Annotated in this window: 55 protein-coding genes and 2 pseudogenes (2 of these 57 running past the window's edge); 42 read left to right on the top strand and 15 right to left on the bottom strand. The window is 53.9% G+C overall.

Annotation, left to right across the window (positions count from 1 at the left end; genetic code table 11):
- The 16 genes and pseudogenes from J7J49_RS00560 to J7J49_RS00485 all read left to right on the top strand — a co-directional run.
- Positions 1-408: the 3' portion of a hypothetical protein gene (locus J7J49_RS00560; RefSeq protein ID WP_215089344.1), read on the top strand. 15 nt of this gene lie to the left of the window's left edge; only the last 408 of its 423 coding nucleotides appear in the window; the start codon falls outside the window, past its left edge; it ends in the stop codon at positions 406-408.
- 181 nt (positions 409-589) lie between these two features.
- Positions 590-973: a hypothetical protein gene (locus J7J49_RS00555; RefSeq protein ID WP_215089343.1), complete on the top strand. Its 384-nt coding sequence runs from the start codon at positions 590-592 to the stop codon at positions 971-973.
- A 228-nt stretch (positions 974-1,201) separates the two neighbouring features.
- Positions 1,202-1,489, top strand: coding sequence for a hypothetical protein (locus J7J49_RS00550; RefSeq protein WP_064234557.1), 288 nt, complete (start codon positions 1,202-1,204; stop codon positions 1,487-1,489).
- A gap of 152 nt (positions 1,490-1,641) precedes the next feature.
- Positions 1,642-2,637, top strand: a complete 996-nt coding sequence (locus J7J49_RS00545; RefSeq protein WP_215089340.1) for a 3-oxoacyl-[acyl-carrier-protein] synthase III C-terminal domain-containing protein — start codon at positions 1,642-1,644, stop codon at positions 2,635-2,637.
- Complete coding sequence (locus tag J7J49_RS00540; RefSeq protein WP_215089338.1) at positions 2,634-3,644, top strand: NAD-dependent epimerase/dehydratase family protein; 1,011 nt, start codon at positions 2,634-2,636, stop codon at positions 3,642-3,644. The genes J7J49_RS00545 and J7J49_RS00540 overlap by 4 nt, the downstream gene beginning before the upstream one ends.
- Positions 3,641-4,489 (top strand): MBL fold metallo-hydrolase, encoded by an 849-nt coding sequence (locus J7J49_RS00535; RefSeq protein ID WP_215089336.1) that lies wholly within the window; start codon positions 3,641-3,643, stop codon positions 4,487-4,489. The genes J7J49_RS00540 and J7J49_RS00535 overlap by 4 nt, the downstream gene beginning before the upstream one ends.
- On the top strand, positions 4,416-5,714 hold the full coding sequence (locus J7J49_RS00530) for a hypothetical protein (RefSeq protein ID WP_215089334.1): 1,299 nt from the start codon (positions 4,416-4,418) through the stop codon (positions 5,712-5,714). Before J7J49_RS00535 ends, J7J49_RS00530 begins: the two co-directional genes overlap by 74 nt.
- Positions 5,707-6,867 carry an ATP-grasp domain-containing protein gene (locus J7J49_RS00525; protein ID WP_215089332.1) on the top strand — a complete coding sequence of 387 codons (1,161 nt, stop codon included), beginning with the start codon at positions 5,707-5,709 and terminating at the stop codon, positions 6,865-6,867. The genes J7J49_RS00530 and J7J49_RS00525 overlap by 8 nt, the downstream gene beginning before the upstream one ends.
- Positions 6,867-7,880: a Rieske 2Fe-2S domain-containing protein gene (locus J7J49_RS00520; RefSeq protein ID WP_215089329.1), complete on the top strand. Its 1,014-nt coding sequence runs from the start codon at positions 6,867-6,869 to the stop codon at positions 7,878-7,880. Before J7J49_RS00525 ends, J7J49_RS00520 begins: the two co-directional genes overlap by 1 nt.
- A gap of 386 nt (positions 7,881-8,266) precedes the next feature.
- Positions 8,267-8,767, top strand: a complete 501-nt coding sequence (locus tag J7J49_RS00515; RefSeq protein WP_215089327.1) for a hypothetical protein — start codon at positions 8,267-8,269, stop codon at positions 8,765-8,767.
- An 87-nt stretch (positions 8,768-8,854) separates the two neighbouring features.
- Entirely contained in the window at positions 8,855-9,193 is a 339-nt protein-coding gene (locus J7J49_RS00510; protein WP_215089326.1) for a low molecular weight protein tyrosine phosphatase family protein, read from the top strand.
- A 161-nt stretch (positions 9,194-9,354) separates the two neighbouring features.
- Complete coding sequence (locus J7J49_RS00505) at positions 9,355-9,948, top strand: hypothetical protein (RefSeq protein ID WP_064234568.1); 594 nt, start codon at positions 9,355-9,357, stop codon at positions 9,946-9,948.
- Between the two features lie 272 nt (positions 9,949-10,220).
- Positions 10,221-10,607 (top strand): DUF6559 family protein, encoded by a 387-nt coding sequence (locus tag J7J49_RS00500; RefSeq protein WP_215089324.1) that lies wholly within the window; start codon positions 10,221-10,223, stop codon positions 10,605-10,607.
- A gap of 332 nt (positions 10,608-10,939) precedes the next feature.
- Positions 10,940-11,341: a DUF6968 family protein gene (locus J7J49_RS00495; protein ID WP_064234570.1), complete on the top strand. Its 402-nt coding sequence runs from the start codon at positions 10,940-10,942 to the stop codon at positions 11,339-11,341.
- Between the two features lie 203 nt (positions 11,342-11,544).
- Positions 11,545-12,101: pseudogene (locus J7J49_RS00490) on the top strand (DUF899 family protein).
- 294 nt (positions 12,102-12,395) lie between these two features.
- On the top strand, positions 12,396-13,160 hold the full coding sequence (locus tag J7J49_RS00485) for an SDR family oxidoreductase (protein WP_215089322.1): 765 nt from the start codon (positions 12,396-12,398) through the stop codon (positions 13,158-13,160).
- Positions 13,161-13,408: 248 nt separating this feature from the next.
- Here the strand turns inward: J7J49_RS00485 and J7J49_RS00480 are convergent, their stop codons facing one another.
- Positions 13,409-14,077, bottom strand: a complete 669-nt coding sequence (locus tag J7J49_RS00480) for an FMN-dependent NADH-azoreductase (protein ID WP_215089320.1) — start codon at positions 14,075-14,077, stop codon at positions 13,409-13,411.
- 139 nt (positions 14,078-14,216) lie between these two features.
- Between J7J49_RS00480 and J7J49_RS00475 the strand changes: the two genes are divergently transcribed.
- The 3 genes from J7J49_RS00475 to J7J49_RS00465 are packed head-to-tail and all read left to right on the top strand — an operon-like array spanning position 14,217 to position 16,305.
- The gene (locus J7J49_RS00475; RefSeq protein ID WP_353048313.1) at positions 14,217-15,068 is read left to right on the top strand and encodes a LysR family transcriptional regulator; all 852 of its coding nucleotides are present in this window, start codon (positions 14,217-14,219) and stop codon (positions 15,066-15,068) included.
- Positions 15,069-15,108: 40 nt separating this feature from the next.
- Complete coding sequence (locus tag J7J49_RS00470; RefSeq protein WP_215089317.1) at positions 15,109-15,708, top strand: SIS domain-containing protein; 600 nt, start codon at positions 15,109-15,111, stop codon at positions 15,706-15,708.
- Between the two features lie 33 nt (positions 15,709-15,741).
- On the top strand, positions 15,742-16,305 hold the full coding sequence (locus tag J7J49_RS00465; RefSeq protein WP_215089314.1) for a GNAT family N-acetyltransferase: 564 nt from the start codon (positions 15,742-15,744) through the stop codon (positions 16,303-16,305).
- 77 nt (positions 16,306-16,382) lie between these two features.
- On the opposite strand, the gene J7J49_RS00460 is transcribed toward J7J49_RS00465, so the two are convergent.
- A complete protein-coding gene (locus J7J49_RS00460; protein ID WP_215089312.1) occupies positions 16,383-17,198 on the bottom strand; it encodes an aminotransferase class IV family protein in 816 nt (271 codons plus the stop codon).
- 79 nt (positions 17,199-17,277) lie between these two features.
- On the opposite strand from J7J49_RS00460, the gene J7J49_RS00455 reads away from it, so the two are divergent.
- Positions 17,278-17,631: a MerR family transcriptional regulator gene (locus J7J49_RS00455; RefSeq protein WP_064234576.1), complete on the top strand. Its 354-nt coding sequence runs from the start codon at positions 17,278-17,280 to the stop codon at positions 17,629-17,631.
- A 33-nt stretch (positions 17,632-17,664) separates the two neighbouring features.
- Here the strand turns inward: J7J49_RS00455 and J7J49_RS00450 are convergent, their stop codons facing one another.
- The gene (locus tag J7J49_RS00450) at positions 17,665-18,453 is read right to left on the bottom strand and encodes a helix-turn-helix transcriptional regulator (protein WP_215089310.1); all 789 of its coding nucleotides are present in this window, start codon (positions 18,451-18,453) and stop codon (positions 17,665-17,667) included.
- A 93-nt stretch (positions 18,454-18,546) separates the two neighbouring features.
- On the opposite strand from J7J49_RS00450, the gene J7J49_RS00445 reads away from it, so the two are divergent.
- On the top strand, positions 18,547-20,127 hold the full coding sequence (locus J7J49_RS00445; RefSeq protein ID WP_215089307.1) for an MFS transporter: 1,581 nt from the start codon (positions 18,547-18,549) through the stop codon (positions 20,125-20,127).
- A 222-nt stretch (positions 20,128-20,349) separates the two neighbouring features.
- On the opposite strand, the gene J7J49_RS00440 is transcribed toward J7J49_RS00445, so the two are convergent.
- Positions 20,350-20,916 carry a manganese efflux pump MntP gene (locus J7J49_RS00440; RefSeq protein ID WP_215089305.1) on the bottom strand — a complete coding sequence of 189 codons (567 nt, stop codon included), beginning with the start codon at positions 20,914-20,916 and terminating at the stop codon, positions 20,350-20,352.
- Between the two features lie 475 nt (positions 20,917-21,391).
- Between J7J49_RS00440 and J7J49_RS00435 the strand changes: the two genes are divergently transcribed.
- Positions 21,392-22,726 carry a sensor domain-containing diguanylate cyclase gene (locus tag J7J49_RS00435; RefSeq protein WP_215089303.1) on the top strand — a complete coding sequence of 445 codons (1,335 nt, stop codon included), beginning with the start codon at positions 21,392-21,394 and terminating at the stop codon, positions 22,724-22,726.
- Between the two features lie 68 nt (positions 22,727-22,794).
- Here J7J49_RS00435 and J7J49_RS00430 read toward each other — a convergent pair whose 3' ends face one another.
- Positions 22,795-23,751, bottom strand: coding sequence for an AraC family transcriptional regulator (locus J7J49_RS00430; RefSeq protein WP_215089301.1), 957 nt, complete (start codon positions 23,749-23,751; stop codon positions 22,795-22,797).
- A gap of 449 nt (positions 23,752-24,200) precedes the next feature.
- Between J7J49_RS00430 and J7J49_RS00425 the strand changes: the two genes are divergently transcribed.
- From J7J49_RS00425 to J7J49_RS00380, 10 genes are all read left to right on the top strand, one after another.
- A complete protein-coding gene (locus J7J49_RS00425) occupies positions 24,201-25,382 on the top strand; it encodes an efflux RND transporter periplasmic adaptor subunit (RefSeq protein WP_215089300.1) in 1,182 nt (393 codons plus the stop codon).
- 6 nt (positions 25,383-25,388) lie between these two features.
- A complete protein-coding gene (locus J7J49_RS00420) occupies positions 25,389-28,592 on the top strand; it encodes an efflux RND transporter permease subunit (RefSeq protein ID WP_215089298.1) in 3,204 nt (1,067 codons plus the stop codon).
- A 346-nt stretch (positions 28,593-28,938) separates the two neighbouring features.
- Positions 28,939-29,406, top strand: a complete 468-nt coding sequence (locus tag J7J49_RS00415) for an Lrp/AsnC family transcriptional regulator (protein WP_215089296.1) — start codon at positions 28,939-28,941, stop codon at positions 29,404-29,406.
- 4 nt (positions 29,407-29,410) lie between these two features.
- A complete protein-coding gene (locus J7J49_RS00410) occupies positions 29,411-31,066 on the top strand; it encodes an aminotransferase class V-fold PLP-dependent enzyme (RefSeq protein WP_251048069.1) in 1,656 nt (551 codons plus the stop codon).
- Positions 31,063-32,517 (top strand): NAD(P)-binding domain-containing protein, encoded by a 1,455-nt coding sequence (locus tag J7J49_RS00405; protein ID WP_215089294.1) that lies wholly within the window; start codon positions 31,063-31,065, stop codon positions 32,515-32,517. Before J7J49_RS00410 ends, J7J49_RS00405 begins: the two co-directional genes overlap by 4 nt.
- 47 nt (positions 32,518-32,564) lie before the next feature.
- On the top strand, positions 32,565-33,059 hold the full coding sequence (locus tag J7J49_RS00400) for a CMD domain-containing protein (protein WP_215089292.1): 495 nt from the start codon (positions 32,565-32,567) through the stop codon (positions 33,057-33,059).
- Complete coding sequence (locus J7J49_RS00395) at positions 33,056-33,634, top strand: peroxidase-related enzyme (RefSeq protein WP_215089290.1); 579 nt, start codon at positions 33,056-33,058, stop codon at positions 33,632-33,634. The genes J7J49_RS00400 and J7J49_RS00395 overlap by 4 nt, the downstream gene beginning before the upstream one ends.
- A gap of 58 nt (positions 33,635-33,692) precedes the next feature.
- A complete protein-coding gene (locus J7J49_RS00390) occupies positions 33,693-34,679 on the top strand; it encodes a TRAP transporter substrate-binding protein (protein WP_215089288.1) in 987 nt (328 codons plus the stop codon).
- Between the two features lie 114 nt (positions 34,680-34,793).
- Positions 34,794-35,300: a TRAP transporter small permease gene (locus J7J49_RS00385; protein WP_215089286.1), complete on the top strand. Its 507-nt coding sequence runs from the start codon at positions 34,794-34,796 to the stop codon at positions 35,298-35,300.
- The gene (locus tag J7J49_RS00380) at positions 35,297-36,592 is read left to right on the top strand and encodes a TRAP transporter large permease (RefSeq protein WP_215089284.1); all 1,296 of its coding nucleotides are present in this window, start codon (positions 35,297-35,299) and stop codon (positions 36,590-36,592) included. The genes J7J49_RS00385 and J7J49_RS00380 overlap by 4 nt, the downstream gene beginning before the upstream one ends.
- 29 nt (positions 36,593-36,621) lie before the next feature.
- Here the strand turns inward: J7J49_RS00380 and J7J49_RS00375 are convergent, their stop codons facing one another.
- The gene (locus tag J7J49_RS00375; RefSeq protein WP_215089281.1) at positions 36,622-37,563 is read right to left on the bottom strand and encodes a sodium-dependent bicarbonate transport family permease; all 942 of its coding nucleotides are present in this window, start codon (positions 37,561-37,563) and stop codon (positions 36,622-36,624) included.
- A gap of 124 nt (positions 37,564-37,687) precedes the next feature.
- On the opposite strand from J7J49_RS00375, the gene J7J49_RS00370 reads away from it, so the two are divergent.
- Together J7J49_RS00370 and J7J49_RS00365 are read left to right on the top strand one after the other, a co-directional pair.
- Positions 37,688-38,647, top strand: coding sequence for a LysR family transcriptional regulator (locus tag J7J49_RS00370; RefSeq protein WP_215089279.1), 960 nt, complete (start codon positions 37,688-37,690; stop codon positions 38,645-38,647).
- A 163-nt stretch (positions 38,648-38,810) separates the two neighbouring features.
- Entirely contained in the window at positions 38,811-39,281 is a 471-nt protein-coding gene (locus tag J7J49_RS00365; RefSeq protein ID WP_215089276.1) for a GFA family protein, read from the top strand.
- A 5-nt stretch (positions 39,282-39,286) separates the two neighbouring features.
- On the opposite strand, the gene J7J49_RS00360 is transcribed toward J7J49_RS00365, so the two are convergent.
- Positions 39,287-40,015, bottom strand: coding sequence for a CDP-alcohol phosphatidyltransferase family protein (locus tag J7J49_RS00360; RefSeq protein WP_215089274.1), 729 nt, complete (start codon positions 40,013-40,015; stop codon positions 39,287-39,289).
- A 369-nt stretch (positions 40,016-40,384) separates the two neighbouring features.
- Here J7J49_RS00360 and J7J49_RS00355 point away from each other — a divergent pair, with 369 nt between their 5' ends.
- From J7J49_RS00355 to J7J49_RS22360, 4 genes and pseudogenes are all read left to right on the top strand, one after another.
- The gene (locus tag J7J49_RS00355) at positions 40,385-41,404 is read left to right on the top strand and encodes a zinc-dependent alcohol dehydrogenase (protein ID WP_215089271.1); all 1,020 of its coding nucleotides are present in this window, start codon (positions 40,385-40,387) and stop codon (positions 41,402-41,404) included.
- Positions 41,405-41,430: 26 nt separating this feature from the next.
- Positions 41,431-41,829, top strand: coding sequence for a 6-pyruvoyl trahydropterin synthase family protein (locus J7J49_RS00350; protein WP_064234589.1), 399 nt, complete (start codon positions 41,431-41,433; stop codon positions 41,827-41,829).
- Positions 41,826-43,763, top strand: a complete 1,938-nt coding sequence (locus J7J49_RS00345) for a glycosyltransferase (RefSeq protein ID WP_215089269.1) — start codon at positions 41,826-41,828, stop codon at positions 43,761-43,763. The genes J7J49_RS00350 and J7J49_RS00345 overlap by 4 nt, the downstream gene beginning before the upstream one ends.
- A 4-nt stretch (positions 43,764-43,767) precedes the next feature.
- Positions 43,768-44,676 (top strand): annotated as a pseudogene (locus J7J49_RS22360) (lysylphosphatidylglycerol synthase transmembrane domain-containing protein); the annotation flags it as partial.
- Between the two features lie 60 nt (positions 44,677-44,736).
- Here the strand turns inward: J7J49_RS22360 and J7J49_RS22355 are convergent.
- Positions 44,737-45,354, bottom strand: a complete 618-nt coding sequence (locus J7J49_RS22355; protein ID WP_251048074.1) for a RibD family protein — start codon at positions 45,352-45,354, stop codon at positions 44,737-44,739.
- A gap of 331 nt (positions 45,355-45,685) precedes the next feature.
- On the opposite strand from J7J49_RS22355, the gene ribA reads away from it, so the two are divergent.
- A complete protein-coding gene (ribA, locus tag J7J49_RS00335) occupies positions 45,686-46,789 on the top strand; it encodes a GTP cyclohydrolase II RibA (RefSeq protein WP_215089265.1) in 1,104 nt (367 codons plus the stop codon).
- A 46-nt stretch (positions 46,790-46,835) separates the two neighbouring features.
- Here the strand turns inward: ribA and J7J49_RS00330 are convergent, their stop codons facing one another.
- The 3 genes from J7J49_RS00330 to J7J49_RS00320 form a co-directional block, all read right to left on the bottom strand.
- Positions 46,836-47,609: a creatininase family protein gene (locus J7J49_RS00330; RefSeq protein WP_215089263.1), complete on the bottom strand. Its 774-nt coding sequence runs from the start codon at positions 47,607-47,609 to the stop codon at positions 46,836-46,838.
- A gap of 27 nt (positions 47,610-47,636) precedes the next feature.
- Positions 47,637-48,419, bottom strand: a complete 783-nt coding sequence (locus tag J7J49_RS00325; protein ID WP_215089261.1) for an FkbM family methyltransferase — start codon at positions 48,417-48,419, stop codon at positions 47,637-47,639.
- A gap of 72 nt (positions 48,420-48,491) precedes the next feature.
- A complete protein-coding gene (locus J7J49_RS00320; protein WP_215089390.1) occupies positions 48,492-50,096 on the bottom strand; it encodes a glucan biosynthesis protein G in 1,605 nt (534 codons plus the stop codon).
- Between the two features lie 244 nt (positions 50,097-50,340).
- Here J7J49_RS00320 and J7J49_RS00315 point away from each other — a divergent pair, with 244 nt between their 5' ends.
- On the top strand, positions 50,341-51,957 hold the full coding sequence (locus tag J7J49_RS00315; RefSeq protein WP_215089259.1) for an alkaline phosphatase family protein: 1,617 nt from the start codon (positions 50,341-50,343) through the stop codon (positions 51,955-51,957).
- Complete coding sequence (locus J7J49_RS00310) at positions 51,954-53,363, top strand: mannose-1-phosphate guanylyltransferase/mannose-6-phosphate isomerase (protein ID WP_064234596.1); 1,410 nt, start codon at positions 51,954-51,956, stop codon at positions 53,361-53,363. The genes J7J49_RS00315 and J7J49_RS00310 overlap by 4 nt, the downstream gene beginning before the upstream one ends.
- Before the next feature lie 19 nt (positions 53,364-53,382).
- Here the strand turns inward: J7J49_RS00310 and J7J49_RS00305 are convergent, their stop codons facing one another.
- The 4 genes from J7J49_RS00305 to J7J49_RS00290 all read right to left on the bottom strand — a co-directional run bounded on the left by J7J49_RS00305 (position 53,383) and on the right by J7J49_RS00290 (position 55,573).
- Positions 53,383-53,733, bottom strand: coding sequence for a DUF4870 family protein (locus tag J7J49_RS00305; RefSeq protein WP_215089388.1), 351 nt, complete (start codon positions 53,731-53,733; stop codon positions 53,383-53,385).
- A 13-nt stretch (positions 53,734-53,746) separates the two neighbouring features.
- Positions 53,747-54,682, bottom strand: coding sequence for a lysophospholipid acyltransferase family protein (locus J7J49_RS00300; protein WP_215089257.1), 936 nt, complete (start codon positions 54,680-54,682; stop codon positions 53,747-53,749).
- A gap of 2 nt (positions 54,683-54,684) precedes the next feature.
- Positions 54,685-55,074, bottom strand: a complete 390-nt coding sequence (locus J7J49_RS00295) for a DUF4870 family protein (protein ID WP_215089256.1) — start codon at positions 55,072-55,074, stop codon at positions 54,685-54,687.
- Positions 55,075-55,189: 115 nt separating this feature from the next.
- A complete protein-coding gene (locus J7J49_RS00290; protein WP_064234599.1) occupies positions 55,190-55,573 on the bottom strand; it encodes a glyoxalase/bleomycin resistance/extradiol dioxygenase family protein in 384 nt (127 codons plus the stop codon).
- Between the two features lie 40 nt (positions 55,574-55,613).
- Between J7J49_RS00290 and J7J49_RS00285 the strand changes: the two genes are divergently transcribed.
- On the top strand, positions 55,614-55,886 hold the 5' end (the start) of the coding sequence (locus tag J7J49_RS00285) for a class I SAM-dependent methyltransferase (RefSeq protein ID WP_215089253.1). The gene runs 372 nt beyond the window's last position; the window shows 273 of its 645 coding nt (coding positions 1-273); its start codon is at positions 55,614-55,616; the stop codon falls past the right edge of the window.

Raw genomic sequence — 55,886 nt, 5'->3', positions numbered from 1 at the left:
TATATTATAGCTGTCTTAGTCATTTTTCCTTTTCTGGATTTAGCTTATGGCGATGAGGTTAGAGCTTCATCGGGCAGCATCAATACCTCGGTGAGTGCTACCGATCAGGAGAGTTTTATATGCGCTTCAGGTAGTGCTAGGCACTATTTTCTTTCGGCTATGCCACAGCTATTTGCTTCGAAATTAGCAGAGCTTGGCTTATTGCGGTCTGAAAACAGTGGGGTGTATCGCATTGCCTTGGTAATTGATGAAAATTCACAACTCATTGGTTACGATGTAGGCGATAATACAAATGAAAATTCCCGTGTTGTTCAGGAGATCATTAGTATAGATCAGTTCCCAAAGCTGGATGATAGCGCTAAGTGTGTAGTTGGAAAAGTGTTTCTGTATGAGATTACGTTAGATTAGTAGAGGGCTAATTCTGCTTAGTTCTAGCTGCTTAACCCCACCTTTTTCATGAGAGCGTTAATCGAGTGCCTTGACGACCCTAGCCGTTCCTCAGAAGCAAGTAAGAGTTTTGAAATGAACGGAAGGTAATCAATGCTTGAGTTCTTCGTGACTTTCTAAAGTTATTGCAGAGTTTTTTTCAATGGTTGATATTGTTGCTTTTCTTGTTTTTTTGATTTTTACACCGAAAATAATTCGTACGATCCGTTCTGAATCAGCGATTTATGATGAGTTTGGGCAGCGAAAAATTCTTCCTGTTTTTTTGCTGTTACTACCAGCTAGCCCAGTTTTGCTTATGGTGGTGAGTTTTACAATCCACTGGGTAGCAGGAGCGATAGTAGCTGCGTTGTGTTTCCTGCCCGTGCTTATTATTGCCCGCCAGGATACTAAGGCATTTGAGATATCGGGAACCAGTCGTACCGATAGAGCAAAAGGTGCAGCAAATATGGCTTTCTCTGCTGCTCTTGTTGGTTTTTTATATATTGGTATACATGTCATCTTTCAGCTAACGATAGGTGCTATATGAGCCGCTTGAAAGCATCTGCTTACATTGAGCGTGCTGACGTAAATCCCTGTGATGGTTGGTAATTTACTGTTCGCGATGCCGTCTTTGTTGATGAACATCGCGATTATGCTACCGGCATAGCGCTGATAAGTCGCCTTCTAGCTTAATCGTTTGGCTAACAGATAGTGATTTATTCCGTAGTAGAGTTAAGATCTACATTCATAAATGTTAACTATCTAGTGGAGGCCTGTGTTTAAGCTCGAAGTCACGGCATTAATCGTTGGTTTAGCAAGTGTTGTAGTAGCTTTGCTCATCCCTTTTATCTGGAGTGTGTTCCCAGAAATAATGCGCACCTATTTCCTCGGTGGCGAGCCAGGGGCAATGGTCGTTGGATTAGGCGTTTTAGTTGGGGTAGTGGGGAGTATGCTGTTCGTTATAAACCTGTTTCGCAAGCAGTTCACTCTTTGGTGGGCTAGGTTGTTAACGGTGTTGGCTCTCTACTTGGGTTTAGCCATCGCTGGTGCAACAGGAATTTAGCGATCCGCACATCACGAAGCACTTTAAGCGCGTAATTAGCCTTCCTTTACGCACCTTGCCAGGTTAACCATAAAATGAATATCGTCTAATTTTTAATTGATTGATATTAAGCTTTATTAGAGTATGTGAGCGAATCGATTAGAATTGGACATATGATTAGCAACTTCATGATTGCCGGGTGGGGCAGCTATCGCCCTCGCACCCTGCTAACTTCGCGCTCACTGGATGAGCGTCAAGGTCATCCTTCTGGCTGGACTGAGCGCCAGTTCGGCATCGCTGCGCGCCATGTTGCGGGTGAGGAGGAGACCACCTCAATGATGGCGACTGAGGCCGCTCGTGAGGCGCTGAACCGTTCAGGTTGGGGTAATACACCGCCCGACGTTATCATCGGCGGTTGTGGCGTTATGGAACAACCGATTCCGTCCACTGCCGCTTTAGTCCAGAACCGTCTCGGCTTTGGCCAGTCCGGCGTGCCTAGCTTTGACGTCAACCAGACCTGTTTATCCTTTATGGTGGCATTGGATATCGCCGCCATGGGAATTGCCTGCGGGCGCTGGCGGCGAGCGCTTGTATTTGCGAGCGATATCGCGTCGGCAGGGCTTAACCCTGAGGAGCCGAAAACGCGCTCCATCTTTGGCGATGGTGCAGCGGCACTGGCGATTGAGGCGACATCAGACACAACCTGCGGAATGCGATCAAGCGTGTCGGTTACCTATGGAGCTCACCACGAATTAGCGCAGCTTCGCGCGGGCGGCACAAAGTTGCGCATTGCCGAAGGCTATCAGGCGCTGGTCGCCGGCGCCTATTTCGAGATGGATGCTTTTGGCATTTTCAAAGCTGCTGCCAAGGTGTTGCCTGGAATCATCCAGCGTGCGCTCGAACAGGCAGAAATAGGCAAGGATGATCTCGCCTGTGTGATTTGCCACCAAGCCAGTGCACCTGGGGTAGAGCATATCAAACGGCTTTTCGCGCCCAACAGTGACCGCGTGGTTAATATCTTCCCGACGAACGGTAACCAGATAGCCGCCTCAATCCCGACCGTGCTCGCCCACGCACTCACGATGGGTATTGCCAAGCGGGGTGACTATATCTTGCTGCTAGGCACCGCCGCGGGGATCAGTGCCAGTGCCATGGTGCTCAAGCTATGAGCCAGCGGCGCATCCTGATAACCGGGGCGACCGGCGGGCTGGGCATGGCGCTGGTGCGCGAGGCGCTAAAACGCGGGCATGCTGTGCGTGCTACGGGGCGTTCGCAGGCGGCAGGCGAAGCGCTAACGTTACTCGGCGCGCAGTTCGTTAGGGTGGATCTTACCCACTCAAAGATCGATTTTCGCGAGCTCTTGAAAGACGTCGATAGCGTTATTCATGCCGCCGCATTATCGGCCAGCTGGGGGCCACAGCGTGCATTTGAACTCCACAATATTCATATGACAGAACAACTGCTTGAAGCGGCCAGCCGCTCGGGCGTAGAGCGTTTCGTGTTTGTGTCTTCGCCATCAATTTTTGCCGCGTATCGTGACCGGTTAGCCATCGGCGAATATGACGCCCCCGCGCTTCAGCCACTCAACCACTACGCACGTACCAAGCTCGCGGCGGAACGCAGCGTGCTTGCACAGCGGGAAGACGCCATGGCCTGCTGCGCCATTCGCCCGCGTGCGCTGGTGGGGCCGGGGGATCGGGTGATCCTACCCAAGCTGGCCGAACTGGCGGGGCGCAAGCGCATGCCGCTTCCGCGTGGCGGTCGGGCGCTGATTGAGTTGACCGATCTGCGCGATGCCGCATGGGCTATCTGTGCCGCTGAGGAGCGGGCGGTTGAGCTTACCGGAAAGGCGATCAATATATCGGGAGGTAGCCCTATTACGGTACGCGAAGTGGCTTATAAGCTCGCTGATGCGTTAGGCAAAACACCGCAGCTTGTCTCACTGCCGGTTGGCTTCGCGCGAGCTATCGCTGTGCTCAGTGAAAACGTTGCGCTGCTGATGCGTGCCTCACGGGAGCCGATGCTGACCCGCTATAAACTGGCGACGCTGGCCTATTCTCAAACCTTTGATCTCGAGCCCGCCCAGCGGCTGCTGGGCTACCGGCCACAGCATGATGCATTGGCAACTCTGCTGGCCGAAGCGCGGCAGCTCGCAACGCAGGAAAAACAGCCATGATCCGCGTCGGATTCCGTTGGCTTGAGCGCGGTTCATGCCGACATCCCGAGGTCGCCACCCTTTCGGGCGGCAGCCTATGCGCGGTTGATTTTCCCGCCATGGTGGGGGTGATAGAGCACCCGACGCGGGGTATTTTGTTGTTTGATACCGGCTATGATCCTGCTTTTATCAATGCCACAGAGACGTTTCCCGAGCGATTCTATCGCTGGACAACGCCGGTCAAAATCGATGCAGAGCAGGCGTGGAGCGCTTGGCTTGCAACCCATGGGATTGAAGACAGCGCGATTGTCGGCACAATCATCTCGCATTTTCATGGCGATCACGTTGCAGGAATGAGCCACCTTGCTCAGCGGCCGGTCTATTGCGCCCGGGCAGGCTTGTCCGAATTGCGCCGGCCGGGTCGCTTTGGCCGAGTGCGCCAGGGCTTGCTGCCTGCGCTGGTTCCTCAGGCGGCTGATGCTAACGCTCGCTTTTTCGAAGATGCCCCAGCAGTGGCGCTACCCAGCGGATTCGCGCCCTTCAGCGAAGGTAGGGATATCCTGGGAGATGGTAGCCTGATCGCGGTGGAGCTGCCCGGCCATTGCGTCGGTCATTGGGGGCTGGCACTGCGCACCAGCGACGATCGCCAGGTCTTACTGGCTGCCGATGCGGTGTGGCTTGGCAAGTCAATCACGCAGCGTCGGCCTCCGCCGCGGCTTACCACTGCACTTCTCGGCAATACCCAGCGTTACCGCGCAACTCTCAACCTGTTGAGCGAGGCGGCGTGCTGCAATGGCGACTTGGTCATCCTACCTTCGCATTGCGCTGCCAGCGCCAAGCGTTTTGGCGGCCATGATGCGCACTGACCGAGTCTTAGCCGCGTGGATACGAACGCGGCGTGCGCTGAGCATGTCGCCGGGGCAACTGGCTACGCGGCGAGCCAGCATGTGGCGCAAGCTGCAGCCTGTCATCGCCCGAACGCCCGCACTAGCACGCTATGCCGGTCGCGATCTGGCTGAGTTTCCGGTCACTGACATCGCGAATCTTCGTGCTGATTACGGCGCCTGGAACAGCCTAGGTATGAGCGATGAGGAGCTGCGCGAGTTGGCCGCCGCCGCGGAGCAAGGCACAGCCGTTGGCGAATTGTCGGCAGGCTGGTCAACTGGAACGGGGTGCGGTGCGCGAGGGTTGTTCCTTGCCAGCCCCGCAGAGCGTGCCGACTATATCGGCCAGAGCCTGGCTCGGCTGCTCCCAGCGCGTGCCTTGTTCAAGCGCCAGCGGCTCGCCCTGCATTTGCGCGCCAGCAATGCGCTCTACAGCGATGTTGGGCGAGGGCGGTTTACGTTTGCCCATTTTCCCCTTGAAGCATCGATTGAACAGAGCATTGCGGAATTGGCGCAGTTCGAGCCTACGATCCTGATCGCACCGCCGCATCGGCTGGCCGCTTTCGCAGCAGCAGGGGCGCATTTCCCCTCGCTGCAGCATCTATTTTGTGGCAGCGAGCCGACTAGCGAAGCTGAGTGCGATTTCCTCACTGAGCGGCTGGGGATAAGGCCCCGCCAAATTTACCAAGCGACCGAAGGGTTTCTGGCCGCTGAGTGTGCGAACGGCCGGCTGCATCTTAATGATCATGCGATGGCTATCGAACTTGAGCCGGTTCCTGGCACGCCCGGCTATCGACCGATCATTACCGACCTTCGCCGCACCAGCCAACCGATTGTTCGTGTTCGCGGCGACGATTATCTTGAGCTCGACGCTTGTTCCTGCCCTTGCGGTTTTGCGGGTCGCGTCATCCATGCGCCGCAAGGCCGGGTGAACGATATCTGGCGCTTTGCCGATGGCACAGTCACCCCGCCCGAGGTAGTTGCATCGCTTGAGTCGGTGCTGGGGGGCGACAAAATATGGCAGGCCGAAGCAGGGCCAGAGTGGGTCGTGCTGCATTTGTCGCCGCTTTGTTCAACAACCGCTTCGACGATGGCTGCACGGGCGCTGAGCCAGGTATGCGATTTGCCGGTGCCGGTTGAAGTCGCCCATGATCTAAGCGCGTGGAGTGGCCCCAAACGCCGTAAAGTGGTGTGGCGCGATGGCTAGACGCGTGCTTATTACCGGCGCTCGGGCGGTTGCCGCGTTGGATCTTGCCCGTGATTTCGCCGCGGCCGGATGGGAACCGCATCTGGCGGACAGCGTACCGGTGCGCATGGCGCGCTGGTCGAAAGCCCCTGCCCAGGTGCATCGCTATCCTGCGCCCCGGCAGCAGGGAACAGCCTTTCGCGCACGTATTGTCGAGCTAGTCGATACCTTCGGTTTTGAACGAGTGGTGCCGACCTGCGAGGAGGTTTTTCATCTTGCTGCGCCCGCCCTTCAGAGCCGATTAGGTGAGCGTCTGTTTGTGCCTAACCTTGCTACGTTGCGCCAACTGCATGACAAGTTCGCCTTTGCGCATCACTGCGGCAAATGGGGCCTGCCTGTGCCGGAAAGCCATCCGATAGATTGCATAGAAGAGCTGGAACGCTTCGCTAGCAGAAGTTGCGAGTGGGTATTCAAACCGCGCTTCAGCCGATTTGGTGATAGCGCACTGGTCGCCCCTGACCGGTGTGCGTTAGCCGCTATTACACCGAGCCCCGACGCACCCTGGATGGCACAAGCGCGTATCCACGGCGAAGAAGTCTGTTTTCATGGCGTGGCGCATCGGGGAGCGTTGGTCGCCTTTGCTGCCTACCGTTCCAGCTGGCGCTTGGCCGGGGGAGCTGGCTATGCTTTCGACCCTGTCGCTGACCACCGTCGCGAAACGCTGCGTAAAATGGCCGCCCGCCTGGCGCAGTGTGCCAATATTCACGGGCAGTTCGCCTGCGATGCAATGTTCGATGAAGCGGGTGCTGCCTACTTGCTTGAATGCAATCCACGAGCGACCAGCGGTGTGCATCTGATCACTGGTGCAGGTCATCTTGCCCATGCCATAGGTGACGGGGTAGCCGCACCTGAAGCCGCGCCAGGCACTCTTTATCTTGGCCCAGCGATGGTCGTATTTGGCCTGCCGCAGGCGGTGCGTGGTGCGCGTATGCGCGATTGGTGGCGCTGCGTTGCTACTGGCCGTGACGTGGTGTCTCGGCCTGGCGATCGCTGGCCTTTGTTTGGTGCGCTTTGCGACGCCGCCTCCTTCTCCCTTACGGGTTTCAAACACAATATTTCGACAAATGCCGCCGCCACTTACGATCTCGAGTGGAATGGTGAGGAGCTGCCTTAATGACATTTCCCCAGTCAGTCCGCGATGCCTGGCACTTGGTTGCCTTATCGAAAGACCTGAAACGTGGCAAGGCGCAAAAAGTCATGTGTTGCGGTACACCGATTGCGCTCTTCCGCAGTGAAGAGGGGATTGGTGCCTTGGTCGATCGCTGCCCGCACCGCAATTACCCGCTTTCCGAAGGGCGTGTGCACAAAGGGGCTCTCGAGTGCCCATACCACGGCTGGCGTTTCGCAAGCGATGGAACCTGCACCGAGGTGCCCGGCTGTCTGGTCGATACGACCCATGATCAACGGCTCAAGGCCGATGCACTGCGCGTGGTCGAGCGGCACGGGGGAATCTTTGTGGCGCTTTCTGACGCGGCACCCGCCGAGCCAGCGTTACCTCCTGACTTCGGTAACCCTGAACTCGATCATTTCTGGTGGCAACAAGGCACCTGGGTGGGACGCGCCTACGATGCGGTCGAAAACGTGATGGATCCGTTCCACACCAATCATCTGCATCATGGTTTTATTCGTCGCCGGGATCGACGCTTGCCAGTGGAGCTGATTGTTACCAGCTACGGTGACGGAATCGATATGGCAATTGAGCAAACCCAGCCCGATTATGGCCTGATGTCGCGCTTTTTGGAGCGTGATCGCTCGCGCAGTGTCTCGCGCTATTATCCGCCCACTATGGTTCAAGCGCGGTGGGAAGGTGAAACCAAGTTGACGTTATGTGTCACCGCCATTTTCACGCCAGCAACGGAAAGCAGTTTCACGCCTTTCGCGCGCTTTTCGACACCTAGGGGTATGGCGCCAAGCTGGCTTAAACAGGCGTCCATTCGGTTGTTCCTGGCCCCAGTGGTCTCGCAAGATCGTCGCGCACTAGAGCGCCAGCACGAAGTGATGACTCACTTCGGTCAGCCTAAATTCATCTCTGGGCCTGGCGATATTCTCAAAACCCGATTACATCGCCTTTGGGTGGGCGAGCAGTTAGAGCCTGGCATCGATCCAATCGTTGAAGTAAGGCTTTAGCTTGATCGCAATGGAAGTCCGTTGTTGGATTTTTATCATAAGCTGTTGTCTGCAAGTTCGCATGTAACGGTGCTTCAGACTCAATGTTCTCGATATAAGAAGTTAAGAAGGGAATAATGTTGCTAATTTTTCTTTGATTGAATGCTTTTTTTGTATAAAATATAACTAATGTATTAGAGGTGCTTCGTCAAGAAGATATGAATTTTTCTCGGTTAGTGAAATAACACCAGAGCAAGAACAAGCAATGCATCGGGTGATAGCGGATACAGGCAGAACATTTGCACCAATAACCGGAGCAGTATTTTCTATATTTTATTTTTTAGGAGTGTGGTTGCTGCTTGTTATTATTAAATTATTGGTCAAAATGAAAAATTAAGGTCGTATTTATGAGAAGTGTTTTTTTATCTTTTTTCTTTGAGTTGCAAGAGGTTATCTATAAGGCCAGGGAGAAATTTGTAGGATTTGGTTTTAAGTTATCTAGTCAATTTTATATCTTTTTTAAGAGTGAGCCAGTGTGGAATGTTCATGCAAGGCAATTGGTCTTATATCCCAAAAATAGTTTAGGTTTTCATTTGGGGAGTTTTTTATTGAAAAACAAATTTGAGCCACAGCCACGTTGTGAGGATCATGACGTTTTTCATGTTTTGACTGGTTTTTCTACAGATGTGGCTCAAGAAATTGCGATGCAATATTGGCTCTGGGGTAACGGTAAGCGCAGCATTTATTCGGCTCTTGCGATGTTTGTAGGGATCGTTTTTTATCCTGATCAATATGGAGTGTTTTTAAATTCCTATCGTCAGGGAGGGAGGTATATGGCTATACATGATATTGATTATCAAAAGAGGTTGCTATCTCCTGTTGCGAACTTTATGCCTAAGTTAAAATAAAGCGGCGAGCAGAAGTGGTTGATAAAAAATAAATGGATATGGTTTAGTTGGCTTAAAAGCTGAGGCACTGAAAACCAAGGAAAATCTATGAATCTTCTGTTTATTTGCAGCGAAAATAGGCTACGGAGCCCGACGGCTGAACGTGTCTTTTCAGCTTACCCCAGTATTCAAGCAATCGGAGCTGGAACAAGTTCGAGTGCTAAAACGCCCGTTTCTTGGCGCTTAATTGAGTGGGCTGATATCGTCCTGGTGATGGAAAAGAGCCACCGGGATGAAGTCGCCAAGACGTACGGGGAGTTACTCAAGGGGAAGAGACTAGTCTGCCTGGATATTCCCGATCACTACGAGTTGATGCAGCCTGAACTGATCACCTTGCTCAAAGAAAGGGTTCCGGAGTATGTGCGGTTGTCGGCAGTCGAGACATAGCCAGGAGCCGGTGCGCCTTAGGATTGGTAGTAGCGCCGACAAGTCGCACACCGTTCACTTCAGGTTTATATGAAATTATACTTATCAAAATCCTGGTTTTTTAAAGCTATGGTAAGGTAAAGTTTACTTGATTAACCATGAGCCATAACCGGGAGAGAAGCATGTATCGAATATTGATTGTTCTATGTATTTTTTTAGCAGGCTGCACCACAAAGCTGTGGGAGCCCAAGCCTGAGAGAGTGATGGCCGTTAATGGCTTCTACGTTAATAAAGAAACGAACGATTTAGTGGTCACCACGCGGCGTGAAGCTTTTTTATTTCCCTCTCAGCAGCAACTTGGTCAGGCGCTGATGCTTAGCCGAGAAGTTGAGTTTCTTCCCGAATTTAGCGGCTTCTCGCTATCTAGCTCCAATGTGGTGACCGGCAGCATTAAGCTCACATTGCATGAACAGAACCCTTCAGCCGAGCTTGTCAGTCAATTAACCGCATTGGGCTTTACGAAAAATCCTGTTACGAATAACTTCCTGTTGATACGCGAGATTAGGGGTGAGCGATATACCATTGAAGGAAGTTTGCCGCTTGAAAAGCTAGAAAACGAGTACCAAGTCAGTATGAGCATGCCCAGGGGCCCCATCGATACAGCCGGGCGTGTTATCGCAACGCCTGTTGCCATTACGTTTGATGCGGCCGCGACGGTCGTGGCGATTCCTCTCTTCGCACTCTTTATAGTCTCTTATGGTTTGACCGGACCATGAGCAAGCAGAGGATCTTAACGAGCGCACAGGGAAAGTTTAAAAACAGTTGTCTGTAGAGACAGACTAATATGCCTAGGCTTTTTCTGAAAAGTCGGTGTGCGCAGGCAAGCCAAGGCAAAATCGGCGAAAAGAATCGGCTTTGCGTGCGTATTTACGGGTTGTAAATGAGTACTTTGATTAGATTCGTGCGCGAGCCGATTTTCAACGCTGTATGGCTAAGCGTAATAGCTAACCAGAGATTTCCTGGTGTTTATTAAAAAATGGAGTTAAGTATGGGGCTATTCGATAACCTCAAGAAAAAACGTGCCATCAAAGGTTATATAGAGCAGCTGCCTAGTGTCTTGGTCAACGATTATGGCCGCCAGGAATATTACACGCAGCTGCAGGTAAGGCGGAGTATTGAGCGCGCGGGGCTAAATAGCCAGCATCAACATTACGCGCTGGCGATGTATACCAATCATCCAGAGTTTATCGCTTATCAGAGCGAAATACATGAAAATTTCAGCTATGAAGAGCTGCGTGAAGAGGTCGGCGGTGCCTACTTTTCTGGTAGCACAGATTTCAACTGTTCAAGCGTAATCGCGGCGTCAGCGAGTTTTGGAGGTGACACGTCTAGCATCGATTGCTCGGGAGGCGGAGGAGATGGTGGCAGTAATTGAGTCAGCAACAGCCCATGGCAAGACCATGGAATTCCCTCAATATATAAAGACGGCCAATGGATTGCGCCAGCAAGTCGATAACCATTTAACTAGCTAAAATCGAATGAAAAAACGTGTGTACTCGACGTCACCGCCAGCACCGAGCGCTATTTTCTCGATGAGCTTGGCCTTTTTGTTCGATTCTAGGTAGAAGGTTGGCCGTTTTTGGACTTAGGCAGTTTTTACAGTGTGTTTTTTTCAAGCTGAATTGATTTATGCTTGGTTATCAAAGTGGGTACTTAACATTATTGTCTAACTAAGCGCATGGTTTCAGTACTGAGTAAAGGAAGCGTATGGATCCTATTTCAACGTCATACACCGAAACAATTGCTTCGCGTGTATTTGATGCCGTCTTTGATGGCTCACGGCAACAAATACGCCTCGAAATTGGCCAGCCTATTCAGGATGTTGAGACAGTCGGCGGTACAGACTGGCGATGCCCTGTTCGCTTACTAATTAACGAGAGCCAAGTGTATATTCAAAATGCATGTGGAGTAGATTCTTACCAGGCGCTGGCTCTGGCAATCAACCAGCTGTCTGGTTTTGCTCTTCACCGGGCAGCATCTGGGTGTCAAATATTGGAGTTTCTTGGGCAGTCCATAAAGATTGAATCATTGCTACAAATTACCCACCAAGGTACTGCACCGGACGTCCTGACGGGCGTTGGTGTACTCAATGACTATAAAAATAGTTGAGGTGAGTATGCAATTCATCGTAAAACATAGATGAGAGGAAATTGGGTAAGCAATTTCCTTTTGCCTACGCTGCTGGCGGAGACAGCCGCTACCAAGTATCGTATCTTCAGAAGAGTGTATATTAGCGCTGGAGCAGCTTCTTATAAAAGAGAAAGCGCTGAGCGTAGAAAGCTACCCATGGTGACAGTAGATAAAAACTACGAATCAATAGCGACGAAGGCCCCATATCCTTCCTTGAATTATTCGCTGGGCGTCGTCAACTTATTGTTTATCACCTTATGTATGCGTTTGATTGGAAAGCGGGTTGTGACGGGTGTTCGTGGGTGGCCGATGCAATGACTCACTCAGCCCATCTACAGGCTCGCGATACCTCACGGGTAATGGTGTCACGCGCTCCTCTTGAGAAAATCAATCAGTACAAAACGCGTATGGGTTGGGCGATTCACTGGTACTCCTCTTTTGAGAGCGACTTTAACTATGATTTTGGGGTGACGACAGCGGAGGGGAAAGGCATGGTGCCTCCGTGTTTCTCCGCGATGGGTACGATATATATCGCACTTATTTTACCGGGGCGCGTGGAGTCGAATATTTAGGTAGCTTCTGGACGTACTTGGATTTAACACCTTATGGTCGCCTGGAAACGTGGGAAGACTCTCCAGAAGGCTGGCCTCAGACGAAGCCTTATGTATGGAACCGACGCCATGACGAGTATGACATTTCAGCATCCAGAAGCTCGCCGGGATGGCTACAGCTGCAGTAATCTTTTCCGCGCTCGGATTTCTTCCAGTTTGCACTGTTACGACTCGCCTTAACCGCTACTTCAAACAAACTCCCGCTTCTCGTGCTTAGCAACATGAATAGCTTTTACGGTGGCTATTGCCGATGACCACAAACTCAATGGCCCAGAGCTCACCAACAACGACCAATGTGCTGAGCACTAGCGTCTCAACGAAATCTAGCAAGTTTCGGGTCGGCGTTGGGTAAATGACTTCTTATGATCTTCGCTGTTGATGGGGAGTTCTCCCTATCTCTAACAGTGATGGAGGTCACAAAGATGGGTGCACTCGAAAATAAGGTCGCCATTGTTACTGGAGCCAGCGCAGGTATTGGCAGAGCGACCGCCCGGCTTTTCGCTAAGGAAGGGGCTACTGTAGTGGTAGCGGCCAGAAGAGAGTCAGAGCTGGGAGCATTGGTCGACGCTATACAAGAAGAGGGTGGCCAAGCGTTAGCGGTTGCAGGCGATGTAGGTGATGAGCATTTCGCCAAGAAGCTCGTTGGCGAGACACTAGCGCGGTTTGGTCAGTTGGACGTGGCGTTTAACAACGCAGGCATTTTAGGCGCGATGGGGCCAGTGCCCGAAATGTCATTGGCCGATTGGGATCAGGTAATCACAACCAATTTAACGAGCGCTTTTCTGGCAGCTAAGTATCAGCTGCCTGCCATGCAGTCGGCTGGCGGTGGCTCATTAATTTTTACTTCGACATTTGTCGGCTATAGTGCAGGAATGCCAGGTATGGCGGCTTATGCAGCCAGCAAAGCAGGGTTAATCGGGCTGACGCAAGTGCTCGCCTGTGAATATGGCCCTCATAACATTCGGGTAAATGCATTATTGCCGGGGGGAACGGATACCGCTGCAGCCAGGGAGTTTGCCAACACTCCCGAAGCATTAGCATTCGTAGCCAACCTGCATGCAATGAAACGAACGGCAAAACCTGAAGAAATTGCTCAATCTGCTCTCTACCTGGCTTCTGATGCCTCCAGCTTTACAACCGGGTCTACGCTGTTGGTAGATGGTGGGGTGTCAATAAATCGTACCTGAAGATAGTGCCTCAATCTGGCTATCATCAGATTGAGAGGCCATAAACTATCATCCATCATGACGACAGGCAGCCCGCTAGGGAGGAGTGGGCTGCCCCTTTTAATAGGAGGGCTGTTAATTGTCAGGTTAAAAATTATGACACAACGGGCTACGACATCTCAGCTTAAAGCAACGCTTCTTCGCCCGGCCAAGCAGGAGAGCGATGATACGCTGGCTTTTGTCGTGCTGCCCAGCTACTGCACAAGTATTTATCCGTTGATAGCTAAATCAGCTGCTAGCAATCCGGCATTTTTAAGCGCACTTGCAACTGATTGCTGATGTCTTTCATCTCCAAATTCTTGATATTCCGCAGAAATTTCGTGAAATGACTCGACACCCAAGTATCTGCCCAGTGTCTTAATGTGCGGCCCGAGATGATTCATATGCTCTCGTTCCTCTCCTGGCCCAAACCCAAATTCGCCGCATGAGGTTACTAAGACCAGCGTTTTTCCTGATAAAAGCGGCTCTATAGGATGGTCTCCGCGCGCCAAGTCAAAACTAAATGTTTTGTTGATACGCATGACCTGATCGAACCACGCTTTAAGAGGGGCTGGCATGCCGTAGTTGTACATCGGTGAAGAGATCAAAATAACATCCGCTTGAGCCAGCTCGCTAAATAGCTGATCGGATAAGGCCAGTTTTTCACATTGCTCAGGGCTTTTACGCTCATCAGGGGTGAAAACAGCGCCGATCCACTCTTGGTCAATAAAAGCGGGTGGGGTTAATCCAATATCACGATAGATATACTTATCTATATTTCGAAGTGACTGCCATGTGCTGACAAACTGCATAGCAATTCGCTTTGATATTGAGTTGTGGTCAGGGTTTGGGTTTTTCGCCATACGTACGCTAGCGTCTATATGAAGTAATGTGCGCATAATACTCTCAGCGGGTAGCTATGTGGAGTGGCTATGCTGCCTTTTTGCCAATGCTGCGACAAATGAATAAACTGGATCAATAGGTGAGTAAAACTTATCTATCAAGATTTCTAGCTGAAACCTATATTGGGGGTTACTGGTGGTGAAAGCTTCATTACAGGCGATTAGAGTGTTTGAAGTAGCTGCTCGTCTGGAGAGTTTTAAAGAGGCCGCTGAGGAGTTGTCGATAACGCCAGCGGGAGTATCCCACCACATCAGCAATCTTGAGCAGAGGCTAGGGGTGCCGCTATTTACTCGGAAAAACCGTAAAGTGACCTTAACTGTCGGGGGGCGGCAGCTTTCTGAGGCAACGACAGATGGACTTCAGAGAATCCAAACAGCGTTAGATGATATAAAGCTAGATGCGTCGCGCATTAATGTTGAGACAACGTCATCTTTTGCCGCACTGGTGTTGATCCCCTTGTTACGCGATTTTAATCAGGTCTATCAAAATATTGATGTTGAGGTGTCAACGGGTGAAGCGGTATCTGCCAAGATGAATGCCCTGCCCATTCGTCTTGGCGATGTAAACATGGTTGGTAAGTCGAGCGTGTTAAAAGTAGAGCGGTTTAACGTGTATGGTGCTCCCTCTTATCTTCGTACCATGAGTGCAAATAAGACATCGTTTATTTACTTGACTAAATGGAAAAATAGTAAGCTGCCAGATTCTCCTTGGACTGACTGGTTAACGGAAAATGAGGGGGCTATTCCAAACGTTGGGATAAGATATTTCGATCAAGAGCTGTATGGTGTGTATGAAGCTATGGCAGGGAAGGGGTTAGTGTTTTGCTCGGAAACCCTGGTTTCTGAATTTGTAAAAGCAAACACATTGCAGCCGATTTCGAAACAGAGCATCGAATCGCAACTGTGCTACTACATCCCCACACAAAGTGGGCAATATAGTGCAAAAAAGCAGATTTTTATCAAGTGGCTTAATGCGAATATAATTTAAAATATACTATTAAATTCATCACTATGAGCGTTATTAAACGATGCTAATTCAGCATATAAAGGCTAGCCTTGGTGAAGCACATACAGCACTTGAGAAGCTTCTCGCAAATCAACAGGCGCTTACCAGCATTGAACGTGCCGCGGGCTTATTGATTGAATGCTTTGAACGCAAAGGCCGTGTGTACTCATGCGGCAATGGAGGCTCGATGTGCGATGCGATGCATTTCGCCGAAGAGCTTACGGGACGTTATCGTCACGACCGTGCCGCACTAGACGCTGTGGCAATTAGTGATCCTGGGCATATAAGCTGCGTTGGTAACGACCTAGGCTATGAGTATGTATTTTCGCGATACATTGAGGCGCATGGTCGTGCGGGTGACTGCTTATTGGCGCTTAGCACCAGTGGCACAAGTAAAAATATTCTAGCTGCCGCTCGTGCAGCTAAGTCACAGGGTTTAAGCGTCATAATCTTGTCGGGTAGGCAAAGTTCAGCGCTTGAAGCTTTGAGTGACGTTTATATCTGTACGCCAGCGGGCAGCTTTGCTGATCGTGTTCAAGAGCTGCATATCAAAGTGCTACATATCCTCATTGAATTAGTTGAACGACATTTTTTTCCGGCTAACTATCAACCGAGTGCTTAACATCTAGCGTTGATGTTTTAAAGGTGCCTGCCAATGTCTGAACAGTTGTTTTATCCGATTATTGAAACCGAACGATTAAAATTACGTCCGTTGCTGCGTAGTGATTCGGAAAGCCTGTTAGAAATATTCTCCAATCCGGAGGTGATGAAGTACTGGAACACCGCACCTTGGACGGGAATGCAAGATGCCCTGGATTTCGTTAATAGCAACAATGACTCCATGCGACGTCAGGAATCACTGGTGCTGGGGGTATGCCTGAAATCGACAGGTGAGTTGGCTGGGAAGTTCATGCTGTTCAGCTATAGCAAGAACTCCAGGCGCGCTGAGATTGGTTTTGGCTTAGGCCGCTCGTTTTGGGGGAAGGGCTATATCAATGAGGCTGGAGAAGCACTGATTCAATATGGCTTTAATAAGTTAGGGCTTCGCCGTATAGAGGCTGAGATTGACCCAGATAACCACCCTTCTGCGAAAGCACTGAAAAAGCTTGGCTTTTCACAAGAGGGCTTGCTGAGGCAGCGTTGGGAAATCGATGGTGTTGTCTCAGATTCTGCACTATATGGAAGACTTGCAAGCGATGAGCCGCCGGAATCGGCATAATCAATGCCCTCTCTTAGGGCATTGTAGCGGCTCCAAGCTTTCATTCAGATAATCTAAAAAACAGTCAGCGTAGGCACCTACAATACACTGATGGGTTCAGCCTGGTAGGCTTTATGAAGCAAGCTGATCAATGGTGTTGCTTCTGCAAAAGCAGTGGTAGCAATGGCAGTGACTGCGATGCCGGGTGTCCATGAATTCATCACCGCGGCGCCGGACAGTTCCGAAAGACGCTCAATGGTGATCTCCTCATGGCGCTGGGCAATACCGAGGCGGTTCAGTTGGCGTTGAACGATACCCATCATAGTGCCCTGCAACATCAATGCCTTTGGCCAGATAACCGTCTCACCTTCCCAGAAGGCAAGGTTCCAGATGGTTGCCTCGCTTAATCGCCCGTGGCGATCGACAAACGCAGCGTCATCGAAGCCCTGGCGTAGAGCTTGATGAAGATAGTAGGTTTTACCCGCCTCACCAACGTGCTTGATAAAAGCCAGAGGCCGCTCGTGGTCTACCCTACTCAGCCTCAACGGCCCTTTGGGGCCATTAACCGGTGCGCTGCTACGAATGAGCACGTCTGGTTCTGCATCCATGCTGGCTGCAATGAATTCACCATGGCGAGAGAAGAGGGTGACCATCAATGAATGGTCTTTCGGACCTTCAGTTATGGCTGTTTTGATGTAGGAAACGAGTTGTTCCTCAGGGAGCATCCTTCCAAAAAACTCTTTTGACGCTTTCTGCAGGCGGGCAAGATGAAGATCTAGTCCTTTGACCTTACTATCTCGTACCTGCATGGCCGTGAAATGGGCAAACCCTGCAAAAGCCAGGGGGATCAGCTCTGAAAGAGTGGCTGGCAGCCCATTAATATGGGCCTGAAAATTGCAGGCGTTATTGGACATAACAGTGACTCCTGGTTGAACTTGCAGTAAGGAGTCACTACCCTAAACCCTTACAGTACTGTAAGGGTCAATAGAGCGAATGAAAATAGGTGAACTGGCTAAACGCACCGGAGTGAGCATCCGCATGCTGCGCTACTATGAAACGGAAGGTTTGCTTAAGCCAAAGCGCACCACCAATGGGTATCGTCATTACGCGCAGAGCGAGGTTCGAACTGTCGAACGGATCAAGCTGCTCGGTTCAGCAGGCATGACTCTGGCAACTATCAAGCAATTCCTACCATGTGTGAGGGGGGAGGGCCCCGTCTTCGAACCCTGTGACGAACTACGCAATGTGTTGTGTGATCAAATTAAGTTTGCCGACCAGAAAGCAGCGAAACTGGCTCAAAGTCGTGCCATTTTGGAAAGTTTCCTGTTCGATATAGAACGGCAGTGAAGTAGTGCTTTGGAAAGGGGGCATGGGATTGCTTTAGCTGTCGAAGTAGACAATCATTTTTAGATGGCGGTGCTCATCGACGATTAGCGTCTCATGGGTGTAGGTATGATGCGCGCCATCTGTATCAAAGAGGTTGCTAATTCCTCTATTGTATCCCTCCATATTTGAAGCTTCCCACCAGCGACGGAAATCAGGTGATAATTGACTAAGCTCGTCGATCAGCGTTTGCATGATCGGGTCTTCAGGGGCGACCGCTAAGTCACAACGAAACTGCGCCAACATATGCGAGGCATCCTGTTGCCAGTCAGGGAGTCGCTGTCGCAGGTCAGGAGCGGTAAACACCATCCTTAATAGATTACGTTCAGGCGCTTCTCGGCTGCTGAACTGGAGTAGTTCATCAGCCTGCGTATTCCAGCCAATAACATCCCAGCGCAGGTTCATGACGTAGCTAGGGCGAGAGAGGTCATCCATCAGCGACTGTATCCGGGGAGATGTGCTCTGCTCTTGATGCGCTTCTGCTGGTGGCGCTCGGCGGTGTGCCAACAGGAAAAGATGACAGCACTCGGCGTCATCCAGTTTTAGGGCACGAGAGATATTGAGCAGAAAGCGTTCGGAGACCTTAATGTCACGGCCCTGCTCAAACCACGTGTACCAAGTCAGTCCTACCCCGGCAAGCGCCGCAACCTCTTCTCGTCTTAACCCTGGTGTACGCCTTCGCCCACTGGTGGGAAGCCCGACGTCAGCGGGTGTTAGTTTGCGACGATGCCGCAGCATGAACTCGGTAAGATCACTCTGTGTTCGCTCAAGCCTTTGATTCGCCATACTATTACCTTTGGTAATAGGATAATTAGCTATATTGTAACCCTATATAGAGTGTCTGAGAATGCCTACTTCTATGATGAAGTCGGAGGCAGCATGTCATTCAAATGTGATGTTCACACCCCTTTTTATACGGATACAGGCGGGCGGCCCTATAACAAAGCAGGCATTAAAGAGTGGGCGGGGCTTGCGGTACTGGCACTGCCCACTATGTTGCTTGGTTTCGACGTCACTATTCTCTACCTTGCGCTTCCTGCCCTGGCGATAGAGCTACAGCCGAGCAGTACTCAGGTACTGTGGATTATGGACGTCTATGGCTTCATGATTTCTGGTTTCCTGATCACTATGGGCACACTCGGGGATAGGGTTGGCCGACGTCGGCTACTGATGATTGGCGCCTTTGCGTTTGCGGTCGCGTCAGTGTTTGCAGCTTATGCACCCAATGCCGAGTGGCTCATTGTGGCGCGGGCAGCACTGGGTATTGCTGGAGCAACCCTGATGCCTTCTACGCTGGCCCTGATTAGCAATATGTTTTTTGATCTGCGCCAGCGCGCACTGGCGATCGGTATATGGGCAACCATGTTCGCACTGGGTATGGCGTTGGGCCCGATGGTCGGTGGGTTGCTGTTAGCTCCCTTTTGGTGGGGAGCTGCTTTCCTAATTGCCGTACCCATCGTCATTATACTTTTGTTAACTGCCCCCTTACTGCTGCCTGAGTACCGTAACCCACAGGCTGGTCGTCTAGATCTTTTGAGTGTCCTATTGCTGCTAATAGCAATTTTGCCAAGTATCTATGGCATTAAAGAATTTTCCAAAGCCGGTGTAACGCCAGTGGTGTTGGTCACTCTTGCGCTAGGAGTCGTAGGAACACTGCTCTTTGTACGTCGCCAAAAGCAGCTTCCCGATCCTCTGCTTGATCTCCAACTGTTTGCCAGTAAAACCTTTACTGCTGCCCTCTTTATACTCCTGATAGGGCTGATGGGCGTGGCGGGAATGATGCTCTTAGTTACCCAATATCTTCAGCTAGTCGCAGGTTACACGCCGTTGTTTGCCGGGCTGTTGATGGGGCCTCCGGCACTAATGATGGTGTTTGCCGGGATACTTGCTCCTCTCTTTGCACGTCGAATTCGGCCAGCGTTTGTTATTGCTGCGGCGCTTATTATTTCAAGCATCGGTTGCGGTTTACTGGCTCAAGTAGACCCGCACGCCGTTCAAGTACTCCAGGTCGTCGTGGGGTTTTCACTGGTTTACCTCGGGCTGGGCACCATCGCCGCGCTTGGCACAGACTTGGTGGTAGGGGCTGCTCCTACGGAAAAAGCAGGGTCTGCATCGTCGATGTCCGAGATGGTTCAAGAGTTGGGAGTGGCACTAGGCGTAGCACTTATCGGCAGCATGGCAACCCTGTTGTATCGCGTGCAGATTGCCAGTGTGATTCCTGTTGGGGTGCCAGACGATATCTCACGTGCCCTCGGAGAAAGTTTGTGGGCAACAACGTCAGTTTCTGAGCGGCTTCCCTACGGGATGCTTGAGCAAGCACAGGCTGCATTTACGCAAGGTATGAATATGGCAGCCACAGTAAGTGGCATCACTATCTTGGCGCTCGCGTTGATATCAGCCGTCACTCTACGACATGTGAAAGCCGTTGGAGAAGAGAGTGATTGCGATGCCCGTGGGTAAGTGAGAGCTAGGCGCTGCTCTATCTAAACCGCATTAAACTAATAATTAAACAGGGGGGGAACGGGGCATGAGCCTGTCTAACACAGGAGATTGCTGTTGATAGCAGCTAAAAAATTTATAGAGAACTAGAACAATTTAGCATTTAGTAAATATAAATAACAGCTCAATCGCTTAAGGGGAAGGACTCCCAGGCTCTAAAGAGATTATGGCTATAAATGACGGTTAAGCATTGAAAAACCCCGTATGCTCCGCCAAAACCGCTAAGCCGATCCCGATTAACACAACACCACCAATAAGCTCCGCCCAATGGCCGACAAACTTACCGAGTCTATGGCCCAGCAGGGTGCCGATAGAGGCCATTACCGTCGTGGCGAGGCCGATGGCTAGACTGGTGGCGATAATACTGGCATCGATAAAGGCAAGGCTAGCACCAACGGCCATGGCATCCAGGCTGGTGGCCGTTGCCGTGAGTACCAGTAACCAGAGTGTTTGTTGTCGATGCTCTATGTTGTCTTCTTTTTTAAGCCCGGCGTAAATCATATGCAGGCCAATGACAGAAAGCAGGGTAAAGGCCACCCAGTGATCCCAGGCTTGCACATACTGCTGCGATGCCTTTCCCGCTACCCAGCCAAGAACGGGGGTAATTGCCTCGATAACGCCGAATACCAAGCCAATGCCAATAGCGTGGCGGAACCGGGGTTTGGTTAGCTCTGCGCCTTTACTGATAGAAGCGGCAAAGGCATCCGCTGACATGGAAACAGCCAGGAATATTAAGGCGATGGGGGTCATAAAGTGTGAATTCTCTGGTTGAAAAGTACCCTGCACACAAAACCGAAAGCATGCTGCTAGATAACATGCCTGAGTTTATTGGTCGGGTATTCAATAAAGCTGAATCCTACCATGCTTTAATGATTTAACAAGTAGCGAGATTAAAAATAAAGTTTATGGTAGGGAACAAATATAGCCTTAGCTAACAATTTGTGTGTATGCTGATTTTTTTGGATTTTTTTAAAACTTTATATATTTTATAGCGCTTTAAAGTTTGTATTTTTTTGTCTTTTATTTTATTGGTTAGTATTTTTTTAATAAAGTTTAATTATTTATATGTTTAAAGGGAGTTGCGTGCTGATCGGTTGATATCAACAATGCGACGGAAGCTATATTTCGCCATCCAGAACTCGTGTTAGAGTGCCAGCACGTTGGGTTGGTGCTCATTTGATTATTTCAGCCATTATTGGTTTTAGCTTAATAAGAAGAGTTTGATATGCGATTAGCGGCGTTCATTCGGGCTGACATTGAGCCAATCCTTCGGGACTGGGAATCGTTTGCCAAGACCCTCTTTCATGCCAAATATATGGACAAAGCAGGGCTGCGAGATCACGCCAAGCAGATGCTGTTGGAGATTGCCGCCGATCTTGACTCACAGCAAAGTGAGGCTAACCATGATGCCAAGTCAAAAGGGCCCGCTCCTGAGGGGGAAGAAGAATCCTGGGCTGAAATACACGGAGAAGACCGACAGCACAGTGGTTTTAGCGTTATTGAAACGGTTTCCGAATTTAGGGCTCTGCGTGCCAGCGTGGTGTCGCATTGGCGTAAAACATTTTCAGTGCTTGCTGGCGAACAGCTTGATGATCTCACCCGCTTCCACGAAGCGATAGATCAGGCGGTTGCCGAGTCGCTAGAGCAGTATGTGGCTGAAAAAGAGATGGAGACCCGCCTGTTTGGCGCTGTTCTAAGTGCTTCACCTGACCCTATTTATGTGCTTGATCTCAAGGGCCGGTTTATATATGTCAATGAGGCCACTGCTGAGCTGTTCGCAATGACGTCTGAGTCTATCATTGGCAAGTCTACGTTTGACCTTGGTTTTTCGTTCGCTTCAGATTTTCAGCTTAACTTGGATGAGGTCATTGCTGGACAATCAACCTATCGCGGCAAGTTTTCCCACACCTTTGCTTCCGGTCAGGGTGAACGGTTCGAGTATTTGCTCGCGCCTGTGCTTGACGAGCAGCATAACTATGAAGCGACAGTCTGTATTTCACGCGATATCACTGAGCAAGCGCTAGCCGAAGAGAAAATATGGAATAACGCTCACTATGACTATCTGACCGGACTACCGAATCGGCGCTTGTTTCTGGATCGCTTGGGGCAGGAAATCAAACATGCAAAGCGACGTAGTCGACCGCTGGCACTTCTGTTCATGGATCTTGACGGCTTTAAAGACGTGAACGATTCCCTTGGCCATGAAGCGGGTGACCGTATCCTCTCAGATGTGTCGAATCGGCTTGCTGATTGTGTGCGGGCAACCGATACGGTTGCCCGGCTAGGTGGGGATGAGTTTACCGTGATGATTACTGACATTAAGCAGCGCCAGGATGTTGAGCTTGTTGCTCAAACCATTATTGATGCCCTGGCGATGCCTTTTTTCATTGGGCAAAAGCGTATCCAGATTTCTGCCAGCATTGGGGCGGCATTTTACCCTGAAAACGCAGCCACACCTGATGTGTTGCTAAAAGTGGCAGACCAGGCCATGTATAAAGCTAAAAAAGCCGGTTCTAACCAGATGTGTTTTTATGAAAAGTCTGAGAAGAGTGAAGCCTAATGTGGCTAGAGCTTACCTGCACAGTGAATGTGCTTATGCCTACTTAAAGATGTCAATAATACTGCTGACTACGCAGGCAGCGCTGCTCTTCTGGAGCCCCGCAATTGGCTAACATCAGCACGAGGTGGGGCGCCAAACATGCGACTATATTCGCGGCTGAAATGCGAAGGGCTTTCGTAACCGACTCGGTAGCTGGCGGTGGCCGCTTCCAGCCCCTCGGCCAGCATTAGCCGCCGGGCCTCATGCAGGCGTAGTTTTTTCTGGAACTGGAGCGGCGACATCCGAGTGACCTCGCGGAAGCTGTGGTACAGCGTCGATTCGCTCATATTGGCGGCGGCCGCTAGCTCGCGGATGCGCAGAGGCTGAGTAAAGTTCTCCTTGAGGGTATAGATGACCCGTGCAATTCGGTTAGCCTGGGAATCCGTGGCAGCGAATCGGCGCATCCGTGGCCCCAACCCTCCCATCAGCGCACGGTAGATCAGCTCTCGCCGGGCCAGCGGTGAAAGCACCTTTATATCTTCCGGAGAATCCAGCAGGCTCAGCAATCGGTAAAGCGCTTCCTGCATACGTGCATCCATGGGCGCTGAGCTAAGTCCGCAATCCATCTCGGAGCAGATGGCCTCATGACCCGCTGGCGGCGCTTTATCGCCCAGCTCCAGTATTAACCCCGCCACCTCTTGGGGATCCACCGAGACTTTGACCGCTAGGTAGGGCTGCTCAGGGGTCGCGTGGTCAATCCTACCCAGCACTGGTAGGTGAATGGCGCTTGCCATGTAACTTGGCCCGCTGTAGACGATCTCCTTGTCACCCAGTTGCACTGTCTTGCTGCCTTGAATGACAAAGCAGATGCACGGTTCATATACTGCAGAGCAGTAGCTGGTGGCGGAATCTGCACGAATCAGTTGCACTTCGGCAATCGCCGTATCCTGAAGCTCTTCCAGGGGCGTCCAGCGCCGGGCGACTCTGCTCAACTGTCGCAGCGTGTCTGACGAATGGCTAGCTTGCATGGGCAAGATATCGGTCAATGGTTCTCCTCCCTAACAGCTCGCAGTATATGCCTTCGCTGCGTAAACCGAAGGCTCTTTCAGTTGTGTTTGCAGAATCAGGCAAGCACCGCGCAGAAACCAGCAACCTGAGCCTTTTGTCACCTAACGGTCATTATGCCTCAACACCAAAACAGCGCGATATTTCAGCTTCCCGCTTTGTGAAGCCTTTCGCTGCTCACGACAGAATCAGGCAATCTTCCCGCAGGAATCCGATACCCTCTACGCTTCCGCACACCCTATGGTAGGCAACCTCTGGTAGGTGTTTCGCATTTAGCTCGATCCTGCCAGTCCGCCAGCCCTCCCTACTACAACAAAAATCACTGTCGATTCTGGCGCTACTCAAACGACTAGAAGCTGACCGCTAACGCGGTACGCAATAGATCACCAACGCGGCTATCGATCTCCGATAGCCATTGGAGCAAGTCATCATGGGAAGTTTGAATCAAAGTGCTCGCTCAACGAGTTGTCGGGGGATCATCCCGTTGCTGCTGATAATGGCCTTGCTGATGGGATGTGAAGCCAAGAGCGAGGAGGCAGCGGCTGCTCCGCCACCGCCGCCAGAAGTAGAAGTGGTGAATATCGCTGCGCAACCGATAGTGTTGAGTGAGTCTTTCACCGGGCGGGTAGAGGCTGCAGAAACGGTTGAGTTAAGACCTAGAGTTAGCGGCTATATCGAGGAAGTGGCGTTCGAGGAGGGCGAGCTGGTGGAGGAGGGGGATCTCTTGTTCCAGATCGACCCTCGCCCCTATCAGGCGCGTGTCGGCGCGGCCCAGGCTGAGCTTGCCCAAGCCAGAAGTCAGAGTGTCCAGGCGGCTAGTGAAGCCGAGCGGGCTCGGGTATTGCTGGGGCGCCAGGCCATTTCCCAGGAAGTACACGACCAGCGTCAAGCGGCCCTAAGCAGTGCCCGCGCGATGGTAAATGCCGCCGAAGCAGCGCTGGAGACTGCAGAGCTTGACCTTGCCTATACCCGTATCACTGCGCCCGTCAGTGGCCGCGCCGGTCGGGCCATGGTGACCCGAGGCAATCTGGCTAACGCTGACCAAAGCCTGCTGACCACTCTTGTCACTATCGACCCTATCCACGTCTACTTCGAAGCGGACGAGCAGGCCGCCTTTGCCAGCCACGCACTGATGGTGGACGGCGAGAGCAGCCTGAAGATTGAGCTGGGCGGCGATCAACAGCGCCAATACACGGGCACGCTGGACTTTATTGACAACCGTTTGAACCCCGGTACGGGCACTCTGCAGTTCCGGGCGCTGCTGGCCAATGCTGATGGTCGTATACGGCCGGGGGAGTTTGCCCGAGTTGAGGTACCGATAGCCCGTTTGGAGCAGGCGCTGCTGGTGGATCGCAAGGCGATCCTGACCGATCAGGATCGTCGTTACGTCTATGTTATTGATGATGACAACCGTGCAGAGCGTCGCCAAGTGGCCACCGGCCGTCAGATGGGCGAACAGATGGTGATTACCGAAGGGCTTAGCCCCGGTGACCGGGTGATCGTCAACGGGGTGCAAAAAGTGTTCTTCCCCGGTATGCAGGTGAGCCCGCAAAGCGTAGCTACTGCGTCGGTTGAAGATGCCCAGCCCACCCTTGCGGCCAGGGAGGAGTAGAGCACCATGAATTTCTCCCGTTTCTTTGTCGACCGACCGATCTTTGCGGCGGTGCTGTCGATTATTATCCTGGCGATTGGGCTGATCTCCATTCCCAACCTGCCAATCAGCGAGTACCCAGACGTGGTGCCCCCCTCGGTGGTGGTGCGCACGGTCTACCCGGGTGCCAACCCGAAGGAGATTGCCGAAACCGTGGCGACGCCGCTGGAGGAAGCTATCAATGGCGTCGAGGACTTGATGTACTTCAAGTCCGTCGCTGGCTCTGATGGCGTACTGCAGATGACCGTCACCTTCCGCCCGGGAACCGATGCCGAAGAGGCCGCCGTGCGGGTGCAGAACCGTGTTAGCCAGGCCGAGGCGCGGTTGCCGGAAGCCGTGCGCCGCCAGGGCGTCACCACCCAGAAACAGTCGCCTACGTTTCTGATGGTGGTTCATCTAACCTCGCCTGGGGGCGAATACGACACTCTTTATTTGCGTAACTACGTGCGGCTGCATGTTAGGGATCGCCTGGCCCGGCTCGAAGGGGTAGGCGACGCCCAGATTTTCGGCGGCGGCGACTATGCCATGCGCGCCTGGCTGGATCCGGATCGCGTCGCTGCGCGTGATTTGACCGCCAGCGACGTGGTGGCGGCCATGCGCGAGCAGAATGTTCAGGTCTCTGCCGGGCAGTTGGGCGCCGAGCCTATTGAATCGAGTGATTTCCTGACCCTGATCAACGCCCGCGGGCGGTTGGAGACGACCGAGGAATTTGGCGATATCGTGCTCAAGCGCGGTGACAGTGGTGACATCCTCAGGCTATCCGACGTGGCCCGGCTGGAGATGGGCGCCGGAGACTATACCCTGCGCTCACAGCTGGACGGCAATAATGCGGTGGCCATCGGTATCTTCCAGGCGCCGGGCGCCAATGCGCTGGCGATCCGTGAGCAGGTAGTGGCCACCATGGATGAATTGTCTGAACAGTTCCCGGAAGGCGTCGAGTATGAGGCGGTCTACGACACCACCATTTTTGTCAGCGATTCGATCAAGGCGGTGGTAAAAACCCTGCTGGAAGCCGTGCTGCTGGTGGTGTTGGTGGTCACCCTGTTCCTGCAAACCTGGCGCGCCTCGATTATTCCGCTGCTGGCGGTGCCGGTGTCGGTGATCGGTACCTTTGGGGCGCTCTATTTGCTCGGCTACTCCATCAACACGCTGACCCTGTTTGGGCTGGTGCTGGCCATCGGCATTGTGGTGGACGACGCCATCGTGGTGGTAGAGAACGTCGAGCGTAATATCAGCGAAGGGCTCAATCCTCAGGCAGCGGCGCACCAGGCCATGAAAGAAGTTTCTGGCCCGATCATCGCTATCGGCCTAGTGCTGTGTGCGGTGTTTATCCCCATGGCGTTCTTGTCCGGGGTGACCGGGCAGTTTTACCGTCAGTTTGCGGTGACGATTGCCATCTCTACGGTGATCTCCACGATTAATTCCCTGACCCTATCGCCCGCGCTGGCGGCGATGTTGCTCAAACCCCATGACGCGCCCAAGGATCGACTTACCCGCATTATTGACGGGCTATTCGGCTGGTTGTTTCGGCCCTTCAACCGCTTCTTTAACGCCAGTGCCAACAAGTACCAGGGCGGCGTTGCGCGCTCCCTAAAACGCCGGGGCACGGTATTTGTGGTTTATGCGTTGTTGTTAGCGGGAACGGGTGTGATGTTCAAGGTGGTGCCGCCCGGTTTTATCCCGGTGCAGGACAAGCTGTACCTGATTGCGGGCGTTATCCTGCCGGAAGGTGCCTCCCTGGAGCGAACCGACCAGATGCTCCAGGACGTAGTGGATATCGCCATGGAGACCGAAGGCGTCGAGCACGCGATTGCCTTTCCCGGACTCAACGCCTTGCAGTTCACCAATACTTCCAATACGGGAGTGGTGTTTCTCACCCTCAGCCCCTTTGGCGAACGCAGCCTGACCGCCGCGGAGATAAACGCCAGGATCAACCAGGGCATCGGCGGGCTGAAGGAGGGCTTTGCGTTTGCCTTTATGCCGCCGCCGATTCTGGGCCTCGGTAATGGCTCAGGCTATCAGCTGTTTATCGAGGATCGCGGCAATCTTGGCTACGGGGCGTTGCAGCAGGCAGTCAATCAGCTCCAGGGTGCCATTGCCCAGACGCCAGGGATGGGCTTCCCGATCAGCAGCTATCAGTCCAACGTGCCGCAGCTGGATGCAGAGGTGGATCGGTTGAGGGCCAAAGCCCAGGGAGTGCCGCTAACCGAGCTGTTCGACACCCTACAGACCTATCTTGGCTCAACCTACGTCAATGACTTCAACCGCTTCGGCCGCACCTGGCAGGTGATCGCCCAGGCGGACGCCCCTTACCGGGCCAGCGTGGAAGATATCGCTCGGCTACGCACCCGTAATGACCAAGGAGAAATGGTGCCAATCGGCACCATGGTGAATATCACCCAAACCTTCGGCCCCGACCCGGTATTGCGCTACAACGGCTACCCGGCGGCGGACTTGGCCGGGGAGGCGGATCCTCGTGTGCTTTCTTCTGCCCAGGCCATGGATGCCATCAACGCATTGGCGTTGGACGTTCTGCCGCCGGGCATGGCGTTCGAGTGGACTGACTTGAGCTACCAGCAGTCCACCCAGGGTAATGCTGCGCTGGTGGTCTTCCCGCTGTCGATTCTGCTGGTGTTTCTGGTGCTGGCGGCCCTCTACGAAAGCTGGACGCTGCCTTTGGCGGTGATCCTGATTGTGCCCATGTGCATGCTCTCGGCGCTGATTGGCGTCTGGTTTGGCGGTGGCGACAACAATATCTTTGTGCAGGTGGGGCTGGTGGTGCTGATTGGCTTGGCGTGCAAGAACGCCATCCTTATCGTGGAGTTTGCCCGCGAGCTGGAACTGCAGGGCAAAAGTATTGTAGAGGCCGCTCTGGAAGCCTGCCGACTGCGGCTGCGCCCGATCATCATGACCTCAATTACCTTCACCGCCGCTGTGCTACCGCTGGTGATCGCCACCGGCGCGGGTGCCGAAGTGCGGGCGGCGCTGGGCACAGCGGTGTTTGCGGGCATGATCGGGGTTACCCTGTTTGGGCTATTTCTCACCCCGGTGTTCTACGTGGCGCTGCGCAAGCTCTCCGGCTCTCGGCCGCTTGTTAGCCATCACAGCGCCATCTTGGGCACTGATATGGGCGTTGATCAGGGTGAGTTGCCTGAAGGTAATCATGGCTAATAAAATTTAGTTTTTCTGTCGAAATCCACTGCGCTACTTTTGCTATCAAGCATCAGCTGGGCAGTGGTTTGCCGCCTACCCGTTTAAATATATACCTGACGGCGGATTGGATGAGTAAACCGTAAGTTCTAGTGCTAATTCTTATACATGTTTTAATACGTTTTTTACTTCAATCATCCGTTTTGGTGCGTACGATTGATTATGCGCTTTATTATAGTGCGTTTTAATGGTTTTAACGCGGGGTGAAGAAAAGAGTTCTGCGGCATGAAAATTTATTTCACTGATCCCTTGATAAAACGCTATTTTTAGAAAAAAATACTCAAAAAAATCATCAAGGGGAAATAAATTGCTTATTGATCGTTTTGATTTAAAAATTCTTGAACAGCTTCAGCGCGATGATACTCTTTCTATAGCACAGCTTGCAGAGGGGGTTGGACTCTCTGTTACGCCATGCTGGCGGCGAATACAAAGACTGGAAAAAGAAGGCATCATTGAAAAAAGAATTGCCGTACTGAACCCTGAAAAACTGGATCTTAGTCTCACCGTGTTTGTGATGGTTAAAACAGATAAACATAACCAAGCGTGGCTTAATGCGTTTCAAGAAACCGTTAAGGATTTTCCTGAAATCGTAGAAGTAAATCGTTTGGCAGGTGAATATGATTACTTACTCAAGGTGATTACGCGCAATAACCAGTCTTATGACGCCTTTTATAAAAGGCTTATTGCGAGAATAGAGCTTAGTAATGTCACATCGTGCTTCTCAATGGAACAAGTCAAGAAAACCACCGAGCTCCCCCTCGGCGATCTCTCATGAATGGATGGAACGGCTGCAGAACGGGGTGATTGGTGAAGGGCGCTCGATCCCTGGCCCGTTTGGCGAATGTCCCTTGCTCTATGCCGATTACACGGCATCGGGAAGGGCGCTAGAGATAGTAGAACGCGCGGTTCAGGAAGCAGTGCTGCCTCTCTACGCCAACACCCATACTGAAACCTCTTACACCGGCAAGATGACCACGCGGCTGCGGGAAGCCGCCCGGCAGGCAATCGCGGAATCGGTCGGCGCCAATCACGAATATGCCGTTATTTTTGCTGGCGCCGGGGCGACGGCGGCGATAGATCGCTGTTGCCGGATTCTTGAGCTAACGCCTGGGCAGGTGGCTCTGGCTCCGCAAGCGGTCAAGCCGGTGGTGTTTATTGGCCCCTATGAGCATCACTCCAATGATTTGATGTGGCGAGAGTGTGATGTGGACGTGGTTCGCATTCCTCTTGATAGCCATGGCCTCCCTGATCTGACGGTACTTGAGCAAAAGTTGTTGGCCTATGCGCAACGCAAGGTCAAAGTGGTGGCATTTTCTGCGGCTTCAAACGTAACGGGTATTTTGACGCCGGTGCACCAAGTAGCAAAGCTGGCGCATCAATATGGCGGTTTGGCTATCTTCGACTATGCGGCTAGCGGGCCCTATGTGGCGATCAATATGGCAGGCAGCGGCCACGATGATCATCTGGATGCCATTTTTCTGTCGCCCCATAAGTTTGTTGGCGGGCCGGGTAGCTCCGGCGTATTGGTGATTCGAAAAGCCCTGTGCCGCAATGCGAAGCCCTCCATTGCTGGGGGAGGCACGGTCTCCTATGTAACCGCGGCCCATCACCGTTATGTACGCGATGTTGAGCGTCGGGAAGAAGCAGGAACGCCCAATATCCTGGGTGATATTCGAGCCGGGCTGGCGTTTCGTATCAAGCAGAGCGTTGGGGTCGAGGTTATTGAGTCACGCGAGCAAGCGCTGGTGGCGATGGCAGTGGCTCGTTGGCAGAAAGTTGCTAACGTGACCCTGCTAGGGGCCCTTGATGCGCCTAGACTGGCGATTTTCTCTTTCAACATTACTGCCGGTAGTAAGGCTATTCATCACAATCTGGTGGTTGCCATGTTGAATGACCTCTTCGGTATTCAGGCAAGAGGTGGTTGTTCCTGTGCCGGGCCTTATGGTCATGAACTGCTCGCCATTGATAGCGAAACGGCAGCACAGCATGAAGTTTTAGTCCAAAAAGGCAGAAGCATATATCGCCCAGGTTGGGTAAGGCTTGGATTTAACTTCTTTTTTAGTAATGAGGCGGCTAACTATGTAATATCTGCAGTCGAGTTTATTGCCCGTTATGCGCCGGTATTAATGAAATTATATTCCGTCGATGAAGCCAGCGGTGTTTGGGTTGCTCAGCACCTGAAACTGCCCGCCCAGCCCGAAGCGCAAGTCACGCCGGACCTATTAGATGCGCTGTTGTGTCAGAACGCTCTCACCACACCAGCCGAGACGACAGAGGCGGTTGACTGTTTTGCTAGGGCGCTTGGGCTGGTAGAGCAGGCGAAAGCACTCCCGCTACCTGTCAACCACCATGACGCAGACGTTCCCGTTCGTTGGTTCTGGTGGCCCCATGAAGCCGAGCAGGCCATTCAGACACAAATCGAGATGATGCCATGACCCTTACTTCACCTCTGGCCGGTATCGGCCTCGAAGCCTTAAACGCACGCGTGCAGCATGACCTGGCGTGCCTGAACCTGCCACCTGCTAATTGGGTACCGTCGCTGAAGAGTGAGGATGGTCAGCACGTTTATGACGTAGTGGTTGTAGGCGGTGGTCAGTGTGGTTTAGTGGCGGCGTTCGCGCTGCTATCGGGGGGGATCAGTAACCTACGTATTTTTGACCGTAACCCCGCCGGTCTAGAAGGCCCCTGGTTGAACTACGCGCGCATGGAGACGCTGCGCTCTCCCAAAACGTTGCCAGGGCCCAGCTACGGGTTTGCCTCTCTCACCTTTCGCGCTTGGTATGAAGCGCAGTTTGGTGCTGACGTATGGGAGAGCCTAGACAAAATTCCGCGTCCTACCTGGATGGCGTATCTATGCTGGTACCGTGAAGTGCTCAGCTTGCCGGTCGAGAATAACGTCAAGGTTGAGCACGTTAAACCCGAAGGCGACCTGCTTAGTCTCGCTCTTTCTGGGGCTGGTGCGCCGGCTGAGCGTGTACTGACGCGCAAACTGATTATGGCCACTGGCCGCGAAGGAACCGGGGCTGCCAAAGTGCCTGAGTTCGTTACCGGGTTACCTGCACATGCGTGGGCGCATAGCGCAGACGATATCGATTTTGCCTCCCTGCAGGGCAAGCGCGTGGTGGTGATCGGGGTCGGGGCATCTGCGATCGATAATGGCGCCGAAGCGTTGGAGCATGGTGCCCAGGAAGTTCGTTTTCTGATTCGACGCCAGCAGATGCCGACCATCAACAAGATGATGGGAATAGGCTCATACGGTTTTACGCACGGCTATGCAAAACTGCCAGATGAGTGGCGCTGGCGCATTATGTACTACTCTTTTATCACTCAGACACCGCCTCCCCGTGGTTCGACCCTTCGCGTTAGTCGCCATGAGAATGCCTACTTCCACTTTGGCTGTGGCATTGAATCTATCCAGGATGATGGTTCAGACGTGGTTATCACAACTCAGCAAGGCAAGCAGGTGCGCTGTGATTTTGTGATTCTGGGCACCGGGTTTGAAATCGACCCACTAGCCCGTACCGAGCTTGCTGGTTATGCTGATCGCATTCTGCTCTGGCGTGACCGCTATCAACCTCCTGCCGAATTTCAACACGAAGAGCTGAGTAACTTTCCCTACGTAGGGCGCGACTTTGCTTTCCAGGAGCGGGTTCCTGGGGAAGCCCCCTGGCTGCGCAATATTCACTGCTTTAACTATGGTGCCTCAATTAGCTTAGGTAAAGTCAGCGGTGATATTCCCGGCATCAGCGAGGGAGCCAGTTGGCTGGCTGGCGCGATTGCTTCCGGTCTCTATCGAGAGGACATCGAACGCCATTGGCAGCTACTTGAACAGTACGACTCTCCAGAGTTGCTGGGTGACGAGTGGGCGCCTTCCCCGTTGCCGTGAATATGAATGTCCAAGCTGCCTTTTTATTTCAATGTTAAGGAACTGAAATGTCACATGTACTTGAAACAGCCGCCGGGGTGCCCAGTAGCGGCCCATTGGCGGAGGCCCTAAGCATGCGCGGCAAGCTGATGGATCTCACCCAAGCCTCTTATCAAGCCGCACTGTTACCCGAAGATGCTGGGAACCTGCCAGCTAATTTACGCGCAGCACTGGCGTGCCGTATGGCGAGAATCAGCCAGCAACAGGGTTTGGCACAGCACTATGCTGACCTGCTTGCCGGGTACGGCGACGCGGCTGATCCTTATCAGCTTTCCATGCCTGGGGCAACGCCGCCTGCGGATGAAGCGCGTTTGGCAGCCATTATTGGCTACGTTGATCTTGTTACCGAGCGGCCCAAGGATGCCAGCGAGGAGACCATTAACACCCTGCGAAGCGCAGGCATTGAGGAACCCGATATCGTACGTTTGGCTGGCTTAGTGGCTTTCGTTAACTATCAGCTGCGCGTTGCGGCGGTGCTGAATGTGATGGGGAAAAATCAATGAGTCGTGTCATTCGTAAGTTCACTACCCGGGTACCCACATGGCGCCCCCATATCACCCCAATCGATTTCGACAACGCGACGCCTGCTCAGCGGGAAGCGCTTAAAGAAACACCTTCAAATACCAAAATTTCTGATTATGTGCTGGTGTTGGCCCACGACCCTGAACCTTTGCGTATTCGCACTGCCCTGTTTAACGGGATTATGTACGACAAAGGCGGTTTGTCTCGTGAAGAGCGAGAGCTGGGTGCTGTCGCAGCGTCGGTCGTCAACCGCTGTATTTACTGCGCCGCTGTGCATGCGCAGCGTTATAACAACCTGACCCGCGAAGAGCGGGTAATGCAGGAAATTTTCTTCAATGGAGAGAAGGCTGATATTAATGCCCGTCAGCGGGCCATTCTGTCGTTTGGCATGCGCCTTTCCGAGTGCCCGCCAAAAGTAACGGAAGATGATATCGCCAGCTTGCGAGAAGTTGGTCTGGATGACCAGGAAATTTTGGATCTCACCCTTTCAACCACGCTGTTTGGCTGGGCGAACCGACTTATGCATACCCTCGGTGAACCTGTATCGGGCGCCTAGATCACTCTATACGCATCCTGTTGCACAACGTTGGCACATCTATAAAAGGAATAATCCCATGACAAAACGTACTTTTTCGCGCTTGGCCCTGGTGGCCGCGACTTCCATGCTATTCATCTCCCCGGCGATGGCCGAGACCCTTCGCTTAGGCACGGTAGTCAGCGCCCCCCACCCCTGGATCGATGCAGCCGAAGCATTCAAAGCGGAAGTGGAAGAGGCAACAGATGGCCGTATTGATGTGCAAATTTTCCCCGGCGGTCAGTTAGGTAACGACCAAACCATGGTGGATGAGATTCGCATTGGCACCACCGATATGATCATTGGTGGGGTGATGAACATTTCGCCCTATATTCCTGAGTTTGAGATCTTTAGCCTTAACTATCTATTTGAAGATATGGGTAAATTCAAGCTTGCGACGTCGCCTGAATCGCCAGTGTTTGATTACTTTGATAATGCTATGAGCGAGTCAGGTGTTGGGTTGAAGTTGTTAAGCCTGACCGGCGGTGGCACGCGTAACTTAAGCACCAGCAGCGGGCCGGTTACGGAGCCTGCGGATCTCCAGGGCGTCAAAATGCGTGTTACAGGATCGCGTCTGGATGCCGAAATGTGGCAGTCGGTAGGTGCGCTGACCACCTCACTACCGTGGACGGAGATCTATACAGGATTGCAAACCGGGGTGGTGGAAGCCTTTGAAAGTACCATTAGCGGCTATTACTCCAGCCGTCTCTACGAAGTGGCGCCCTACCACGCCAAGACCGAACACCAGGTAATGATGAGCCATATCTCCATTAGCGAAAACCGCTTCAATCGTTTCTCAGAGGAAGATCAACGCATTATTCTCGCGGCGGCTCAGCATGCTGGTGAGTACGGCACTGAACAAGGGATTGAGTATGATGCCGAGTTCATTCAGGAGTTCGAAGGTTTGGGGGTGACGGTTACTGAGGTCGACAAGCAGGCTTTTGTCGATGCGGTTGTGCCACTGCATGATAAATTTGCTGAAGAGCGTGGCTTAACCGAGCTGCTTGAAACGATTCGTAATCTCTAAACCGCCATTTACAGTGGCGTTGCAAAGGCGCCTTGTAGACGTACATTGCAGCAGCGATTTGGCCCACTAATTGCCGTTGAATTGGGGCAGGTGGGCCAAACATAGGGCAGAAAAATGCGGATAATAAATGACGTGTTGGAAAAGATCCTGATGTTTATTGCAGGCTCGCTGTTTGCAGCCTTTATCCTCACGGTTCTCTATCAAGTCATTGCACGTAATTATTTGAAAATTTCGGTGTCGTGGACCGATGAAGTGGCCATGGCCTGCTTTATCTGGTCGGTCTTCATTGGCGCTGCCATTGCGCTGCGCAAACGCAGGCACTATGTGGTCGATGTTTTTCCGTCACGTTTTTTACTAACCCAACGGGTATTGCGTCTGTTTGGTAGCCTAGCCTGCCTGCCGGTGATCTATGTGCTGATCGTGCACGGCAATGTATTGGTTGATATGGGCTGGAATCGTCGCTCGGTGGCTCTGGGTACGCCAATGGCCTATATATTTGCCGCCATGCCCGTGGCAGGTATCGCCATGCTTCTGTTTTCAATTGAAACAATCCGCGAGGACATCATTATGCTGCGTGCAGGTAAAGGTGTAGCAAATAGTGGCGGGGCAGCAAAGTCATGAGCCCATTCGTTACTTTGATAGGCAGTTTTCTGATTCTTATTGGCTTGAGTGTTCCTATCGCTTTCGCTATTGGACTGGCCTCTATATTCACCATTATGCAATTAGGGTTGCCGTTAACGTCGGTGGCGAACCAAATGTTTGCCAGCATCAACTCGTTTCCATTGCTGGCCGTGCCATTCTTTCTGCTGCTCGGGCGCCTGATGAACGACGGCGGGATCACCGACCGTCTGTTGCGCTTTGCGGATAGCACCGTTGGGCATGTGCGTGGTGGCCTTGGCCATATTAACGTGATGGTCTCCATGATGTTTGCCAGCCTTTCCGGTTCTGCCGCCGCAGATACTGCAAGCGTAGGTGCAGTACTGATTCCAGCAATGAAGAAGTCGGGCTATCCCGCCCCCTTTGCGGTGGCATTGACCGCGGCTTCATCTGTGTTGGGAGGGATTATTCCGCCTTCCATTCTTATGGTCATCTACGGTGCTTTCGGCAATGTTTCCGTGGGGGCCTTGTTTATGGGCGGGGTATTGCCGGGGATACTCGTAGGCTTAATGCAGATGGGATATGTCTACTACATCGCTAGAAAGCACGGTATCAAAGCTACGGGTAAGTTCTCCTTCAGCCAAATGGGTCGCACCGCCATTATAGCGGCACCACCCATGGTGTTACCGATTGTGGTTCTTGGTGGCATAACCTTAGGCGTATTCACCGCTACGGAAGCGGCATCAGTAGCGGTGTTGGTAGGTATGCTACTGGCTTTTGTGTTTTATCGGGCAATCCGCTTTAAACAGCTGCCCGGGATTCTGGCAGACTCGGTGGTGGCTTTTTCGTTACCCATGTTCGCCGTGGCATCCGCGGGTATTATGGGCTGGCTGATCTCGTATTTGGGTATCGCTCAGGAAGTTGCCAGTTTCATACTATCGGTCACGGACTCACAGGTTGGCATCATGTTGCTGGTGATGATGTTTATGTTAATCATTGGCACAGTGCTTAGCCCGGTGACAGCGGTGATTATTTTCCTGCCGATTATTCAAGGGCTATGTATCTCTGCTGATATCAATCAAATTCATATGGCGCTGGTAGTGATTTTATCGCTGACGTTGGGGTTGATTACTCCCCCGTATGGTATTTGTTTGCTGATTGCGACACAGATTGGCGAAGTCTCCATGCCTCGTGCCTTCCTTGCCGTAATTCCGCTGATAGTGCTGATTATGTCAGTGATTATCGCCATGATACTGCTGCCCAGCGCCTTTCTATATTTACCTCAGTTGGTGTTTCCAAAGGCATTTGGGGCCTAGCTGTTTTTATCGGCCTACTCTCTAGCGCTTCACCCCGTCAGCCATCCCCAGAGTTGATGATAAAGCGGAATACCAATCAACACATTGAACGGAAAGGTGAGTCCTAATGACGCCAGCATGGCAAGGCCAATGTTGGCGTCTGGAATCGCCGCGCGAATGGCGACGGGGGCAGCAATGTAGGAGGCGCTGGCGGTAAGGCTCGCCAGGATAATCGCTGAGCCAGCGGGCAGCCCAAGCCAGTACGCCATCATCAAACCCAAGCAGGAGAGCGTAACGGGCGCTGCCAAGGCAAAGATGATCAGGCGGCTGTGCCCCCAGCGCAGGCTGCGCAGCGTCTCTGCCGCGACCAGGCCCATTTCCAACAGGAACAGTGCCAGAATGCCCTGGAAGGCGTTGGTGTAAAGGCTGGTCACCGATTCACCCGCATTCGGCCCGTATAGCCAACCGATCAACACGCCGCCCACCAGTAAGATAACGCCGCGATTGGTCAGGGTTTCGTGCCACAGGCCTGACATCTTAGTGGCTGAGCCTTCACGGCTAAAGCGACGATAGAGCAAAATCCCGAGCATTATCGCCGGCAGTTCAAGCAGCACAAGATAAAGCGTTACCTGCCCGCCAGTCATCAGACTGTGCGCTTCGGTATACGCCAGGGCGACGGCGAAAGTACCGGCGCTAACCGAACCGTAGTGGGCAGCAAGGCTGGCGCTGTCTGCCAAAGAGAGCCGCACCAAGTAGCGAACAATGGGGAAGATGATCAGCGGGATTAAAATGCCCAGCAGGGTAACCCCGGCAAGCTCGATTAACAGAGCAGTATCCAGGCTCCCGTGCAGGGCCATGCCGCCCTTAAGACCAATGGTCAGCATCAGCAGCAGGCTTAAGATGTCATAAGCGGCTTTGGGAATGCTGAGATCGGAGCGCACCACACCGGCAATCACACCTAACACAAAGAACATCACCACAATATCCGGCACGGGGAATCTCCTGAAAAGTTGGTTGGGCGAAAAGTTGGTTGGGCGGCTACTTTAGCGATCTCAAGAGATTGATGAAAACAAATAAACTTTATATAGTCATAGATGATTATCTATGGTGTAAGCGATGAAAGTACGACAACTTACCTTCCGCCTGCTGCAGGTCTATGCCGACGTGGTACGCACAGGTTCGATTACCGCCACCGCCAATCGGCTTCATCTGACCCAGCCAACGGTATCTCAGCAGTTGAAACGGCTGCGGGAAATTGTTGGCGAACCCATCGTGCGTCAGGAAGATAGCCGCGTAGTCCCCACAGAGGTCGGCCAGGCGCTCTATCAGCTAAGTCAGGACTTGCTCAGCCGTGCCGATGTGTTCAGCCAGTATCTGGACGAATACAACCGCGGCGGCCGCGGCCATTTTAGTATTGGTTTAGTGAACACCGCCCAATACGTGCTGCCACGGCTGTTGGGGCCCTTTAGTCAGGCTAACCCACAGGTAGACGTTACGGTTGAGATTGGTAATCGTCAGCAGATGCTCAACCGCTTTGAGCGCCACGAAGACGATCTCTACGTATTTAGCCACCCGCCTTCGGACGACGCCGTAATGGCCGCGCCTTTTCTGAGCAATCCGCTGGTGGTAGTAGGGCCCGAAAATAGCCGTTGGGCGAATGTAAACGACCTCACCATGGAGGCCTTGAAAGAAGAGCGTTTCCTGCTGCGTGAACCGGGCTCGGCGACACGACATACCTTTGATGCCTGGCTATACAGCGCGGGCATTGAGCTGCGCTCTACTCAGCAGATCGCCAGTAATGAGGCGATCCGGCTGGCGGTGGCCTCCGGGATGGGGCTGGCAGTGCTGTCCCGCCACGTGGTGGCGGATTCGCCCAGAGGTGTTCAAGAGCTGCCCTTGCAGGGTTTCCCGCTGAAAAGCCGCTGGCACTTCGTGGTGCGTCGAGAGCGTCGCTTACCGCCTGCCGCCTATCGTTTTTTAAGCTTTGTGCAAGGCACGCTGGCGCAAGCGTTTGACGAACCTGAAGGGGAAGTGGCCGTGGCTGAACTGCTGCAAGCCTTAAACGATGAGCGCTAGTACTTTACTTAATAGCAGCGTCAATCATTTCCGTTGAAGGCGATGGAGATCCTATGCGCTAAGATGTTAAGAGTGAGCTTAAAAGAGAGCTGAAGACCGCACTCGGTTCATGCAGTCGCGCTTCGATACTCATTTTGAGTAACCGCTGCAAACGGAGATAACTATGCTGCTCAAAGGATCATGCCACTGCCAGGCCGTGACGTTTAGTGTGAGGTCTCAGCATCCTTACCCATTTAACCGTTGTTACTGCTCTATTTGTCGTAAAACGTCGGGTGGCGGCGGCTATGCCATCAACCTCAGCGGCGATAGTAAAACCCTCAATGTGAGTGGCGATGAGCACATCTCGATCTACCGAGCGGTCATTAATGGCGTGCAAAGCACGGGAGAGCGGCATTTTTGCAAGCATTGCGCTACGTCGCTATGGGTTTACGACCCCGACTGGCCCGAACTTGTACACCCTTTCGCCTCAGCAATCGATACACCACTGCCGACACCACCCAAGCGGACACATATGATGTTGGGAAGCAGGGCGGATTGGGTTGAGGTAAATGCCCAGTTCCAGGATAAATGCTTCGATGAATACCCGGATGAAAGCCTTGCCGAGTGGCACCAGCGCCTGGGGTTGGAGTGCTAGCGTAGCTAGCCTCTTTTTGCGTTTCGGTACAACCACCAGATATCAAAACCAAATGAATAGGTTAATGATAGCAACGCGCTAATGGCCAGCAGGTTGGCGATCAGATGCGAGGTAAGCGGCGTTAATGCGAGTAGCAGAGCGACTACCTGCCAAACACACACCGCCTTGCGGCGGAAACTATCAAACAGCGGCTGTGAGAGCCAGGTGAACTGCCAGCTGGCCGCGATAAACAGGTAGCGCATTCCGCCGATCAACAGTACCCAAAGCCCCAGTGACTCGAGCCGTAGCAATCCTGCACACAGCAACAGAATCAGTAAGGCATCTAGCTCCATATCAAAGCGGGCACCGAATGGCGTGTGGCTTTTGGTGCGCCTGGCAATCCAACCATCAACGCCATCAAGCAGTAGGGCGAACACCGCGATAGCCAGCCACTGGCCTATTGCCCCTATAAACGTATTATCAGCGAGCGCCCCTGCTACCAGCGCAACCAATACCGCACGGGCTAGCGTGACGCGGTTTGCCCACCCCAGTGAGCCGTAAGGCCAGAAGAACATGATTAAGGTGGATATAACGGTGTAAAAGGCAATAGCCACCCCCCAGTTGGCCGGCGTCGCCATTAACAGAGGTAGACCTTTGCCCACTGAGATTAGCAGCAAGCCGCCCAGCAGTAGCTCTGCGGCGCTGTAAAGCCGCTTGGGCTGGGTTAAAAGCGAAACGTTTGAGAAAAGCGGCATGGTGTCTCACGAAGCGGCGTCGCTATCCGCAGTTAAAATAAATGATGCAACTATTTTTATATGTACCATTCTTGTAGAAGAAGGTAGGGTTGTCCATATGATCAAGAGTTAAACGGATTAGTTGCAGCGAGTTAATCGAATATTTTCTTTTCACCCGCTACGCTGAAGATGGTGAACCATTGAAAACTGTTTTGCCAACGGCCATGCAACGCGTGGCCACTCATTACGGTAATTGGCCCATAAAGGGCATGGGGCTAAGACACACAGGGTGTCACTTAGCCCTAACCTGTAGTCCAATGGTGCCACGCCCTATTCAACGGAATGAAACTGAGCTCATGCTATGCGGGCTTATAACGAAAAGGAATGCTCATGTCGGCGCCTGACGAGGTTGGCAAAAATCGCTATGTTGGCAAAACGACCTGGGCCACTGCCTTCTGGGTGACCAATCCTGCACAGGGTGAGCTGCGGCGCGAACAGCTTTCTACGCCCACCTCAGATGAGGTGTATGTACGCACCTTGTACAGCGGTATCAGCCGCGGCACCGAGTCGCTGGTGTTCAATAGTCGCGTGCCTGAAAGCGAATTTTCACGCATGCGAGCCCCCTTTCAGTCGGGAGAGTTCCCCGCACCGGTCAAGTACGGTTACTGCAGCGTCGGCTGCGTCGAACAAGGGCCTGATGCGCTATTAAATAAAACCGTTTTTTGCCTGTTCCCCCATCAGGATTACTACATCGTTCCTGCGTCGGCTGTGCTGGAAGTGCCCGCCGACGTGCCCGCTAAGCGCGCCGTCTTGGCAGCCAATATGGAAACCGCCATTAACGGCGTGTGGGACGCAGAACCCATGCTGGGCGAGCGGATCAGTGTGATTGGCGCGGGGGTGGTGGGTGCATTAGTGGCGTATCTATGCACCCAGATCCCCGGCGTGGCTGTCCAACTGGTGGATATTAATCCAGAGCGTCGTCAACTCGCCGAGCAACTGGGCGTGGCCTTTTGCACCCCCGAAGACGCTGCTCAAGACCAAGATTGTGTGATCCATGCCAGCGGTCAGTCCGCGGGTCTACGCCAAGCGCTTGAATTAGTCGGCAGTGAAGGGCGCATTATTGAAATGAGTTGGTTTGGCGAGGGGGACGTCGCGATTCCGTTGGGCGGCGCTTTTCACTCCCAGCGGCTGACGCTCAAGGCTAGCCAGGTAGGCCAACTACCGCCCAAACTCCGCCCCCGCTGGGACTACCAGCGCCGCCTGCGGTTAGCGTTGAGCCTGCTGGTGGACGAGCGGCTGGATGCCTTGATCAGCGGCGAAAGTGAATTTGCGCAGCTGCCAGCGCTGGCCCCTAGGCTGTTTGGCCGTGGCAGTGTCGAGCTTTGTCACCGCCTGCGCTACCCCTCATAACTTATTTAGCCCTATTTGGAGTCCCTATGTTTCGTTTATGTGTTCGTGACCACTTTATGATCGCCCACAGTTTTAATGGCGAGATCTTTGGCCCCGCTCAGCGCACTCATGGCGCTACCTACGTGGTGGATGTGGTCTTTCAGCGTCCTGAATTGGATGAGGATGGCCTGGTGATCGATATCGGTCTGGCGAGTGAAACGGTGAAATCGGTATTGGCTGACTACAACTTCAGCAACCTTGATGAAGTACCTGAGTTTGCGGGCAAAAACACCACCACCGAGTTTATGGCCAAGGTGATCTTCGACCAGCTCGCCAAGGCGATTGGTGAGGGCAAAATGGGTATCACCGCCAAGGGGATTACCCATATGGAGATCAAGCTGCATGAATCCCATGTGGCCTGGGCCAGCTATGAAGGCGCGCTATGAGTCAACGTTTTACGTTAATCGTCGCTGGTGACCCTGATCAACGCACCGGCGGCTATCTCTACGATGCGCATATCGTCTCAGCCTTACGCGACCAGGGCTGGGCGATTGATGTAGTCGGCTTGGCGGGTGCCTTTCCTGACGCGGATGCTGAGGCCGCCGCAGCCCTCGCCCAGACGCTTGATGCGCTGCCCGATCATGCGGCAGTAGTGATTGATGGCTTGGCTATGGGCGCGCTGCCCGAGATAGTGGCTCAGCATGCCCAGCGGCTGGATATCACTGCCTTGCTACACCATCCTTTAGGTGATGAATTGGGCCTCGATGAGGTCGATCAGCAACGCTTTCATCGCAGTGAGCTAACCGCGCTTGCCCCGGTGGCGAGGATCATCGTTACCAGTCACTTTACCGCCCGGCGCTTACCGGAACTGGCGACCCGCTACGCTCTACCACTCAATGCGAGTGTCAGTGTGGTTGAGCCGGGGGTTGCCCAGGCACCGATTAGCCGCGCTGCAGCCCCCGGTGAAACCCTGCGTTTGCTGTGTGTGGCAACGCTAACGCCGCGCAAGGGGCAGGATATCCTGGTGCAAGCACTGGCAGGCGTTGCCGGTGATCACTGGCAATGCGACTGTTATGGCGGCGCACGTGACCCTGATTTTACCCAGCGCGTAGCGCAACTGATTGAGCAGAACGGCTTGCAGTCCAGCGTGCACCTGCATGGTGAGTGTGATAGCGAGACGCTGGAAGCGGCTTATCGCGGGGCCCACGCGCTGGTGCTGCCTTCCTGGTATGAAGGCTACGGCATGGTGATCACCGAAGCCCTGGCCCACGGCCTGCCGGTGATCACCACTACCGGCGGTGCGTTGCGGGATACCTTGCCGGAAGGTGCCGGATTGAGCGTTGAGCCGGGCGATGTCGACGCACTTCAAGACGCCGTGAGCCATTTTTGCCATAACGAAGAGCTACGCCAGCAACTGCGCCAAGGCGCTGCCCAGGCCAGAAATGCGTTGAGTGACTGGCAGGCAGCAGGCGTTAAGTTTGCCGCGGCGTTAACTGCGCCCAGCGATACGGCCTCTTTACGCGCAGGCAGCCAATTTGAATCCGACTGGCTGGCGCTGCGTGAGGAAGCCGACGTCGCTTCCCGTAGTCAGCACCTTGCGGCGCTTGCCGCAGAATGGCTGAGCGAGCGCACCCCAGCGCCCCAGATAGCGGATCTTGGCTGTGGCCGGGGCAGTAATCTGCGCTTTTTGGCGCCGCACCTGAGCGGCCAGCAGCGCTGGAAGCTGATCGATCATGACGCCATTTTGCTAGCCCAGGCGCGACAGCGCGCCGCCGGGTTAAGTAATCGCCAAGGGCAGCCTGTAGCCGTTGAGAGTCATTGCGTATCGCTGGAAGCGCTGACCGATGTGCCGCTCGACGATGCGCACCTGGTGACCGCATCGGCGCTGCTGGATCTGGTTTCCCAGCAGTGGGTCAACGCCTTGGTGGCCCGTATTGCCGGGCAGCAGCAAGCGCTGCTGATAGCGCTTAGCGTGACCGGCGAGTGGCACTTTATTGATCCTCACGGCAAGCCGGTGCTAGATGACGAAGACCATTGGCTACGGGCTCTGTTTATTGCTCATCAGCAGCGTAATAAGGGCCTGGGCGATGCGCTGGGCGGTCAGGCTCACCAGGCATTAGTCAGCGCGCTAGAGGAGGCTGATTATTCCGTTGAGCAAGCTGAAACGCCTTGGCAGTTCGCCGCTGGCAGTCACGCCCAGAAGCCGCTGATGATGGCGCTGCTTGAGGGCTGGGCCGATGCCGCCACCGAGCAAGCCCCGCAAGCCGCGGTGCGTATTGCCGCCTGGCTGCAGCTGCGTCAGCGAGCGGTGGTCAATGGCCAACTGGGTATTTGGGTAGGGCACCGTGATTTGTTTGCTAAGCCCAAGGACGAGGCCTAAGTCTATGGGGCCTGCTCAAAGGATGTTCACTCGGCTAAGCATCCCATTGCAAAGCCCATGGCTACGCCGGTTGGTGATTAGCTTGGCGTTGCTGGGTGCGGTGGCGCTATGGGTTGAACCCCAGGCTATCGTGGCAGAGGTGCAGGGCTTCTCCGCTGAGTGGGTCGTGCTGGCGTTAGTCATCAGCACGCTTCAGATTATGCTCTGTGCTTGGCGCTGGCAGTTTACTGCCGGGCTTATCGATGTGCCGCTGCGGTTTGCTTATGCCCTACGTGAATACTACTTGGCGTTGCTGGTCAATCAACTGTTGCCCGGCGGGGTATTAGGTGACGCCGGGCGGGCGCACCGCCATGCCTCTCAAGCGCAGTCCCGAGGCCGTGCCTGGCGAGCGGTGATTATTGAGCGCGCCTCTGGGCAGGTCGCCGTCGTGGTGCTAACGCTAACGGCGCTATTGCTTTCACCGCTCTGGCATACCGCGCTGGGTGGGGCCATGATCACCGTAGTGGGCTTAAGTGCAATGGCTGCACTAGCGGTGATCGCTGGCAGTGGCCTACTGCTGCGTCAACGTTTTAACCATTGGTTGGCCAGGCTGCCGAACTGGTGCCAAGCCCTGGCCCGCGACGTTAAGCGTTGCTTGTTACAGCGCGGCGTATGGCTGCCGCAGTTGCTGTCGTCGCTGGTGATTGTGCTGAGTTATGGTTTGGTCATGGTATGCGCCGCCAGGGCGATTGGCGTAGAGATGCCTGCGTTGCAAGTACTGGCGCTTACCCCGGCGCTGCTACTGGCTATGTTGATTCCATTTTCGGTGGCCGGCTGGGGGCTGCGTGAAGGCGCCGCTGCCGGTGTCTGGGCGCTGGTCGGCCTGCCGTCTGCCCAAGGAGTGGCGGTGTCGTTGGCTTACGGTGTGCTGGTGTTGTTGGCGAGCCTGCCGGGTATTTGGGTGGCGTTGAGCCGCCGCGCCAGTGCCCAGTCCTCAGGTGGTATCCCTCAGGCGCAGGTCGAACAGCGTGTCGTCACCGCAGCGGAAGGTTCGCGCGGGCGGACGCAGCGCACTCTCAAGGGTCTCGATGGGCGTCATTTTAAGCCCTGGTCTGCCGGAGCCGATCAGCAGCGGGGCAACCAGCAGGTGCAACCGGTCAACGGCGCCTGCTTCGATAAATTGAGATACCGTAATGCCGCCGCCCTCAATCAGCACGCGAAGCAACCCTTTGTTAGCGAGCAGGGTGATGACGTCGTCAGGATCGAACTGACCGCTGGTATTCAGCGGCAATACGCAACGTTCAACGTGGGCCAAGCTCGTCGCCTGCCGCTCAGACCCCAGATCAGGCCCCACAATATGCAGCGTTGGGGCGCTGTCGGTGTTCAGCAGCGCCAAGTCATGGGGAATGCGTCCTCGTGGATCCAGCACCACCCGTGTCGGATTGGTGCCGCTAACGTGACGCACGGTCAACTGCGGGTTATCGGCGCTAGCGGTTCCTGCCCCGACCACCACCGCGTCGACCAACGCGCGCAGGCGATGCAGGTGAACCAGACTTTCATGGCCATTGATGTAGTGGGAGTGTCCGCTCTCCGTGGCAATGCGGCCATCCATGCTCTGCCCCAGTTGAGCCACCACCCAGGCTGGCCGACTGGCCAGTGGGGTCAGGCAATCAAGCAGCTCACGCGCTTCAGCGGTGACCGCTTTGGCCGTTTGCCACTTGCCGGTTGGCGTCAAAGTAATCGCCACATCGCAACAGCGCCGATGATGCAGCGCCAACAGCCACTCCCAGGCATCGGCCAGCGCAAGAATATTGACATGGGATTCGGGCATGACGTCTCCGTGCTAAAAAATCCGCTTCATCATGCGGGCTCTGGTCAGTTGAGAGCAAGTTGTTTAGAGCAAGCATGCACCATCCCCCTCGTAAGGAAGCCAGGAGGCCCTCATGTACCAGATTGAACGCGCTATTTTCGATATCCGTCGTGGCTTGCCCGTGGTGGTGAATGCCGGTGGGCAGCGGTTGCTAGTGCAAGCGCTGGAAGGCAGTGAGTCAGTTGAGGCACTTGCCCAGTTAGCGGGCGAGCGGCCTTCACTGGTGCTTACCCGTCACCGTCTGGCGGCGATCGGCATAAAGGTAAGTGCTGAAGCAGCCTGCTTGCCGTTGGCTGCTCACATTAGCCCCCAAGAGCTGCATGGCTTGGCCACTGCGGAAGTGCTTTCGCAGCCTGCTGGTGGGCTTCTCAGCGGATTAAAACCTGCTGGGTTAGCCGAACGAGGCGCGGTGACATTGATGCGCCGCGCGCTGCTGATTCCTGCCGCGCTGTGTGCCTTTGTTAGCGAAGAGGCCTCAGCGGCGATTGAACAACAGCTGGCAGAAGGGCGGCTACTGCAAGTCACCGCTGAAGACGCTGAACGCTGCCTTGCCGGGGCGCCGGGTATGCTCAAACGGGTGAGTGAAGCGAATATTCCCCTTGAGGATGCTGCCGACAGCCGCTTTGTGCTTTTCCGCGAGCCGGACGGCTTGCGCGAGCACGTCGCGGTGGTGATCGGTAAGCCGGAGCATTGGGAAGGCGCGGTGCCACTGCGCCTACACTCGGCGTGTTTAACCGGCGACTTGTTTGGCAGCCTGCGTTGCGACTGCGGCGAGCAGCTGCGCAACGCCGTGGCGGATATTCAAGCCATGGGCGGCGGCGTGCTGCTCTATTTGGCCCAAGAGGGTCGGGGTATTGGCCTGGCTAATAAGCTGCGCGCCTACACCTTGCAGGATGGTGGCTTGGATACCGTGGATGCGGATCAGGTACTTGGTTTTGGTGACGATGAGCGCCAGTACTCGGTGGCAGTGGATATGCTCAATGCCCTCAATATCGACCAAGTACAGCTGCTGACTAACAACCCCTTAAAGATGGAAGCATTACGCCAGGGCGGCATTGAGGTGGTCTCCCGCCAGGCGCTGTATGGCAGCGTCACCGACCACAATCAGCGCTATCTAAATGCCAAAGCCACCCGTGGTGGGCACTTGTTGGAGGATGTGCTAAGCGGTCAGCGTTGAACCTGATGGGGCCTCGCTAAAACTGTTCTCCGCTGTTTCAGCGATGTTAGTTGGCCAGCGGCGGCAGATGGGCGGTTTCCTTCACTACTGCCGCTAGCTGGCTGGCGTAATGCTGCACCAGCCGTTCGCCTAATTTAGCGCTGGCGTGGCTGGCATCCCCCGCTACGCCCTGGCTGCTCAGGTCTTCCGCTAACCACGCAAATGCAGCAGCACCCTCCGGGCTCACCAATGCATCGCCCTCGGGGGCTGCAGGCGGTGTAGCCTCATAGTCATTTAGCGCTACAAGGGTCGGTGCCAAATAGCGCATCATGGCGGTTTCGAGTAACCCACCGTGCAAACCATAGCGCAGCTCCTCGGCCTCAATAGCACCTTCTAAAGGCGGCAGCCGCGTGTAGGTCGCTTTGACGACGCGCATGCTATGTCGTCGCCGCAGCGTTAACCCCGCTAAATCCATCACCGCCTTATTACCACCGTGGCTGTTGAGCAGCACCAGACGGCGGATACCTGCGCGGGCTAAGCTGTCGCCGTAGGCTTCCAGCGTGGCAATGGCCAGCGGTGCAGGCAGGCTGAGCGTGCCGGGGAAGCTGGCGTGCTCGTCGCTGGCCCCCACTGCAATCGGCGGCAGGCAGATCACATTAAGGCTCGGATCAAGTGCTTCTAACATGGCGGCCTGTAGTCCCTCGCCAATGGTCAGATCGGTGGCTAGCGGGAGATGAGTACCGTGTTGTTCAATGGCCCCCAGTACCAGTACCGCCACAGGGTCGCGTTGGGCGAAGTCAGCAAGCTGCGGAGCGGTGAGGGTTTGCCAGTGGTGAATCATTAATACACAACCTGTCAGTTATCAGCGTTAAGCGGTGTTCGTCAGTAGCGGATGGTCAGAGCGACAGGCGTAAATATCGCCAGATGGTAATTTTTCGGCCCCTGCGTTTAGCCACTCGCTCACCGCTTGCGGCGTTTGCCATTCGGCCCAGCAGAAGTGGCGCTGCTCGCCAGCGACCACATTATAGCGGTACTCACCAAGGCGGCTTAAATGGCTAACGCAGGTATGGCTGACTTCCAGAGCGCCAGCCACAAACTCTACTGATAGCGCCGCTACTGGGCAGCTTAGCCCCGCTAGAACCTCCGCTTCAAAACCCTCAACATCGATTTTGATAAAGCAGGGTTCGCCGTATTCGTCAATTAACGCATCCAGCGTGGTCACCGGCACGCGTAGCTGTTGCTCCCAACGTACCTGGCTAAAGCCTGGGTTGCGTTGGCCAATCTGCTCACGCCATTCAGTGGCAAGCGTGGCGAGGGTCGGGTTGCTGGGGCTAATAGCAATCTCGGCAAAGCCTGCCGTCGGGCCTGCCGCCATCGGTAGCAGGGTAATGGTCGGCGGCTTCACTAGGCGCTTAAACCACTTGGCGAGATCAGGCTGGGGCTCCAGGGCTACCACCTTGGCGCCGAGCGCATGAAAAGCCGCGCTGCGGTCGCCCAAGTGGGCGCCAATATCAAAGGCGACGGTGCCGGGCTGAATGAACGGCTGGTACAGCCGCTGAAGACCCCGCTGGCGCCCTGGTCGCCAGTAAATAAACAGCGAGCGGGCGAGCCCTCCCGCGCTACGCAGTCGTTGAAGCGCCATGCGCCGCATTAGTTAGGCTCCCAGGAGGAGCATGCCTTTATCCACAAAGAGGCTAGTGGTGTAGGGTTTGCTTTAGCAGCGTTATTGGTCATCGGGATACCACACATAATTCCAGGTTTCACTAATCGGTTCGCCGTTTAAGGTGAGCCTGAGGCGAACATCGCTAGGCTGGCCGCCATCGGGCAGCCGGAAGCTAGCCCGCCAGCCATTGTCATCAGGTAACGCAGTGACCTGAGGCAGCAGTACCTCGCCATGTTGGGAGCTGATAGCCAACTCTACGGGCTGATCGGCGCTAATATCCGCTAACGCATCGCCCTGAAAATCGACGATAAATTGGCGTTGACCTTGCGAGGAGGAGTCCGCTTGCCCTGGCACACCTGCACTGCCATGGCGAGTGCGAATGACACGACCAAGGTGGTGCGTTTCTGGCTGGGTATTCAGCGTGTGGGTGAGGTAGTGCAATCGGCGGGATTCCCCTGCCTCCAGCGTATCGTCAGCGACCCAGTAGGCGACGATATTGTCGTGGGTCTCATCTGGGGTCGGAATCTCGACAAGCTCCACGTGACCTGCGCCCCACTCATCCAGCGGTACAACCCATTGGCTGGGTCGGCGATGGTACTGGGCTTCGGTGTCCAAATAGCGGTTAAAGTCACGCTCCCGCTGCATCAACCCAAAACCTTGGGGGGAGTCGTCGATGAAAGCCGATGTGCGCAGGTGTGAGGGATTGCTTAGCGGACGCCAGATCCACTCATCGCTGCCGGTGTGCATCAGCAGGCCGTCGGAGTCGTGCACCTGAGGGCGAAAATCGTCCGGCCGCTGGCGGCTGGCCTCACCGTAAGTGAACATGCTGGTGAGCGGCGCGACACCTAGCTTGGCAATATCTTCACGGGCGAACAGTTCGGCTTCGACTTCGACCTGGGTATTTTCACCGGGTTGGATAACAAACCGGTAGGCTCCGCTGACCGAGGGGCTATCCATTAACGCCAATAGCTCAATCTGTTCGCTATTCGCGTCGGGTTTATATAACCAAAACTCGCGAAAGGCCGGGAACTCTTCGCCCTCGGGGGAGGCGGTATCGATTGCCAGACCTCGGGTGGAGAGTCCGTAAGCCTGGTCACGTCCCACTATGCGGAAGTAGCTGGCACCCAGAAATACCGCAAACTCATCGGCGTATTCATCGCTATTAAGCGGGTAGTGGAGGCGAAACCCCGCATGGTCGCTGCCGGTTAAGTCTTGCTCTTTGAGCGTTGCGGCATTGCCATCGTAGGAGTAGTCCTCTGCTGAAAAAGGCAACGGTGTTACCGTGTCACTGTCGATAACGTTCAAGGTAACCGGGGTTTGAAACAGAAAGCCGCTGTGAAATAGCTGCAAGCTAAAGAGGCTTTCGTCCTTCCAATAAGCGTGTTCGGGGTTAAAACGGATTTGCCGATAGGTATCGTAGTCAAGCTCCCGTAACACCTCTGGCAGTGATTGGTCTGGGGCTTGATAAGCCTCTTCAGCTAGCTGTTGGGCGCGTTCAATAACCGCGCTGAAATGTTGATCGTCTTCGGCAAACGCCGGTAAGGCTAGCGTACAGCTGATTAAAACGATCCATTGTTTAGTTCGCCATTGATTAATTCGCCATTTATCTGCTCGCAATTTATGAGCTCGCCACTTACCATCCGGCCATCTAGCAACCTGCCTCATATCAACATAGCTACAACGCATAAACGAAATCCTTTCCGGTGAAGACCTGTAAAACCCATGGCCAAGCAAAGCGTGAAATCTTTACACAATAACTATACGATAAAATATTACAGTACATGATTGTTGTGTTTTTCAGCAGCCTTATTCCTTGCTCTCTTGTCTTGCGACTGGGTACAGCTCTGCTTTGGGACTAACGGGTATATTTTTGAAACTGTACGCTATAGCAGGCACACATGAGGGTGCAATGAGTCGATTATTATTAACGCTGCTAATGCTGAATTTCTTACTCATCGTGCCACTTTGGTGGCGCTTTGGCGATATCAGTACGCACCTGTTCGCTTGGGAGGCGCTGATAATCACGCCACTCATGCTATTGCTTCCCGCAGGAAAAACGCGCCGCATCGTGTCGATTGGGCTGGTCAGTTGGGTGATGCTGGCAACCGCCGCGAATCTTGGCACTGCTGCCACCCAGATGGCCTTTGCCCGGCCACTTAATCTCTATCTTGACGTACCTTTGCTGCGCTCAATTTATCACCTATTAGTAGGTAATGTAGGCCAACTGTTGGCAGTTTGCGCAATGCTGGTAGGAGCGGCCGTGCTAATCGCCATTACCCTGGGGCTAGCGCGCCTGCTGCTTCCACCGGTCGCTTACTCGATCAAACGGCTGCCTGGAGCGGCCGCCTTAACGCTGCTGGTCATTGCCATCAGCTGCGCGGCGCTTGAACTCAATGGGGTGCGGCTGGTCGATAGCGCGCGCTTGCCGATGGTGAACACTACGCGCTTTCAGTGGCAGCAAATGACCGATACCCACGCTGCGCGCCTCGCCTTTACCGCTCAGCTGGAAGCTGCGCCGCTGGAAGCCCAGCCGCTGCCGGGGCTCAAAGACCGTAATGTACTACTCACCTTTATTGAATCCTACGGTATCTCGGCGCTGGATAATCCACGTTATTCCGACGTTCTGCTGCCTACGCTAGCTGAGATACAACAGCGGCTGGATGAGCGCGACCTCCATGTGGTTTCTGGTATGTTGGCAGCGCCTATTCGCGGTGGGCAGTCCTGGCTGGCTCACGCGACGGCCCTCAGTGGCCGATGGATCGACAATCAGCTCTGGTATCGGTTGATGCTCGACAGCGGTCACTCCACTTTGATCGATGATTTTCGTGCAACCGGTCAGCGCACCCTGAGTGTGATGCCAGCGATTACCCTGGCTTGGCCGGAAGGGGAAGCCTACGGCTTTGATGACATTGCCGCAGCGAAGGATATCGATTACGCCGGGCCGGCACTGAACTGGGTCACCATGCCCGATCAGTTCACCCTCGATTACACCCAGCGTTACTTGCTGGGCGAGACGCCGGTGTTTGCCCAGTTGGCACTGATCTCCAGCCATGCCCCCTGGACGCCGATCCTACCGGTGCTGGATGATTGGTCATCAATCGGCGATGGGCGTATTTTTGCTCCCTGGGAAGACGCCGGCGACCCACCAGAAGTACTGTGGCAGGACATTGAGCGTATTCGCGACCACTATGCATGGTCGGTTGACTATGCTGTGAAAGTCACTGGCCGCTGGGCCGAGCGCGTAGTGGATGACAATACCCTACTGATTGTGCTGGGTGACCATCAGGCCGCGCCGTTGATTACCGGCGACGATGCCAGCGCGGCGGTTCCGGTGCATATCATCAGCGGCGATCCTGCGCTATTGGCACCTTTTATAAAGCGAGGCTTTGTTGCCGGTACCCTGCCTACACTCGATATGGCGAGCAATGCGCCGAGGATGAGCCAACTTCGCCACTGGTTGCAGGCTGATTTTGGTGGCTCAGAACTACAAGTAGACACTCGCTCTGATACAAGGACGGCACCATGATTCAACCGATAATATTGAGCGGTGGCAGCGGCACAAGGCTCTGGCCGCTCTCCCGAGAGCAAATGCCGAAACAGTTTTTGCGCTTAACCTCGTCGAACAGCCTGCTTCAACAAACGCTAATCCGCCTAAAGGGGCTCAACACCGCTACACCAATGCTGATGGGTCACCATAGCCACCGCTTTTTGATGGCTGAACAGCTGCGCGAACTGGATCAAACCGCTACCGTGGTGCTTGAGCCTGAAGGCCGCAATACCGCCCCGGCGATTGCCTGTGCGGCACTGTTGGCACGTCACGCTAACGATGACCCGCTGCTGCTAGTGCTCCCGGCTGATCATGCGATTGGTGATGTACAGGCGTTCCAGCACAGTGTTTCACTGGCCGTCCCGTTAGCCGAAGCAGGTTACCTCGTTACCTTTGGCGTTGTACCCATACAGCCTGAAACGGGTTACGGCTATATTGCCTGCGGCGAGCCGCTAGAAGGTGGTCACCGTCTTGCAGCTTTTATTGAAAAACCGGACGCCAAGCGTGCTGCAGCGTTAGTCGAAAGCGGCGACTACCTGTGGAACAGCGGTATGTTTCTGCTGCGTGCCTCCAGTTATCTAGGCCAGCTAAAGCGATTACAGCCAAAGATGTTTGAGGCATGCGTGGAGGCGGTTGAGGGAGCGCACCGGGACTTGGATTTTCTACGCTTAGGCGAAGCGGCATTTAGACGCTGCCCGGCTGACTCCATTGATTACGCGGTGATGGAGCACTGTGATCGCGCAGCTGTGGTGCCTTTGGCAGCCGATTGGAGTGATATCGGCAGTTTCGATGCGCTATGGGCAACCGTTAGGCCTGATGCTGCGGGCAATGCTACCAAAGGCGATACCTGGCTGACCAACACACAGGATTCGTTGGTGTTTGGCGAGCATCGTCTGGTAGCCACACTGGGTGTGGATAATCTGATTGTCGTGGAGACATCGGATTGCGTACTGGTGGCCCACCGTAATCAGGCGCAACAGGTAAAGCAGCTGGTGACATCGCTTATCCGGGCGGGGCGCAAGGAACCATGTACAGCGGCCCAGGTACAGCGCCCCTGGGGCAGTTTTCAGGCGATGGACAGTGGCGAGCGTTATCAGGTCAAACGTATTACTGTAAAGCCTGGCGGGCGTTTATCGCTGCAGCGCCACCATCACCGGGCTGAACACTGGATCGTGGTGAGAGGAACCGCGCAGGTAACGCTAGAAGACCGTCGCTTCTTGGTAACTGAAAACCAGTCTACCTATATTCCCATTGGGGCACTACATCGGCTGGAAAACACCGGCAAAATCCCCCTTGAACTGATCGAGGTGCAGTCGGGTAGTTATCTGGGCGAAGACGATATTGAGCGTCTAGATGATGTTTACGACCGTGATAGCTATGAGTGAAGGGCGTGGAGCACGCGGCTTACCAAAGCCAACTGGCAGGACGTGCCGGTGTTAGCCCTTTGCGAACATTGATCCAGCCGAGCAGGCAGCGTACCCCTAACCATACCGCTAGCAATGGCCAGAGTAGGGTGCCCACTATGACAATGCTGAGCAGAAAGGCGATGCAGGCATACAGCGTGCCAATCCAGAAAGTGCGGATTAGGTAACGATAGTGCTGCTGCAGCCAGGGGGCGGCTTCTTTACGATAAACATAAGCGATGATGACGCCAATCAGCAAGGTGATATTGGCGGTGACGATGCCCGCCAGGTAAAGCGCGTAAATAATCTGCGGTGGGCGTGTTTCATCGCTAGCTAGGTCGTTTTGCATAATCAGTAAGCTCTTGTTAATAAATACGATAGTCTCGGAAATTGACGAGCTTCTGCTGCTCCTGCACCACTTTGCGGTAACGTTTGTATTCCCATTGATACTGTGCCGGTTCCAAGGCAATCGCATCTTCGACGCTAGCATTTACACCAGTGGCAGACTGCACATCATCGTCGCTATAAACACGCTCGTCGGCCTCCAAAAAATGGATTTCAAAGCCTTTGCCAGGGAGCCGTAGCGCGACGCCTGTGACCACCCGAGCCTGAGTTCGGGCGACCAATTTCGGTAGCAGGGTGGCGGTGTAGGCCTCGCGGCCAAAGAACGGCGCAAAAACGCCACTGCCCCAGTCGGGTTCCTGGTCAGGGAGTATACCAATTGCTTCACTGCGTTTAAGCGCTTTCAGCAGTGCCGCTACCCCGCGCGGATTGGTAGGCACAAGATTTGCCCCCATGCGTTCGCGACCATGACGAATGACCGGGTCGAGGGCGGTGATTTTGGGTGGCTCGTACATCGCAGTAAAAGGGAAATGGCTCGATAGCCAGAAGTTAAGCACCTCCCAGTTGCCGAAGTGTGGGGCAAGCACAATCACGCCGCGGCCATCACTGCGGGCGCTATCGAGCTTGTCGCGGCCATATACCGCTAGAATGCTGGCTTCTACTTTATGAGGTTCTGCCATCCAGGCGTGGCCCAACTCTAACATCGTGGCCGTTGAGTGGCGCAAGCTGTGCTGGGCAAGGGACTTACGTTCTAAAACAGAGAGGCGAGGGTAAACAACGTTTAGGTTGCGCTCAGTCACCTGGCGCTCACGCTTATTAAAGCGGTAAACCAGGGGGCCGAGTACCGAAGCAACGCGCCATAGGCGCGTAAGCGGCCAGCGTGAAAGCTGGCGCCACAGCCAACTGATCGCGCTAGCTTTGGAAAAGTGCCTACCGTTTTGGGCCCCCTGTGATGCCATCGTTAAATCAACCAGGTATCTACGTTGGAGGGCGCGCGTTTCTCTTGCAACCCTTTAAAGCCTTTAACGCAGCGGATAATGAACCATACGGCTAGCGCCAGCAAAAGCGGGAAGCCGATCACTGCAAAAAGCAATATCGAGAAAATAATGCCATACACCAACCCTATCCAGAAGGTGCGAATCTGGTAGCGGTAATGCTCGTCCAGCCACGTAGGGCCTTTGCCTTTATAGACGTAGGCGATAACCACACCAATAATCGATGTAACGCCAAGCAGAAAACTGGCCAGATATAGTGCATAGATAACCATCGCCATGGTGGTGTCGGGCTGCGTTTGTTGCTCTTCGCGAACGACGTTGCCTTTAAGTGGGGAATCAGTTTCGTTATCAAGCATAATGTTTCCTTTCGATAAATATGTATAAGTGCTGTGGCGGCTGATAATGCCTAGCTCATTTCAGTGAGCGCTGTTTAAGCGCGGTATATAATACCTTGATTCATTAGACTTAGCATTAACGCGAAGTAGGGCGGCAGATCTCTAGCAAGTTGCCGTCCGGGTCGCGCAGGTAGATCGACTCGATCGGCCCATTGGCGCCTTGGCGGGCAACAGGGCCCAGCTCTACGTCAATCGCCAGCGCATCCAAGTGCTGCTTGAACTCATCTAGCGGCAGTTGGCAACGCAGGCATAAATCCAAGCTGCCAGGCGTGGGTGTTGCTGAAATAGGGGCAATGTCGGTATCGGTTTGATGCAGGCGTAGCGCCGTATCGCCGAGCATTAAATCGACCCGTTGAGCATCGCGATAGCGGACGTCTAAGCCAAGCACTCGTGAATAAAAATCGACTGCGCGACCCATGTCGGTCACGGTAACAACAAGATGATCCAGACCTGATAGCATGCCACCTTCCTTAATACCTAACGATAAGCCAGAGAATACGATGATGCGTCGCTGTCCGCTATGCGCGGAATCCACTACTGCGCTCTACCACCGGGATCGTCGTCGTGACTACTACCAGTGTGCCACGTGCGAGCTGGTATTTGTGCCCCCCGAGCAGCATCTGAGCGCCGCTGCAGAAAAGGCCGAATACGATAAACACCAAAACTCGCCGCATGATACGGGATACCGACGCTTTTTAGGGCGTTTATTTACCCCGCTGTTAGCGAAGCTCGAACCTAACGCCCGCGGCCTCGATTTTGGCTCCGGGCCTGGG

The organism is Halomonas sp. ISL-56, assembly GCF_018612805.1.
In the GTDB taxonomy this organism is placed as follows: domain Bacteria; phylum Pseudomonadota; class Gammaproteobacteria; order Pseudomonadales; family Halomonadaceae; genus Vreelandella.
This window is presented reverse-complemented; position numbering and strand designations above follow the sequence as displayed.

What these genes read in the sequence shown, in the direction of transcription:
- J7J49_RS00485 (WP_215089322.1), top strand. Translation starts at nt 12,396, where the DNA reads ATGGGTGCACTCGAAAATAAGGTCGCCATTGTTACTGGAGCCAGCGCA.
- J7J49_RS00295 (WP_215089256.1), bottom strand. Translation starts at nt 55,074, where the DNA reads ATGCTTGATAACGAAACTGATTCCCCACTTAAAGGCAACGTCGTTCGC.
- J7J49_RS00370 (WP_215089279.1), top strand. Translation starts at nt 37,688, where the DNA reads ATGAAAGTACGACAACTTACCTTCCGCCTGCTGCAGGTCTATGCCGAC.
- J7J49_RS00395 (WP_215089290.1), top strand. Translation starts at nt 33,056, where the DNA reads ATGAGTCGTGTCATTCGTAAGTTCACTACCCGGGTACCCACATGGCGC.
- J7J49_RS00350 (WP_064234589.1), top strand. Translation starts at nt 41,431, where the DNA reads ATGTTTCGTTTATGTGTTCGTGACCACTTTATGATCGCCCACAGTTTT.
- J7J49_RS00505 (WP_064234568.1), top strand. Translation starts at nt 9,355, where the DNA reads ATGTATCGAATATTGATTGTTCTATGTATTTTTTTAGCAGGCTGCACC.
- J7J49_RS00520 (WP_215089329.1), top strand. Translation starts at nt 6,867, where the DNA reads ATGACATTTCCCCAGTCAGTCCGCGATGCCTGGCACTTGGTTGCCTTA.
- J7J49_RS00385 (WP_215089286.1), top strand. Translation starts at nt 34,794, where the DNA reads ATGCGGATAATAAATGACGTGTTGGAAAAGATCCTGATGTTTATTGCA.
- J7J49_RS00405 (WP_215089294.1), top strand. Translation starts at nt 31,063, where the DNA reads ATGACCCTTACTTCACCTCTGGCCGGTATCGGCCTCGAAGCCTTAAAC.
- J7J49_RS00530 (WP_215089334.1), top strand. Translation starts at nt 4,416, where the DNA reads ATGGCGACTTGGTCATCCTACCTTCGCATTGCGCTGCCAGCGCCAAGC.
- J7J49_RS00435 (WP_215089303.1), top strand. Translation starts at nt 21,392, where the DNA reads ATGCGATTAGCGGCGTTCATTCGGGCTGACATTGAGCCAATCCTTCGG.
- J7J49_RS22355 (WP_251048074.1), bottom strand. Translation starts at nt 45,354, where the DNA reads ATGGATGGCCGCATTGCCACGGAGAGCGGACACTCCCACTACATCAAT.
- ribA (WP_215089265.1), top strand. Translation starts at nt 45,686, where the DNA reads ATGTACCAGATTGAACGCGCTATTTTCGATATCCGTCGTGGCTTGCCC.
- J7J49_RS00500 (WP_215089324.1), top strand. Translation starts at nt 10,221, where the DNA reads ATGGGGCTATTCGATAACCTCAAGAAAAAACGTGCCATCAAAGGTTAT.
- J7J49_RS00315 (WP_215089259.1), top strand. Translation starts at nt 50,341, where the DNA reads ATGAGTCGATTATTATTAACGCTGCTAATGCTGAATTTCTTACTCATC.
- J7J49_RS00400 (WP_215089292.1), top strand. Translation starts at nt 32,565, where the DNA reads ATGTCACATGTACTTGAAACAGCCGCCGGGGTGCCCAGTAGCGGCCCA.
- J7J49_RS00420 (WP_215089298.1), top strand. Translation starts at nt 25,389, where the DNA reads ATGAATTTCTCCCGTTTCTTTGTCGACCGACCGATCTTTGCGGCGGTG.
- J7J49_RS00545 (WP_215089340.1), top strand. Translation starts at nt 1,642, where the DNA reads ATGATTAGCAACTTCATGATTGCCGGGTGGGGCAGCTATCGCCCTCGC.
- J7J49_RS00480 (WP_215089320.1), bottom strand. Translation starts at nt 14,077, where the DNA reads ATGCGCACATTACTTCATATAGACGCTAGCGTACGTATGGCGAAAAAC.
- J7J49_RS00470 (WP_215089317.1), top strand. Translation starts at nt 15,109, where the DNA reads ATGCTAATTCAGCATATAAAGGCTAGCCTTGGTGAAGCACATACAGCA.
- J7J49_RS00555 (WP_215089343.1), top strand. Translation starts at nt 590, where the DNA reads ATGGTTGATATTGTTGCTTTTCTTGTTTTTTTGATTTTTACACCGAAA.
- J7J49_RS00410 (WP_251048069.1), top strand. Translation starts at nt 29,411, where the DNA reads ATGGAACGGCTGCAGAACGGGGTGATTGGTGAAGGGCGCTCGATCCCT.
- J7J49_RS00360 (WP_215089274.1), bottom strand. Translation starts at nt 40,015, where the DNA reads ATGCCGCTTTTCTCAAACGTTTCGCTTTTAACCCAGCCCAAGCGGCTT.
- J7J49_RS00355 (WP_215089271.1), top strand. Translation starts at nt 40,385, where the DNA reads ATGTCGGCGCCTGACGAGGTTGGCAAAAATCGCTATGTTGGCAAAACG.
- J7J49_RS00345 (WP_215089269.1), top strand. Translation starts at nt 41,826, where the DNA reads ATGAGTCAACGTTTTACGTTAATCGTCGCTGGTGACCCTGATCAACGC.
- J7J49_RS00495 (WP_064234570.1), top strand. Translation starts at nt 10,940, where the DNA reads ATGGATCCTATTTCAACGTCATACACCGAAACAATTGCTTCGCGTGTA.
- J7J49_RS00510 (WP_215089326.1), top strand. Translation starts at nt 8,855, where the DNA reads ATGAATCTTCTGTTTATTTGCAGCGAAAATAGGCTACGGAGCCCGACG.
- J7J49_RS00460 (WP_215089312.1), bottom strand. Translation starts at nt 17,198, where the DNA reads ATGTCCAATAACGCCTGCAATTTTCAGGCCCATATTAATGGGCTGCCA.
- J7J49_RS00320 (WP_215089390.1), bottom strand. Translation starts at nt 50,096, where the DNA reads ATGAGGCAGGTTGCTAGATGGCCGGATGGTAAGTGGCGAGCTCATAAA.
- J7J49_RS00310 (WP_064234596.1), top strand. Translation starts at nt 51,954, where the DNA reads ATGATTCAACCGATAATATTGAGCGGTGGCAGCGGCACAAGGCTCTGG.
- J7J49_RS00290 (WP_064234599.1), bottom strand. Translation starts at nt 55,573, where the DNA reads ATGCTATCAGGTCTGGATCATCTTGTTGTTACCGTGACCGACATGGGT.
- J7J49_RS00525 (WP_215089332.1), top strand. Translation starts at nt 5,707, where the DNA reads ATGGCTAGACGCGTGCTTATTACCGGCGCTCGGGCGGTTGCCGCGTTG.
- J7J49_RS00535 (WP_215089336.1), top strand. Translation starts at nt 3,641, where the DNA reads ATGATCCGCGTCGGATTCCGTTGGCTTGAGCGCGGTTCATGCCGACAT.
- J7J49_RS00390 (WP_215089288.1), top strand. Translation starts at nt 33,693, where the DNA reads ATGACAAAACGTACTTTTTCGCGCTTGGCCCTGGTGGCCGCGACTTCC.
- J7J49_RS00440 (WP_215089305.1), bottom strand. Translation starts at nt 20,916, where the DNA reads ATGACCCCCATCGCCTTAATATTCCTGGCTGTTTCCATGTCAGCGGAT.
- J7J49_RS00515 (WP_215089327.1), top strand. Translation starts at nt 8,267, where the DNA reads ATGAGAAGTGTTTTTTTATCTTTTTTCTTTGAGTTGCAAGAGGTTATC.
- J7J49_RS00425 (WP_215089300.1), top strand. Translation starts at nt 24,201, where the DNA reads ATGGGAAGTTTGAATCAAAGTGCTCGCTCAACGAGTTGTCGGGGGATC.
- J7J49_RS00365 (WP_215089276.1), top strand. Translation starts at nt 38,811, where the DNA reads ATGCTGCTCAAAGGATCATGCCACTGCCAGGCCGTGACGTTTAGTGTG.
- J7J49_RS00330 (WP_215089263.1), bottom strand. Translation starts at nt 47,609, where the DNA reads ATGATTCACCACTGGCAAACCCTCACCGCTCCGCAGCTTGCTGACTTC.
- J7J49_RS00325 (WP_215089261.1), bottom strand. Translation starts at nt 48,419, where the DNA reads ATGCGGCGCATGGCGCTTCAACGACTGCGTAGCGCGGGAGGGCTCGCC.
- J7J49_RS00455 (WP_064234576.1), top strand. Translation starts at nt 17,278, where the DNA reads ATGAAAATAGGTGAACTGGCTAAACGCACCGGAGTGAGCATCCGCATG.
- J7J49_RS00540 (WP_215089338.1), top strand. Translation starts at nt 2,634, where the DNA reads ATGAGCCAGCGGCGCATCCTGATAACCGGGGCGACCGGCGGGCTGGGC.
- J7J49_RS00450 (WP_215089310.1), bottom strand. Translation starts at nt 18,453, where the DNA reads ATGGCGAATCAAAGGCTTGAGCGAACACAGAGTGATCTTACCGAGTTC.
- J7J49_RS00300 (WP_215089257.1), bottom strand. Translation starts at nt 54,682, where the DNA reads ATGGCATCACAGGGGGCCCAAAACGGTAGGCACTTTTCCAAAGCTAGC.
- J7J49_RS00445 (WP_215089307.1), top strand. Translation starts at nt 18,547, where the DNA reads ATGTCATTCAAATGTGATGTTCACACCCCTTTTTATACGGATACAGGC.
- J7J49_RS00465 (WP_215089314.1), top strand. Translation starts at nt 15,742, where the DNA reads ATGTCTGAACAGTTGTTTTATCCGATTATTGAAACCGAACGATTAAAA.
- J7J49_RS00380 (WP_215089284.1), top strand. Translation starts at nt 35,297, where the DNA reads ATGAGCCCATTCGTTACTTTGATAGGCAGTTTTCTGATTCTTATTGGC.